Source organism: Dickeya sp. ws52, from assembly GCF_007210685.1.
GTDB lineage: Bacteria > Pseudomonadota > Gammaproteobacteria > Enterobacterales > Enterobacteriaceae > Dickeya > Dickeya chrysanthemi.
Genome location: NZ_SZVX01000027.1, coordinates 1 through 43,408 on the forward strand (window position 1 = coordinate 1; position 43,408 = coordinate 43,408).

General features: G+C 56.0%; 34 protein-coding genes and 3 pseudogenes. 16 read left to right on the forward strand and 21 right to left on the reverse strand.

The window, feature by feature from the left end; genetic code table 11:
• Nucleotides 1-297 (forward strand): hypothetical protein (locus FDP13_RS21865; protein ID WP_234424444.1); only part of this gene is annotated, 297 nt, incomplete at its 5' end.
• Here the strand turns inward: FDP13_RS21865 and FDP13_RS19680 are convergent.
• Nucleotides 284-1,729 (reverse strand): HAMP domain-containing sensor histidine kinase, encoded by a 1,446-nt coding sequence (locus tag FDP13_RS19680; protein ID WP_033577806.1) that lies wholly within the window; start codon nucleotides 1,727-1,729, stop codon nucleotides 284-286. The two genes, FDP13_RS21865 and FDP13_RS19680, sit on opposite strands and share 14 nt — an antisense overlap.
• A gap of 4 nt (nucleotides 1,730-1,733) precedes the next feature.
• Complete coding sequence (locus tag FDP13_RS19685; protein WP_027712013.1) at nucleotides 1,734-2,417, reverse strand: response regulator transcription factor; 684 nt, start codon at nucleotides 2,415-2,417, stop codon at nucleotides 1,734-1,736.
• A gap of 571 nt (nucleotides 2,418-2,988) precedes the next feature.
• Here FDP13_RS19685 and FDP13_RS19690 point away from each other — a divergent pair.
• From FDP13_RS19690 to FDP13_RS19715, 6 genes are all read left to right on the forward strand, one after another.
• Nucleotides 2,989-4,029 (forward strand): hemin-degrading factor, encoded by a 1,041-nt coding sequence (locus FDP13_RS19690; RefSeq protein WP_234424445.1) that lies wholly within the window; start codon nucleotides 2,989-2,991, stop codon nucleotides 4,027-4,029.
• Nucleotides 4,030-4,302: 273 nt separating this feature from the next.
• Nucleotides 4,303-4,959 (forward strand): thermostable hemolysin, encoded by a 657-nt coding sequence (locus FDP13_RS19695; RefSeq protein ID WP_033577808.1) that lies wholly within the window; start codon nucleotides 4,303-4,305, stop codon nucleotides 4,957-4,959.
• Entirely contained in the window at nucleotides 4,940-6,376 is a 1,437-nt protein-coding gene (locus FDP13_RS19700) for an AMP-dependent synthetase/ligase (protein WP_143840225.1), read from the forward strand. The genes FDP13_RS19695 and FDP13_RS19700 overlap by 20 nt, the downstream gene beginning before the upstream one ends.
• A 2-nt stretch (nucleotides 6,377-6,378) precedes the next feature.
• On the forward strand, nucleotides 6,379-7,044 hold the full coding sequence (locus FDP13_RS19705) for a TenA family transcriptional regulator (RefSeq protein ID WP_143840226.1): 666 nt from the start codon (nucleotides 6,379-6,381) through the stop codon (nucleotides 7,042-7,044).
• Nucleotides 7,031-7,837, forward strand: a complete 807-nt coding sequence (locus FDP13_RS19710) for an SDR family oxidoreductase (protein ID WP_143840227.1) — start codon at nucleotides 7,031-7,033, stop codon at nucleotides 7,835-7,837. Before FDP13_RS19705 ends, FDP13_RS19710 begins: the two co-directional genes overlap by 14 nt.
• Nucleotides 7,834-8,454: a TRAP transporter TatT component family protein gene (locus FDP13_RS19715; protein ID WP_012769743.1), complete on the forward strand. Its 621-nt coding sequence runs from the start codon at nucleotides 7,834-7,836 to the stop codon at nucleotides 8,452-8,454. The genes FDP13_RS19710 and FDP13_RS19715 overlap by 4 nt, the downstream gene beginning before the upstream one ends.
• Nucleotides 8,455-8,521: 67 nt before the next feature.
• Here the strand turns inward: FDP13_RS19715 and FDP13_RS19720 are convergent, their stop codons facing one another.
• Nucleotides 8,522-9,439: a LysR family transcriptional regulator gene (locus FDP13_RS19720; RefSeq protein ID WP_143840228.1), complete on the reverse strand. Its 918-nt coding sequence runs from the start codon at nucleotides 9,437-9,439 to the stop codon at nucleotides 8,522-8,524.
• Between the two features lie 126 nt (nucleotides 9,440-9,565).
• Between FDP13_RS19720 and FDP13_RS19725 the strand changes: the two genes are divergently transcribed.
• Together FDP13_RS19725 and FDP13_RS19730 are read left to right on the forward strand one after the other, a co-directional pair.
• Nucleotides 9,566-10,057, forward strand: coding sequence for a nuclear transport factor 2 family protein (locus FDP13_RS19725; protein ID WP_027712006.1), 492 nt, complete (start codon nucleotides 9,566-9,568; stop codon nucleotides 10,055-10,057).
• A gap of 34 nt (nucleotides 10,058-10,091) precedes the next feature.
• Nucleotides 10,092-11,213: an alkene reductase gene (locus tag FDP13_RS19730; protein WP_143840229.1), complete on the forward strand. Its 1,122-nt coding sequence runs from the start codon at nucleotides 10,092-10,094 to the stop codon at nucleotides 11,211-11,213.
• A gap of 103 nt (nucleotides 11,214-11,316) precedes the next feature.
• Here FDP13_RS19730 and dbpA read toward each other — a convergent pair whose 3' ends face one another.
• The 8 genes and pseudogenes from dbpA to FDP13_RS19770 all read right to left on the reverse strand — a co-directional run bounded on the left by dbpA (nucleotide 11,317) and on the right by FDP13_RS19770 (nucleotide 29,339).
• Nucleotides 11,317-12,690 (reverse strand): ATP-dependent RNA helicase DbpA, encoded by a 1,374-nt coding sequence (gene dbpA, locus FDP13_RS19735; RefSeq protein WP_012769739.1) that lies wholly within the window; start codon nucleotides 12,688-12,690, stop codon nucleotides 11,317-11,319.
• 112 nt (nucleotides 12,691-12,802) lie between these two features.
• Nucleotides 12,803-13,144: pseudogene (locus tag FDP13_RS19740) on the reverse strand (IS1 family transposase); the annotation flags it as partial.
• Nucleotides 13,145-13,154: 10 nt separating this feature from the next.
• Nucleotides 13,155-13,418 (reverse strand): hypothetical protein, encoded by a 264-nt coding sequence (locus tag FDP13_RS19745; protein ID WP_143840230.1) that lies wholly within the window; start codon nucleotides 13,416-13,418, stop codon nucleotides 13,155-13,157.
• 1,093 nt (nucleotides 13,419-14,511) lie between these two features.
• Nucleotides 14,512-16,557 carry an exodeoxyribonuclease V subunit alpha gene (recD, locus tag FDP13_RS19750; protein ID WP_143840231.1) on the reverse strand — a complete coding sequence of 682 codons (2,046 nt, stop codon included), beginning with the start codon at nucleotides 16,555-16,557 and terminating at the stop codon, nucleotides 14,512-14,514.
• Complete coding sequence (recB, locus tag FDP13_RS19755; protein WP_143840232.1) at nucleotides 16,554-20,228, reverse strand: exodeoxyribonuclease V subunit beta; 3,675 nt, start codon at nucleotides 20,226-20,228, stop codon at nucleotides 16,554-16,556. The genes recD and recB overlap by 4 nt, the downstream gene beginning before the upstream one ends.
• A complete protein-coding gene (gene recC / locus FDP13_RS19760; protein ID WP_143840233.1) occupies nucleotides 20,225-23,701 on the reverse strand; it encodes an exodeoxyribonuclease V subunit gamma in 3,477 nt (1,158 codons plus the stop codon). Before recC ends, recB begins: the two co-directional genes overlap by 4 nt.
• 245 nt (nucleotides 23,702-23,946) lie before the next feature.
• A complete protein-coding gene (locus FDP13_RS19765) occupies nucleotides 23,947-24,369 on the reverse strand; it encodes a type III secretion system chaperone (protein WP_012769735.1) in 423 nt (140 codons plus the stop codon).
• A gap of 65 nt (nucleotides 24,370-24,434) precedes the next feature.
• A complete protein-coding gene (locus tag FDP13_RS19770; protein ID WP_143840234.1) occupies nucleotides 24,435-29,339 on the reverse strand; it encodes an AvrE-family type 3 secretion system effector in 4,905 nt (1,634 codons plus the stop codon).
• Nucleotides 29,340-29,576: 237 nt separating this feature from the next.
• Here FDP13_RS19770 and FDP13_RS21715 point away from each other — a divergent pair, with 237 nt between their 5' ends.
• The 4 genes from FDP13_RS21715 to FDP13_RS19790 all read left to right on the forward strand — a co-directional run bounded on the left by FDP13_RS21715 (nucleotide 29,577) and on the right by FDP13_RS19790 (nucleotide 33,637).
• On the forward strand, nucleotides 29,577-30,593 hold the full coding sequence (locus tag FDP13_RS21715) for a type III effector protein (RefSeq protein WP_199886361.1): 1,017 nt from the start codon (nucleotides 29,577-29,579) through the stop codon (nucleotides 30,591-30,593).
• A 134-nt stretch (nucleotides 30,594-30,727) separates the two neighbouring features.
• The gene (locus FDP13_RS19780; RefSeq protein ID WP_143840235.1) at nucleotides 30,728-32,431 is read left to right on the forward strand and encodes a pectate lyase; all 1,704 of its coding nucleotides are present in this window, start codon (nucleotides 30,728-30,730) and stop codon (nucleotides 32,429-32,431) included.
• 13 nt (nucleotides 32,432-32,444) lie between these two features.
• On the forward strand, nucleotides 32,445-32,777 hold the full coding sequence (locus FDP13_RS19785; RefSeq protein WP_027711998.1) for a hypothetical protein: 333 nt from the start codon (nucleotides 32,445-32,447) through the stop codon (nucleotides 32,775-32,777).
• Nucleotides 32,778-32,962: 185 nt separating this feature from the next.
• Nucleotides 32,963-33,637, forward strand: coding sequence for an SDR family oxidoreductase (locus FDP13_RS19790; protein ID WP_012769730.1), 675 nt, complete (start codon nucleotides 32,963-32,965; stop codon nucleotides 33,635-33,637).
• 87 nt (nucleotides 33,638-33,724) lie between these two features.
• Here the strand turns inward: FDP13_RS19790 and FDP13_RS19795 are convergent, their stop codons facing one another.
• Nucleotides 33,725-35,437 carry a type III effector HrpK domain-containing protein gene (locus FDP13_RS19795; protein WP_234424446.1) on the reverse strand — a complete coding sequence of 571 codons (1,713 nt, stop codon included), beginning with the start codon at nucleotides 35,435-35,437 and terminating at the stop codon, nucleotides 33,725-33,727.
• Nucleotides 35,438-35,631: 194 nt separating this feature from the next.
• Between FDP13_RS19795 and FDP13_RS19800 the strand changes: the two genes are divergently transcribed.
• The 3 genes from FDP13_RS19800 to FDP13_RS19810 all read left to right on the forward strand — a co-directional run bounded on the left by FDP13_RS19800 (nucleotide 35,632) and on the right by FDP13_RS19810 (nucleotide 38,394).
• Nucleotides 35,632-35,811 carry a hypothetical protein gene (locus tag FDP13_RS19800; RefSeq protein WP_012769728.1) on the forward strand — a complete coding sequence of 60 codons (180 nt, stop codon included), beginning with the start codon at nucleotides 35,632-35,634 and terminating at the stop codon, nucleotides 35,809-35,811.
• A 473-nt stretch (nucleotides 35,812-36,284) separates the two neighbouring features.
• Complete coding sequence (locus tag FDP13_RS19805) at nucleotides 36,285-36,872, forward strand: hypothetical protein (protein WP_033577897.1); 588 nt, start codon at nucleotides 36,285-36,287, stop codon at nucleotides 36,870-36,872.
• 400 nt (nucleotides 36,873-37,272) lie between these two features.
• Nucleotides 37,273-38,394 carry an ABC transporter substrate-binding protein gene (locus FDP13_RS19810; protein WP_012769725.1) on the forward strand — a complete coding sequence of 374 codons (1,122 nt, stop codon included), beginning with the start codon at nucleotides 37,273-37,275 and terminating at the stop codon, nucleotides 38,392-38,394.
• Between the two features lie 83 nt (nucleotides 38,395-38,477).
• Here the strand turns inward: FDP13_RS19810 and FDP13_RS19815 are convergent, their stop codons facing one another.
• The 9 genes and pseudogenes from FDP13_RS19815 to FDP13_RS21875 all read right to left on the reverse strand — a co-directional run.
• A complete protein-coding gene (locus FDP13_RS19815) occupies nucleotides 38,478-38,741 on the reverse strand; it encodes a type II toxin-antitoxin system ParD family antitoxin (protein WP_033577905.1) in 264 nt (87 codons plus the stop codon).
• Nucleotides 38,742-38,775: 34 nt separating this feature from the next.
• Nucleotides 38,776-39,066 (reverse strand): annotated as a pseudogene (locus FDP13_RS19820) (tyrosine-type recombinase/integrase); the annotation flags it as partial.
• 104 nt (nucleotides 39,067-39,170) lie between these two features.
• Nucleotides 39,171-39,638, reverse strand: coding sequence for a hypothetical protein (locus FDP13_RS19825; RefSeq protein ID WP_033577899.1), 468 nt, complete (start codon nucleotides 39,636-39,638; stop codon nucleotides 39,171-39,173).
• A gap of 116 nt (nucleotides 39,639-39,754) precedes the next feature.
• Nucleotides 39,755-40,132 (reverse strand): contact-dependent growth inhibition system immunity protein, encoded by a 378-nt coding sequence (locus FDP13_RS19830; protein ID WP_033577900.1) that lies wholly within the window; start codon nucleotides 40,130-40,132, stop codon nucleotides 39,755-39,757.
• Nucleotides 40,129-40,448, reverse strand: a pseudogene (locus tag FDP13_RS22020) (polymorphic toxin type 28 domain-containing protein); the annotation flags it as partial. The gene FDP13_RS19830 and the pseudogene FDP13_RS22020, both read right to left, overlap by 4 nt.
• Nucleotides 40,449-40,732: 284 nt before the next feature.
• Complete coding sequence (locus tag FDP13_RS19845; RefSeq protein WP_033577901.1) at nucleotides 40,733-41,107, reverse strand: hypothetical protein; 375 nt, start codon at nucleotides 41,105-41,107, stop codon at nucleotides 40,733-40,735.
• A 1-nt stretch (nucleotide 41,108) separates the two neighbouring features.
• Nucleotides 41,109-41,372 carry a ParB/RepB/Spo0J family partition protein gene (locus FDP13_RS19850; RefSeq protein WP_255582707.1) on the reverse strand — a complete coding sequence of 88 codons (264 nt, stop codon included), beginning with the start codon at nucleotides 41,370-41,372 and terminating at the stop codon, nucleotides 41,109-41,111.
• Nucleotides 41,373-41,615: 243 nt separating this feature from the next.
• A complete protein-coding gene (locus tag FDP13_RS19855; RefSeq protein WP_033577903.1) occupies nucleotides 41,616-41,978 on the reverse strand; it encodes a hypothetical protein in 363 nt (120 codons plus the stop codon).
• A partial coding sequence (locus tag FDP13_RS21875; RefSeq protein ID WP_234424447.1) for a VENN motif pre-toxin domain-containing protein occupies nucleotides 41,975-43,408 on the reverse strand: 1,434 nt, incomplete at its 5' end. The genes FDP13_RS19855 and FDP13_RS21875, both read right to left, overlap by 4 nt.

Here is a 43,408-nt window from a genome sequence, read left to right on the forward strand (position 1 = left end):
CTCCTTGTCGTGCGTGCAATGAAGCAGCAAAGAAATTACACCGTTTATCCCGCACGAAATTATTCCCTGCCCCAACAAACTTCACCATTCACAAGACAATATAGCTGTTTGTCAACAGCCTCAGGCATAAATACGCCATTTTTATTTCATATGGATTTATTTAATACAGGTTTATTTAATGCAGATTTATTTAATGCAGATTTATTTAATAAAGAATGTCTCGCCGCCTTATTTAACCAATATACCCGAATTATTTGGGGGTATTACGGTTTCAGCACGCACATTAACTGCGATTAAGGCATAAATACGCCGCCAGGCCCGGCTCAGCGGAATCCAAAGCGAGTTTTCCGCCATGCAGTTCGGCAATCGCCTTCACCAGCGATAAACCAAGACCATAACCACTCTGGGTATGCGCCTGACCAAGACGTTCGAAACGCTCCGTCGCCGCCTGATATAACGCGGGGGGAATCCCCGGTCCGTGGTCGCGCACGCACAACGCCAGCCAGCCGTGATACAGGTGCACGCCAAGGGTAATGCGCCCGGTCCCCGCGGCATATTTCAGTGCATTTTCAATCAGATTGGCCATCGCCTGAAACACCAGCGCACGATCGCCGAACATCGGGATGGACGCACTGAGCTCCACCACCAACGAGCACTGATGCGCTTCCGCCAACGGCTGGTAATACTCTGCCAGGTCGTGCAACAACTGCTGGGCGCAAAAATGGTCAAACTGATAGACACAACGCCCGCTTTCAATTTCGCCGATACGCATTACATTGCGGAACAGCGTCAGCACGGATTGCACGTCACTTGATGCGCCATCGATCTCGCTGCGTACGCCGTCGCTGAGATCATCGCGCTCCGCCAGCGTATAGAGCCGGTTCTGCAAATGCGTCAGCGGCGTGCGCAACTCGTGGGCGACATGCCCGGCGGTACTACGCACTTGCGTCATCAGACGATCAATGCGTTCCAGGTTCTGGTTAATATCGACGCACAAGCCGTCGAAATCATTGCCATAGGGAGAAACCGGCATACGCACCTGTTGCTCGCCGGTGCTGTAGCGATGCAGCGCTTCACGAATCTGCCGCACGCTGTTCAGGCTGCGCAAGCTAAAGTGGCGGCTAACCAGCAGGCAAAACATCAGCACGAGAAACAGTCCCGCGCCGGCCACCAGCGGAATGGTCCGCACGCGTTCCAGCATCGGCACGATGTTATAGGCACGAAACAAGATAGCGCCGTCCTCCAGACGGACCGCAAGACCCATCACGTTGTCGCTGCCGCCGACACCCAGCAACCCTTTCAGACACTCGACATTCATCTGGCACCGGCCGGCGGCAGGAACGAACGGCATGTTGTGATAAATCAGGCGACCATCATCCGCCATCACTATCACCATCGGTAATTCATCGCTCGGTTCATGGTATTCCTGACGCAAGTGCGCCGACAAACCCGCACTGTCCTTCAGACGGGATTTTGCCGCGTAATTATAGATATCGTTCATAATGATATCGTGTACATGGCTACGCAGCAGCGATTCACTCAGCACGCTGAATCCCAGGATGCACCCCAGCATTACGATCATAAACAGATAGACGATGGTGATCGACTGACGAAAATGGGTGGTCGAGAGAAAATCCGGGTCATAACTGACGCCAATCGCCTGCCACTGATGCAGTTTTATCTGCATTTGACGCAGCAACCTGCGCAGACCGTTTACCTTGGCTGACACGCCGCTACCTCTTCTCAATCTCGCCGAGGCAATAACCTACCGAACGCAATGTTTTGATCAGCGGTAACGAGAAGCCTTTATCAATCTTGGCGCGCAGTTTGGAAAGGTGTACGTCGATAAGGTTAGTCTGCGGATCAAACTGATAACCCCATACCCGCTCCAGCAGCAGCGTGCGGCTTATCACCTTGCCGGGATGTTCCATCAGGATCATCAACAGTTTGATTTCTTTATCCGTCAGTTCGATGCGTTTGCCGCCGCGCCAGACGGAACGTTGCAGGCAATCGACTTTCAGATCGGCGAAAGTGAGCACCTGGCGTTGTTCATGACGGCGTTTGTCGCGCCCGACGATAATATCCAGCCGCAGACGCAATTCATTAAGGTTAAAGGGTTTTCCGAGATAATCTTCCGCGCCGAGCTCCAGCCCCATGACGCGGTCGACGTCGCGATCCAATGCGGACAACAGCATGATCGGAGGATGCGGGCGCCCCTGTAGCGCACGCAACACGCTGAAACCATCCATGCCGGGCAGCATCCGATCCAGCAGCACCACATCATACACTTCCTGTTCAATCGCCTGTAATGCCTCCGCCCCATCGTGGATCAGCCGGCAAGAGTGTCCGTGGGCATGTAACTTCGCACCCAGCCAATGGCACAGCGCGGAATCATCATCAACCACTAAAACACGCATAACCCTTCCCCTGAACTCAATTCATACACGCTTATTGAGATACGCGCTGATTGAAATGCACGCTTATTGAAATTGTTGGCAAGCCGTTTTCAACCCATCGCGGTTTTCAGGCCGGCTCGCAAACGTTATCGTCAGTCTGTCTTTGGCATTATTTTTTTGAATGCACATGATGGTGAGTCACGTCACTCAGTGACCGCGTCGTCGTATCCCAAGGAAGACAATCGGTCCATCACCTCGCCTTAACAGATAATAACAATCATTATCATTTGATTACAAGAGGGTTACAACGCCTTTTCGGTTGCCCCCTTCCGGGGACGCTTTGTCCGGCGCGGCACAGTGAAAACCGGCTGACAAGAAAAAGCCGGCAACCTTAATAAAACTTAATCCAGCCCCTCTGCGGGAGTGCGCATGTTTATCCGCAATTGTCTTTTTATTTATTCGGTTACGCCGTTTAGCCCGTTCATCCGCGTTATCCGGAAAATTAAATTGATTTCATGTTTCAGGATTTGTCTTGTTAGCGCGAATTCAGCTTGTCCATACTGGCGCCCACCGTATCGAAGGGAAAATAATTATGCTGAATGCGCTGTACAACCGTTATCTTGAGGCTAAAACCAGCCATCCGAAGCTCTATGCACGCGATCTCGCCGGGCATCTGGGCGTTAGCGAAGCCGAACTGACCGCGGCGCGCGTCGGCCATGATGCCCGCCGGTTGCAGGATCAACCGCGCGCCTTACTGGCGGCGCTGCAACAGGCCGGCACACTCAAGGCAATTACCCGTAATCAACATGCGGTACATGAGCATGTCGGGGTGTACGGCAATCAACAATTGGAAGGCCATGCCGGGCTGATTCTCAACCCCGGCGGCATCGATTTGCGCCTGTTTATGAATCAGTGGCACAGCGCTTTCGCACTGGAAGAAGAGACGGCACGCGGCGTGCGCCACAGCCTGCAATTTTTCGATCCGCAGGGCGACGCGGTGCACAAAGTTTATGCCACCGACACCACCGATATGGCTGTGTGGCACGAGATTGTGGCGCGCTTTGCCAGCGATGAAACCACCGCCCCGACAATCACCGCGGCCACTCCCGCTCTCTATGCCGAAAGCGTTGATGTCGCCCGGCTGGAAAGCGAGTGGCGTGCGATGACCGATGTGCATCAGTTCTATCTGCTGCTGCATCGTTATAATCTGTCGCGCCAGCAGGCGTTTAAGCTGGTCAGCGACGATTTGGCGCGCAAAGTCGATAACCAGGCGCTGGCCGCGCTGTTACATCAGGCCCATGCCGATGGCAACGAAATTATGGTGTTTGTCGGTAATCGCGGCTGCGTGCAGATCTTCACCGGCGTACTGGAGCGCGTAGAACCGATGCAAGGCTGGCTGAATATTTTTAACCGTCACTTCACGCTGCACCTGAACGACGGTGATATCGCCGAAAGCTGGATTACCCGCAAACCGACAGTAGACGGGGTGGTCACCAGCCTGGAACTGTATGCCGCCGACGGCACGCAGATAGCCCAACTGTACGGCCAACGCCGTGAAGGCGAACCCGAACAGACCCGCTGGCGCGAGCAGATTGCGTTGCTGGAAGCGAACGGTGAAAGCGTCGCAGCCTGACGGATTACCACGATGGAGAGACGCGCTAACGCCTCTCCATCGTCCGCGCCGAGGCGAGAGTCGTTGCATGAAAAGCAACGGCGTTACAGGGGCTCGGGCCGTGCATCCGGCATTAACCGCTTAAGCGCCTACCGAGTCAGCGCTACGTCAACCACCTGATGGGAAAGAGTAATAAATTAAGCAATTCATGCCGGGGGCGAAGAAAATCGCCCGGTCTTAAGGTTCGCATAATAATAAAAGATCAGGATAACCTCATCACAGATGAGGTTAATTATGCGAATAACATCACCCTACTCATTAGAATGGACGCGCGGTGGAAGTGAAGTTAGCGATATTTCCGCGTTAATACGTTCCAGTTATCACCAGATTTACCACGCCACGCTTTCTCGTTGTATGCCCTGGTTACTCGGTATGTACGACGCAAACGGTGAGTTGAAAGCAGCTTGCGGCATCCAGCCGGCCTCGCACGGGCCACTCTACCTTGAGCATTACCTCGACAATCCCGTTGAAGCGGAATTGTCGTCACGTTTCGCCGCCCCGGTGTCTCGCGCCGCGATTGTGGAAGTCGGTAACTTTGCCGCGCAGGACGGTGCGTCCGCCCGCGTCATGTATGCCGCTGTTTGTCAGCTTCTCAATCAGTACCGCTTTTCGTGGATCGTATTTACCGGCACCAAAAAAATCCGCAACATCTTTTATCGTTTGAACCTGCAACCGCTATTACTGACGTCGGCACGGCCTGAACAACTGGGCGACGCCGCCCTCGAATGGGGTGATTACTACCAGCATGACCCGCAGGTGATGGCCGGTGAACTGATCGGCGGGCACACCACGTTAAGCCACACCAGCCTGCTACTGAGTCTTTTTACCACCCCGCCTGACGCCCCCTGGCCAACCTCATCGGGAGAACCCTATGTTTCTGGACATGCTTGAGCAACAGGCTCGCCGCCGCCCCCACGCCATTGCCCTGCACGGGGAAACCCGAGCATGGAGCTGGCGGCAATACCATGAAGCCGTCATCACCGTTGCGGCGCGCTTACGCTCGCTCGGGGTAAAACGGCTGGCGCTGGAAGCGGACAACAGCCCGGAGTGGGCCATTATCGATATCGCCTGTCTGGCCGGTGGGGTGGTGATTATCCCAATACCGCCGTTTTTCACCGAGGCTCAAAAAACCTGGGTGCGGGCATCAGCCTCTATCGATGCGCAAATCGGCGGCGAGTTACTGGCGGGCTGGCAGGAACACGACTTCCCGTTCGGCAGAATGCAAACGCGTACGATATCGGACCCGGTTCTCCTGCCCGTCGGCACGGCCAAAATCACCTATACCTCCGGCACGACCGGCGAGCCAAAAGGTGTTTGCCTGAGCCAGAGCGGCATGTTCTGGACGGCGCAAACGCTGGCTACCGCGCTGCACACGCTGAATCTGGATAAGCACTTGGTTCTGCTTCCGCTCAGCATCCTGCTGGAGAATGTGTGCGGCCTCTATATCCCGCTCCTGCTCGGCTCAGAGACGGTGGTTTTACCGCCTTCTCGTATCGGTTTTGAAGGCTCCAGCCGGTTTACTCCCGGCCCATTTCTCCAGGCGCTGACCCACTGGCGTCCGCACAGTCTGGTGCTGGTGCCGGAACTGCTACGGGTATTGTTACTGCTGCATCGACAGGCGCCGGAAAGCACGCAATCCCTGCGCTTTATCGCCGCCGGCGGCGGCAAAATTTCAGCCTCGCTGCTGACAATGGCGGAGCACAGCGGTTTACCCGTATTTGAAGGTTACGGCTTGTCTGAATGCGGCTCCGTCGTCGCGCTGAATCTTCCCGGCGCCGCCAAAGAGAGCAGTGTCGGCAGGCCGTTGCCCGGTATTCGGGTGACGGTCGATGACCACCACCAGTTGTGCGTGACCAGCCCGGCCAACGCGCTGGGCTATCTGGGTGCCGAACCCGCACCGCCGACGGTAGCGACCGGAGATCTGGGCCGGATAGATGAAGACGGTTTTCTCCATATTCAGGGGCGGCTGAAAAACGTGCAGATCAACGCCTTTGGCCGCAATTTTTCGCCGGAATGGCCGGAAGCGGAGGCAATGGCCTGCCCGGCGGTGCGCCGCATCGTCATTTTTGGTGAAGGGTTAAGACGCAACGTTGCGCTGGTCGATGCGTTTGAAGGGCAACAGGAACAGGCTCGCGAACAACTGCAGGCCCTTTCCGCTCGTCTGCCGGACTACGCGCAGTTTCACCGCTTGCTGTTCACCTCGGAAATCTCATCGCCCGGCATGTTAACAGCCAATGGACGACCACGCCGGAATGCCATCTGGCAATCTCTGGAGCAACACATACTCACCAGCAGTGAGGAGGAATAATCATGGGTTTTTATCAGGAATTACAACGTCAAACTGCGGTGGATCGCCAGCGCTTACTCTCTTCCCCGGTTATCGCCCGCTGCCAGGCAGGCGACATCTCCCGCGAGATGTACCTCGATTTTCTGACCCAGGCGTACTATCACGTCAGCCATACCGTGCCGTTGCTGATGTGTGCAGGCGGTCGTCTGCCCGCCTCGCATGAAGCGGTTCGGGGCGCGATTGCCGAATATATTGATGAAGAATACGGGCATCAGGAGTGGATCCTCAACGATATCCGCACCTGTGGCGGCGATGCGGAAAAAGTCCGAAACGGCCATCCCGTCATGTCTATCGAGATGATGATCGCCTACCTTTACTACCGTATCGAGCGGGTAAACCCGATGAGTATCTTCGGCATGGTACTGGTACTGGAAGGGACCAGCGTGTCGATTGCCTCTGCCGTCGCCGCGCAGGTTGAGCGTACGCTGGGGTTACCGGAACAGGCGACAACCTATCTGCGCTCTCACGGCGAGCTCGACCAGGATCACCTGAAATTTTTCGCATCGCTAATGGATACGGTCACCGACGAAGGCGATCAGGCCGCGATTATCCATACCGCCCGCCGCGTTTATCGTCTGTACGGCGAGATGCTTAATCAACTGGGGCAAAACACGCGTGAACCTGAATAACAAAACCATTCTGCTGACCGGCGCCAGCGGCGGTATCGGGCAGGCGCTGGCGCACGCTCTGGCGCAAAAAGGGGCGCGGCTCTATCTTGTCGGGCGTAATGAGCAGGCGATGGCGCAGTTGAAACAAAACCTGCCGCACCCGGAACAGCACCATATTGTGCTGATGAACGCCTATTCCGACGACGAAATCGTCACCCTTGCCGCCCAGTTTAACGATGAGAACCGGCTGGATGTGCTGATCAACAACGCCGGAAGCAGCCGCTTTTCGCTGTTTGAGCAACAGTCTTTTGACGACATTCGCGAGCAGATTCGAACCAATGTCGAAATACCGGTCCTGCTGACGCGGGCCTTGCTCGAAAAGTTTAATCCACAAGGCATCGTGCTCAATATTGGTTCTATCTTCGGTGAAATCGGCCACCCTGCCTGGAGTGTCTACAGCGCGACCAAGGCCGCCGCGCACCGCTTTTCCGAAGCGCTGGGGCGCGAATTACAGGGCAGCGGCATCAACGTATTGTATGCCGCCCCACGTGCCACGGAAACGACCTTAAACAGCGATGCGGTATACGCGCTGAACCGCAAGCTCGGCAACGGCAGCGACGCTCCCGCTTTTGTCGCCTCACGGCTCGTCCACCAGCTTGAAACAGAGCGAAAGCGCTACCGTTTCGGCGCGATGGAACGTCTGTTCGTTAAGATCAACGCCTGGTTTCCCACCCTTGTCGATGGGGCATTAGGTAAAAAATTACCCGTCATTCAGGCATATGCCCGGGGCACAAACAAAGGTGAAGATCAATGAAAATCCTGTACACACTTGTCCTTACCGCCGCCGTCCCCTTTTCAGCGCTGGCGAACCTCTCGCTGGAGAATTTGCAGCAAAGCTGGTCCATCTGCCAGTACCAGACGCTGGAATCCGCGAAAGAGCGCTGCTTCAGCACGCTCAGCCAGCAGGCGCATGACGCAAGCCAGGCGAGCAACAATGCCGATGCGCCGCTGCTCATCTGGTCGGCGATTATCGATAGCAGTTGGGCGGGCGCTAAAGGCGGCCTGGGTGCGCTGAGCCTCGTCAAACAGGCGCGCGATAACCTGGAAAAGGCTATTGGCATAGATCCGAATGCGTTACAAGGTTCGGCCTGGACCAGTCTTGGCGCGCTGTATTATCAAGTCCCCGGCTGGCCGATTGGTTTTGGCGATAAAGAAAAAGCGGAACAAATGTTGAAAAAGGCCCTGGCGCTCAATCCCGAGGGGATTGATCCCAACTACTTTTATGGTGATTTTCTGCTGAAAGAGAAAAAAACCGACGAAGCGAAACGCTATCTGGAAAAAGCGCTTAAAGCGCCCGCCCGCCCCGGACGTGACATTGCCGACAGCGGGCGTCGCCGCGATATCGCCAAGGATCTGGCAAGCCTCCAGTAAATGATCCCGTCCCCATCGCGGTCGGGCGTTGGGGACGGCGTATTCGGTTAACGGCCGGAATGGTCCGTCAGTATCCAAAGACATCCGGTTGCGATTGCGCCATTTGCAATAGCGCATCGACGGTCATTCTGACTTTAGGTTGAATGTAGCGCGTCCGGGGCCAGATCACATGGATAGGCATCTTCGCGCCGGCGTAGTTATCCAGCACCGTGACTAACGCCCCGCTTTGCAGATGCTCGGCAATCAGCCAGGTCGGTAATTGCGATAAGCCGCAACCATTCAGCGTTGCCTGCAGCATCATCTCTCCATCACCCAACTCATGCCGCACGCGGATCTGCTGCTGCTCTAATTCCCCTTTGGCGTTGTTAAGCAACCAGGCGGCGCGTAGCCCTTTGCGCCACCCAATAATGCAGTCATGTTGCAATAGATCATCTTTATTGGTGACCGGGGGGGCGTTAGACAAATAGTCAGGCGAGGCACAGATAACCAGCTCTTGCGCGCCAAGCTTACGTGCAACCAACTCCGGGTCATTGTGTAAATCACCAATCCGAACGGCCAGATCGACGCCTTCACCCACCATGTCGATGGTCCGCTCACTAAACGTGACCGTCAAATCTAACTGAGAAAATGGCTTTGCAAAATCAATTAACATCGGTGCGATATGCCGACGTCCGAACGCCGCCGGTAAATCGACACGGAGCCGCCCTTTTGGCGATGAAGCGCCCGTCGACATGTTACTTTCGATATCACGCAGCTCATCGATAATGCGTAAACAGCTGCTTAAATAGATTTCGCCTTCATGCGTCAAAACGAGTTTTCGCGTCGTGCGATGCAAGAGTTTTATCCCTAACCGCTGCTCCAGCCGGGAAACGCTTTTACCGACGGCAGAACTGGTGACCCCCAATTCCAACGCCGCGGCAGTGAAACTTTGATGTTGGGCGGCCAGCGTAAATTCTCGGATGCCATCAAAACTGAGCGGGTTCATCGGTCACTCCTTATCACAGACGGATTTCATCCTGTGAGGATGAAGTGCTTGTCATTTTACAGCATTAATCGCGAAAAAGTTTAGCAATAGACTATACCCTCCTGATTAACGACAAATGAGCCGTCGATGAATACCGAGATAACCAGACTGCTTTCTCTGGAAGCAATACGCAATTTACGCATCCGCTACTGTCATCATTTGGATGCCAATCACATGGATGAACTGGCCCGGTTGTTTACCGAAGAAGCGACCTGTTTTGTTGCCGGCATCGGCTGGCAAGGGCGTGAAGCGATACGTGCCGGCTTAACGCAGGCATTTGAGGAATATGACGCCCTGCACCGCGGCACTTACCCATTCATGCACGTCATTGCCAATCACTGGATTGAGTTTATCAATGACGACCACGCAGAAGGCCGTTGCTACCTGACCGATTGGGTTACCGAGCGACCGGCAGGAACCCACCCCTTATTACTTTTAGGCTCATACGCCGATGAATATCTGCGTATTGATGGCAAATGGCTGATTAATCGCACGCGTTTAGACATCACGTGGCCTGAGCCCGACATTGGCGGCGGCGCGCCGGGTAACGGCCTGATACTTCCGTCAAAACAGAGTTGAGCGTTTTATTTCCCACCTACTTTTGGAGAATTACATGAGTCTTCTGTTTACCCCGTATGATCTGGCCGGCACGCCATTAGCTAATCGTATCGTTATGGCCCCCATGACACGGGCACGCGCGCGGCATAATGTGCCTGATGAGCAAACCACGCGGTATTATCAGCAGCGCGCCTCTGCCGGTCTTATCATCTCGGAAGGCGTGCCGGTGAGTCAGGAAGGATGCGGATACCTTTTCAACCCTGGTTTATATACCGACCAGCAAACTCAGGCATGGAAGCAAGTCACTGATGCGGTGCACGCCGAGGGCGGGAAAATCTTTGCTCAACTTTGGCATGTCGGCCGCATGTCGCATGTGTCGCTTCAGCCCAATCACGCCGCACCGGTTTCATCCGTTGCCGAAGCGGTCGCGCATTTACACTCCTATGCCTGGGTTGAGCCTGGCAAACCCGGACGCGTCACAGCCAGCACGCCGCGAGCGTTAAGCACGGATGAAGTTAAACGTGTTACCGCCGACTTCGTAAAAGCGGGCCAGCGTGCAATTGAGGCGGGATTCGACGGTGTTGAATTGCATGGAGCGAATGGCTATCTATTCGAGCAATTTATTAATGGCGCACTGAATAACCGGGCGGATAGCTACGGCGGTTCTATCGCTAATCGGCTGCGATTCTTACTCGAAACGCTGGACGCACTGGCCGATAAACTCGGCAGCAGCAGAGTGGGCGTTCGGTTATCGCCGTTTGGCCGTTTGTTTGACATGCATCCTTATGCCGAAGAGGCTGAAACCTGGCTCAGTCTGGCACGTGCCCTGAATGAGCGTGCGCTGGCTTATGTGCATTTGAGTGATCAGCTCACTCTTGGCGCAGAAGCGATTCCAGACGGGTTTGCGACGCAATTTCGTCAACATTACCAGGGAACGCTGATTGCCGCAGGCGGTTTTAACCGTGACTCTGCCGAGCACGCCCTTAACCGCGGTGAATTAGATCTAATCGCATTTGGCCGGCCCTTTATCTCAAATCCGGACCTGGTCGAACGGATGCAAAATAACTGGCCGCTGGCAGAAAGTGATCGCGAGACTTATTACGGTATCGCCGGTGACGTTGCGAAGGGGTATACAGACTATCCTTGCTATACGCCGCAAACCGCGACCGCCCGATAACACCTCACGGCAAAGAGACCTTGAGGCCGGATATCCTCCGACCGTTACCGGTATAAACAACCGGTAACGGTCAGCGCGAGTTGGCGCCGATAGGCCATGAACGCTACTTCAGCAGCCTGACTTTTACCGCTTTTCCTTTGATTTTTCCCTGTTGCAGCTGTTTCCACGCGTGGCGCGCCACCGCCTGTTTCACCGCCACATAGGCGTGCATCGGATGAATCGCAATCTTACCGATATCCGCCCCATCCAGCCCCATGTCGCCGGTTAACGCCCCCAGAATATCGCCGGGGCGCATTTTGGCTTTTTTACCGCCGTCGATGGCAAGCGTCGCCATGACGGCCTCCAGCGGGGTGATGCGCAGTCCGGTGGGCAACGGATGCCAGTTGAGTTTCATCTTCAACATTTCTTCCAGCGCATTGGCACGCTGGGCCTCTTCCGGCGCGCAAAGACTGATGGCCAGCCCGCTTTCACCGGCACGCGCGGTACGGCCGATACGGTGAACATGCACCTCAGGGTCCCACGACAGCTCGTAGTTAATCACCATCTCCAGCGCTTTGATATCCAGCCCGCGCGCCGCAACGTCGGTTGCCACCAGCACACGGCTGCTGCCGTTGGCGAAGCGTACCAGCGTCTGGTCGCGGTCACGCTGTTCCATGTCGCCGTGCAGCGCCAGCACGCTCTGATTACTGTTGGTCAATGCCTCGTACACCGCCTGACAATCTTTTTTGGTATTGCAGAACACCACGCAGGACGCCGGCTGTTCGCGGCTGAGCAGCTTTTGCAGCAGGTCGAGTTTGCCGCTGCGAGACACTTCGTAGAACTGTTGTTCAACCGCCGGCAGTTCATCCACCGTGTCGATTTCAATGATCAGCGGATCACGCTGGATGCGTCGGCTGATGGCGGCGATAGCCTCCGGCCAGGTGGCGGAAAACAGCAGCGTCTGGCATGGCGTCGGCACCTGGGCGATAACTTCGTCAATCGCGTCGGCAAACCCCATATCGAGCATCCGATCCGCTTCATCCAGCACCAGTGTCCGTAAGTCATCAAGGCTGACGGTCTCTTTTTTCAGGTGGTCCAGCAGTCGGCCCGGTGTGGCGACAATCACATGCGGCGCATGGGTCAGCGAGTCTCGCTGGAGACCGAACGGTACGCCGCCGCACAGCGTCAACACCTTGATGTTCGGCATACCGCGCGCCAGACGGCGCAGTTCATTGGCAACCTGATCGGCGAGTTCGCGGGTCGGGCACAGCACCAGCGACTGCGTGTTAAACCGCCCGGCATCAAGGTGCTGTAACAGCCCCAGTCCGAAAGCCGCGGTTTTACCGCTGCCGGTTTTCGCCTGCGCACGCACATCTTTTCCGGCCAGGATCGCCGGTAACGCCGCGGCCTGTATCGGGGTCATCGTCAGATAGCCCAGTTCGTTAAGCGTGGTGAGTTGTGCGGCAGGAAGCGCGTTAAGTTCAGCAAATGAGGTCACGGTGAACATTCCAGAGGTAAAGAAGCCGGCAATGATACCACTCCTTGGCCGACAGGCTGTGAAGAGTTTTCACTTCGCCGTCATTGTATTCGGCTATCAGTGATGACTCCAATCAGTAGAACATGTGTTTTTCGATAAAGGCACCTATGACCTTTTCGTGGATCTCAACAGAGCGTGAGAAACAGATCGTTGCTTAATGCAGATACGGATCATCAGGTTGTTACGCTCAATACGTTACGCAAAGATTTTGCCGGCCAGATGTCTTTTGGCACCTTTCTGGTATAACTGCCCCAGTCACCGCTGGTTATAATACCGATATTAAACGGGGCGAGCAGTGTCAATAGCTCACGGCAGGGTCTCATCGGTTCGTGAGCCAAAGGTGTAAGTTTTGGTATTCTAACGCATACCAGAGACGGTGTTGTACAGCTTTACTGCCGACAAAGCTCCACTGCTCTATTATACGATTAATCACCATATTGAATTTTAGGTTTTCTACCTGTTAATATTACTTGAGATTTTACTGCGGAAGGCGGCTGAATTCTGAAGTGCTCTTGTTTAATACCGTCATGAAAGTTGCATTCATCTGAACTATACTCGTAAATAGTAAATGCAGCCGGCAGGAAAAAACCCATAAACTTCTTGCCTTTATTATATGGTATTACTGTGCAACCAGATCGATATACAAGTTCTTCTGAAGTAAGAATTATGGCAATTGTATTTTTGCTCATGTTTATTATATACATCGGCGTTTTTTTCCTGACGGCACAGAATCATCAGCGTTAGCAATGAGAGAAAGCATCATAAAAGGGAAGAAAAATATTTTGATATATTTCATAACAATCTCATTGCATGATAGTTTTGTCGAAAAACAGGTAAAATATCTTGATAGATTAATATTGCTCATGGTTAAATCTCCGCAATTGATCAAAGGAAAATATCATCTATACCCGTCATACTTAAAGTTGCAGGTGTGTTGGCTGCGCTCGTTCACCCGAATCACTTACCTGAGTAAGCTCATCGGGATTCACTCACTTACCGCCTTCCTGCAACGCGAATTATTTAGGGTATATTTCGAAAATAGCGAATTAATCAAGTTTATTCACTAAGATATGACGACGATTAAAACTTAGTAGATATTCATCACTCCAGCCAGGGTGCTTTTTGTATTATATTGAAAGTTTCTTTTATTATTTATTAAAATAACAGTTTAGTGATATAAAAGAACATAGAAATCAAAGTTTTTACCGTTGTGTTTTTTAGGTACATCCAAAACACACATTTCGATGAGGCAATTTTTCTGTCTTATGGGTTACCTTTGTCTCATCTGCATGTTATTTTTCCTCATCTATACCCGTCATACTTCAAATTGCAGGTGCGTTGGCTGCGTTCGTTCACCCGAATCACTTACCTGTGTAAGCTCATCGGGATGAAATGAGAGACATCCTGTCTCTCACCAGAGGCCAGCCGTTGGCTGGTCAAATTCGTTCCCGACGAATTTGTCACTCTCTTGCCGCCTTCCTGCAACTCGAATTATTTTGGGTATAAAATCTAACAAAACATTTCCAATAAAATAGCACTTTATGGCTATGTCCGCGTTTCAACCAATAATCACTATCTGGCCTGCGGATAAGGCACTTCGCGCAGCTGGCTGCGAAGTCAGCCACGCAAAAAAGCCCGTGGCAACATCCGGGATGGACGAAGAAAACTACAGTTTCTACGCGATTTTCTGCGGCCGAACGACGCATACTGATTGTCACGCGAGTCGATCGCCTATCACACACTCCGCATCTTCCTGAAGCCCCATACCGCACATCAGCGTGATCACGGGAAACGTCCGCTCACCCGTAATACCCGTCGGCTGACGGCCTCAGCCAACACCGTACTGTGCTCTCCGGCGCAACCGAGGCTGAAGGCGTGTTTAGCGCGGGTGATGCCGGTATAGATCAGCTCACGCGTCAGGATCGGGCTTAAGGTATCCGGCAGCAGCAACGCCGTATGGGCGAATTCCGACCCCTGCGATTTATGCACCGTCATGGCGAACACCGTTTCCACCGCCGATAAGCGCCCCGGCATAACCCAGCGAATACCGGATGTACCATCCCCTGCGGGAAACGCCACCCGGCTCACCCAACTGAGTGTGCCGTCCGGCTGGCGCTGCGGCACCGCCAGCGTAATCCCGATATCGCCGTTCATCAGCCGTTGGCCGTAATCGTTGCGGGTCACCATCACCGGTCGCCCCGGATACCAGCCTTGCCAGGCCGCCAGCAACCCATTGCGATGCAACAGATGGGCAATGCGCGTATTCATGTTATCGACCCCCCAGGGGCCGTTGCGCAAGGCGCACAGCAGTTGGAAGCGGCCGAACGCCGCCAGAATCTGCGACGCCCAGTGATCAAACTCGCTTTGCGGCGCCGTCAGATCCGGTTGCGTCGCCACCATCCGGCGCAGGTAGTCGCCGTAGCCTACCGGTGCCGCCGTACCGACCTGCGTGCCGAAGCGGCCGGCGGCACCGTCTATCACCCATTCGCGCAACGTCTTGTCATCGTTCGCGCTCAGGGTTAATTGCGCCAAATCGGCAAACCCGCGCCGCCAGACAGACGCCAGCGCCGCGCTATCGCCGGCATTCACCGCGTCAGCCAGTTTGCCGATGCCGCTGTCCGCGCCAAAACGGTAGCTGTGGCGCAACATAACAATCGATTGATCCAGCGCGGTGCCGTATGGATCGAGTAAGTCATCGGCCGGCGCGTCTCCCGCTACCTCGCGCAGCCAGTCACCGGTCAGCGGCAGGTAGTGCCCTTGTGCGGCGCGCTGGCACAGCTCACCCATCAACGCCCCCGCTTCAACCGATGCCAGTTGGTCTTTATCGCCCAGCAGTACCAGTCGGGAACGCGCCGGCATCGCGGCCAGCAGCGCCGCCATCATCTCCAAATCCACCATCGAGGCTTCATCCACCACCAGCACGTCCAGCAGCAGCGGGTTATCGGCGTGATGACGGAAATGTCGGCTGTCCGGGCGGCTCCCGAGTAAACGGTGCAGCGTCACCACCTCACTGTTAATGTGCGTACGAATAGCATCGCCTTGCGCCAGCCCGTCCAGCGACAAACCGGCAATCGCCCCGGCGATGGACTCGTTCAGCCGCGCCGCCGCCTTGCCGGTGGGCGCCGCCAGCCGGATACGCAGCGGTTTGCCCTGCTGCTCCAGCGCCAACGATTGCAACAGCGCCAGCAGTTTTACCACGGTGGTGGTTTTCCCGGTGCCCGGCCCGCCGGTAATGATGCTGAACGCACTGCCCGCCGCCAGCGCACAGGCCAGTTTCTGCCAGTCGGTCACGTTACTCCCGGCGGCAGGAAACAGCGCCTCCAGCCGTCGGCGCAGCGCCGCAGGCGCAATAGCCGCGCGTAACGCCGCATTTTGCTGCAACCGTTGCATAACGGCGTGACGCACATCCTGCTCATACTGCCAGTAGCGACGCAGATAAAGACGCGAGCCTACCAGCACCAGCGGCGTATTACCCTCCCCCGACGATACCAGCGGCGGCTGTTGCAGCGCCGCCTGCCAGGCCGCCAGGGTCACACCGGCCAGCACCTCCGCCGGGCGCGCTATTTTGCTGTTTTCGCTGCGATCGCCTTCCGGCGGCAACGCCAGCGAGAATCCGCTGTCGGCCAGCGTAGCGGCCAGATCGAGGCACACATGTCCGCGTCCAAGCTGATAACTGACCAGCGCCGCACCCAGCAACAATAAAGGCGACGCCTCCGGGCACTCCTGATGCAGAAAGCGCACCAGCGCCCGATCCAACTCTCGCAGCCAGCCGCAGTCAACCCATTGGTCCAGCAACCGGGTTAATTCGTCATGACGGGTCATGTTCATGCCATCGCCTCCGTGTCGCCGCTGAACAGGCGGTCCAGCGCCTCAATCAACGATCGGTCCGGCCGCTCGGCGTATACGCCGCCGCCCGACGCCTGACTACCACGCAGAAACAGGTACAAGGCCCCGCCGACATGACGGTCATAGTCATAATCCGGCAGGCGTGACTTGAGTAAGCGGTGCAGCGCAAACAGGTACAAAGCCAGTTGCAGGTCGTAACGGTGCTCCAGCATGGCGTGCGCCATCCGTAACCCGTCATAGTCCGCGGCATTCGCCCCCAGCCAGTTGGATTTGTAGTCCAGCACGTAATAGCGCCCCTGATGTTCAAACACCAAATCGATAAACCCTTTCAGCATACCGTTAAGCTGCTCACGCATCAGTGTTGCCCGTGGCTCGCCCGCCAGCGTGGCGGCCCGGACCTGATTGTCCAACGCCTGGGTATCGACCTGATTGAGCGCAAACCAAAACTCCATTTCCACCTGATACTGCGTCAACCCGGCCAGCGACACCGCGCCGCCGGATGAGCCCGGCAAGGTCAGCGGCTGACGGAGCAAGGCCATTAGCCAGTCGGTGAGCATCGGTATCCACGGCGTCCAGCCTTGCCGGTTACAACGCCGCGCCACCTGATCTTCCACCCGGTCGCGATCCGCCGCCAACGCCGCAAAGCCCGTTTCCCCGGCCCACTCCAGCAAGCCATGCAGAAAGCTGCCCGGCACCGCGCCGCGTGGAAAACCGTACATATCGTAGCCGGTCGGCAACGGCGGCAGACGTTCTGCCACGTCCTGCGGTTCGCTGAAGGTTTCCTGCCGCGCACTCTGTACCTCGGCGGCCTCGTTTTCTGAAGGTTCGCGCTGCGCCTGGAATTGCCCTTCCGGCGCGCGTTGCAACCCCGAGTAACTGGTGATACGCCAGCGATGGCGACGGATATCCGGCAACGGCGGTTCCTGCCCCAGCGACGGCGACGCCTGCACGGTGCGATACCTCGCCTCGTCGGTCTCCGGCAGCGGCACTCTCTGGCTGTGCGCGCCGCACCAGACCGACAACTGTTGCGTCAGTTGTCCCGGCGCCAACGGCTCGCCGACGCCGAGCAGGTAACCGGGCGCGCTTTTTTCGAGTTCTTTCAACGGCGCGATGCCCAGCCACAGCGCATAGCGGGCGCGGGTCAGCGCCACATAGAACTTACGCAGATCCTCGCCCAGCCGCTCATGGTCGGCACGCTGCACCGCCGCGTCGCTGGCGGTCAGCTCCAGGCGCGGCTGCCCGTCATCATCATGAAACTTCAGCGGGATATCCCGCGGGCTGACGGCGCGAAACGCACAAGCGAACGGCAAAAACACCAGCGGATATTCCAGCCCTTTGGATTTGTGAACGGTCACCACTTTTACCCGATCGGCATCGCTTTCCAGCCGTAGTTTCAGCGTGTCGCCGCCGGGGTTTTCTGCCTGACACTGCTCCGCCAGATAGCGGATCAGCGCGTGTTCGCCGTCCAGATGCACACTGGCCTGTTGCAATAACTCCGACAGGTGCAACACATCGGTCAGCGCGCGAGCATTGTCGGCAGCCAGCAACCGGCGTGGTACATCGAACTCCCACAATAGCCGCCGTAACATCGGCAGCACCCCCTGCTGTCGCCAGCAGATCTGGTAACCGACAAACTGCATCACCCGGCGTTCCCACTCCCGCTCGTCGTGGTTAAGGCAGTCAAGCGCCTGCCAGCTCAGCCCCAGTAATGGCGTCGCCAGCGCAGCGCGCAGTAACCGATCGTTCTCCGGGTCGGCGCAAGCCGCCAACCAGCAGCGCAACTCACCGGCTTGCGGGCTGTCGAAAACCGATTCCCGATCCGACAAATACACGCTGCGCACGCCGCGAGCGGACAGTTGCGCCCGCACCGCCATCGCTTCACGCCCGGTATTCACCAGCACCGCCATATCCCCCGGCCTGACCGGACGCAGCGCCTGCCCCGGTGCGGCAAAACCGGCCAGCCCCTGTACGCCGAGTTGCAACAGCCGCACCATTTCACGGGCGCAGCCCGCGGCCATCCGCTGGCGGTATTCCGCCGACGATACCGGTTCATCCGTTTCCAGTGTCCAACAGGTTAGCGCCGCCGCCGTCGAGCCTTCCTGCATCCAGACTTCATCGCGGCCGTTGGCCTGCACCGGCAAAAACGGCACCGGATTGTCGCCGTCCGGCTGGCGAAACAGGAACGCCCCCGCGCCGTCGGCGCGGTTCTCCGCCTGCATAAACACCTGGTTTACCGCATCCACCATCGCCTGCGTGGAGCGGAAGTTGGTGCCCAGCGTGTAATGTCGCCCGTCGGTATCGCGGCGGGCACGCAAATAGGTATAAATATCGGCACCGCGAAATGCATAAATCGCCTGTTTCGGGTCGCCGATTAGGATCAACCCCTGCTGCGGGTCGTTGTCCGCCACCTGATAGAGGGTATCGAAAATGCGGTATTGCAGCGGGTCGGTGTCCTGAAACTCGTCGATCATCGCCAGCGGAAACTGGCGGCGAATACGTTGCGCCAGCCGTTCGCCGTTATCGCCGCGCAACGCGGCGTCCAACCGGGTCAACAAGTCCTGAAACCCCATTTGCGCCCGGCTTTCCTGCTCGTGGCGAAAGCGCTGACTGACCCAACGGCAGGCATGTCGTAACAGCCGGCTGCGCGGTTCCGGCAATTCGCTCAACTGCTGCGCCAGCGTCTCCATCGCGGTCAAGGCCGGGTGCTGCGGCGCCTCTTCCGGCACTTTCCAGCACTCTCGTAGCCCTTGCGGGGTCAGCCGCGTCCAGCCGGTGCCGATATCCAGCGTCGTCTCGTCGCTGGTGGCCCAGTGGTGCAGTTTATCCAGCCACGCCTCGAAATAACGGGCTTGCAGCTTGCGGCCGTCCGCCTTTTTCTGCGCCACCGCGGTATGCAGCACATCGCGTAACTCGCCGCACCACTGCGGCCAGGGTGCTTTCAGCGCCGCCAGCCGGCGCGTTTTTTCGTCGCGGACCGCGCTGAAAATCTGCGCCGGCAGCTCGTCGATGCCAATCTCATCGGCATACTCCAGCAACGGCGTCACGCTGCGATAAAAGCTTTCCGGCGATAACCAGTTGTCGCGCAGTTCCAGCACATCGCGGGCATCGAGCGGGAAAAAGAACGTGCGCCAGTAATCACGCACCACCTCCAGCAGCACGTCGCTCTGGTCGGTTTCCAGCGTCTGGTTAAACAGGCTGCCGCTGTCAAAGGCGTGTTCGCCCAACATCCGGTTGCACCAGCTGTGAATGGTGGAGACCGCCGCTTCGTCCATCCATTCAGCGGCCAGTTGCAGTTTGCGCGCGCAGTCCGGCCACTGCTCCGGCGGGTAATCGGCGCGCAGTTCATGCAGCAGCGGGTCATCTTGTTTATCGTTGCCGCCCGGTTGAAAGTAGGCGGCGGCCTGCGCCAGCCGCGCACGGATACGGTCGCGCAGCTCGCGAGTGGCGGCGTCGGTAAAGGTCACCACCAGAATCTCCGGTGGGTTAAGCGGCCGGGAAAACGCCTGCTCGCCGCCGTGCCCCAGCACCAGCCGCACATACAGCATGGCGATGGTGAAGGTTTTGCCGGTGCCGGCACTGGCTTCGATCAGGCGGCTGCCGGAAAGCGGAAAACGCAGCACATCCAGCGGGGAAGGTAACGAATGCGCCGTCATGACTGGCCTCCTGATTTTTTCTGTTTCGCCGACGCCGCTTTCAGCGTCAGGTACAGCGGCGCCAGCAACTGCTGTGCCCAGCGGGCAAACTCGCCGTCGGCCCACAGGTGTTCGAACGTCGGGAAAGCCCGCGCCAGATAAGGGTTAGACGCCGACTCGGCAAACTTGCGGTTGTCCGGGTCATGATCCTCATAGCACTGTCGCGCCGCTTTGCCTGCCTCACCGTCCGGCGGCTGATCCGGCTCACCGCCCGCCTCCAGCCAGCAAAATCCGGTTTTCACCGCCAGCGGCAGCGGGTAACGCATACCCGCCTGCCAGGCTTCCATCAGCGTCTGCCAGTATGCTTTCGCCTGCTCAGGCGCCAGCGCCGGCAGGTGAACAGTGCCATTTTTGCTGACCAACGTGCTGTGCAGCGGCAACCCGTCGAGATGCCCGGCCAGGTGCGTCACCCAGAACGGCAACAGCTTGTCGAGTCGATAACTGCGGCGCACAGGGTGAAGCAATCCGCCGCTTTCCAGCACCAGACGGCAACGGTTGCCCTGCTCATCGGCGCGCAGTTCGTTCAGCCAGTCTTCCAGTGGTAAATCGGGCGGCGACAGCGCTTCGTCAGGCAATGGCCGCGGCCATTTTTCCTGCTCCTGCGCGTAACGGGTGAACAAGTCCGCCATCGGTTCCGCCAACTCCTGCGCCAACACCGAGGTGAAGCCGCCGGGCGCCAGTTCGCCGCGTCGGGCGATGCGTTCCAGTTGCGCCGCCAGCGCCTGCTCTCGGGGAGTCTGCCGATGTAACGCCGCTTTCTGCTCCTGAATCAACTCATGTTGCAGCCGCCAGTTTTCCAGCGCGTCAATGGCAAACGGCTCCTGATCCTGGCTGGTGGGGTCCTCCAACTCGAACCAGACGTTGAGCCGCAACCGGAAAAAGCTGCGCACCGGGTCACGGATAAAATCCGCCAGTTGGCGCAGCGTCAGCACGCCATCCTGCTGATACTCGCTCAGCGCGGCTTCCGTCGCCGGAGCATCCTGCGCCACCAATCCGGCGCGCCATTCGCGGGCATAGCTGAACAGCGGGCTGTCGGCGGTAAAATAATCCGCACTGAATGGCTGCAACCGGTGTTCCACCGTCAAGGCGGGCAACACGTCCTGCCCGTCGACGGCTCGCCAGCCATTGCTCAGATGGTCACGTAATTGCGCCACCAGCACCGAGGGCGGACGTTCGCTGTTGTCGTGGATGCTGCGCCCCACCCAACTGATGTAGAACTGCTCACGCGCCGACAATAACGCCTCCAGAAACAGATAACGATCGTCTTCGCGACGGGAACGGTCGCCGGGGCGATAGTCCTGCCCCATCAGGTCGAAATCCAGCGGCACCCGGTTGCGGGGATAATCGCCATCGTTCATGCCCAGCAGGCAGACGTGGCGAAACGGAATCGCACGCATCGGCATCAGCGTAGCGAAAATGACGGTGCCGGCAAAAAACGGTTGCGTCAGGCTCGATTGTTCAAATAACCCCAGCCAGTGCTCCCGTACCACCGACAGCGGCAGTGCCTGATCCAGCGCTACCGACTCGCACGCCTCCAACCAGCTCTGCAACCCGTCGTCCAGTTGCAGCAGCATGAAACCATCTTCCCCCTCATCCGCGGCAAAGAACGTGCTTAGCAATGCCCGCAACCGTTCTCCCCATTGCGACGGCGTCGCCGGCTGGCAAAGCTGTTGCCAGCTAGAGTCCAGCCGGTCGAGCAGCAGCGCCAGTTGGCCGGCCAGCACCGCATCCAACCCGCCGACTTCATCCAACGGCTCGATATCTCGCCAGGCGCTGCCGGCACCCACCGCATACCCCAACAACATACGGCGCAGCCCGAAAAACCAGCTGTTCTGTTCCGGCGCATCAGGCAAGTCGAGGCTTTGGCGTTGGCGGGCGTGTAGCCCCCAACGCACGTTGGCGGCCCGGATCCAGCGTTGCAGCAACGGCAGGTGCTCGTCGTCGATGGCAAACCGCCGACGTACCGCCGGTACTTCCAGTAAATCCAGCACATCGCTGACCGCCACGCGCGATTGCGGCAGATGTAGCAGTTTTTCCAGCGCCGCCAGCAACAGATTATTCTGGCGCGACCCGCGATCCGCCACACTGAACGGGATGTAACGCGGGTCCTGCCGGTCGACCAACCCGAACACCGCCTGAATATGCGGCGCATAGCCGTTGATGTCCGGCACCATCACGATCACATCGCGCGGGCGCAACGTCGGGTCGGCGGCAAACGCCGCCAGCAGTTGGTCATGCAGCACTTCCACTTCACGCTGCGGGCTGTGGGCCAGATGAAAACGGATCGAACGATCACGCTGCGGATCGACGGCGGGCCAGCGCGCACTGCTTTCCGCCAGCGGGCGCAACTCCAGGATATCGTCCTGTAGCTGATGCAGCAGGCTGTCGTTGTCGTTGCTGAAAAACAAGTCGCTACGCACAATCAATGAGGAGTACTGTTCGCGCTGGTCGTATTCATCCAGCAACCCGATGTAATCACGCCCTTGTTTACCCCACGCCGCCAGCAACGGGTGGGCGTGTTGATGCAATTCTTCCAGCGCAAGGACATCCGGCATACCGGGTTTGCGCCGCTGACGGGCGCGCTCGGCGCGCAGCAGATCCTTATCGGCGATAATATCGCCCCAGTAATGCCGGCACGGGTTATGCACACACATGAACACCTGAGTCCAACGCCCGATGGCCGCCAGCAGTTCCAGCGCCTGTTGCGACAACGACGAAATACCGAACACGACAACACGCGAAGGTAAACCGGCCGGGCGTTCGCTGTCGCCCCGCCGTTTTAGTTCATCCAGAAAGCGCTGGTGCAGCGCCGCACGGCTGGTGCCGGATAGAGCCTCGCCGATATCCGCCAGCAACGCCCGCCACAGCAACGGCTGCCAGCGCTGCTCTTCCGGTAGCGGCTCCACGCCGCGTCGGTGGCTGGTCAGCAGGTCGCGTCCGGCGGTCCAGTCGGCCAGCCAGTCGGCGCGATAAACCTGATATTGGTCGAACAGGTCGGCCAGCCGCTCGGCCAGTTGGTAATGTTTACGCAGATCGGTGTCCTGATGCAGAAAGCGCGCCAGCGCGGCAAATTCCGGCTGCGTGAGCAGATCAGGCAACAGCCGCAACAGCCGCCACACCAACAAGGATTTATCGAACGGCGAGGTTTCCGGCACCTGATCGTGACCCAGCACCGCACGGTAGGCTTGCCAGAAAAAACGCGACGGTAACTGGATGTCCAGCGCCGCCGCCACACCGCATCCACCCTCGCGGGGATCGCGCGCCAGCGCCAGTTTCAGCCACTGCCCGATGCCGTTGCTCTGTACCAAAATCAGCTCGTTTTCCAACCCGGCCAGTGGATTGGACGCCATCCACGACACCAGCACGTCGCGCAGATCTTCAGGATGGTTGCCGTGGATCGCCATCAAACCGGGTTGTAACCTGTTTTCGCTCATCGTTTTCTCTGAACAGCGGGGTTGCATTCATACCGCGCCGCATTATGGCAGACTACCGAATATCTTAGCATTCAATGGGATTGGATGGGCATGAGCCACAGCAGAATGGCTATCTGTCAGGCGGTTATTTTCACCGGCATAATGCGAAAGCGTATAAAAATGCACGGGGCGACAGGGTGGTAACCCATGTCGCCCCGTTGCGGTTCGCACACCCGATGGCGGAACCGTTACGTCAACAACCCGACTCAGGCGGCGTTGGCTTGCGCCAGCGTCTGCTCGATAAATGACCGTGTTTCCGCTACCTGCCGAATATAACCATTGAGCAGTGCGTTAAAACCCGGTTCATCCAGCTTATCCAGCGGATACTGGCTGCACAGGCGCAGATTGTCGAACTCATCCAGCGCCAGCCAGCACCCGCGCATCGCCGCCATCTCGAAATTAAGCAGCAGCATCAGCCGATAGATAGCAGCACGGTTTTCTCCTTTCAGGTTGACCACCTGGCAGTGCAGCAGCAGATTGTCGCTCTGCGCTGGCACTTCAATCACCGCCGCCTCTCGCCCGTCGGCGCCGTTCAGGACACAGATGCCGTTATTCAGCGTCAGGCGGGTTTTGTTGAACTGGCTGAAATGTTGCAGCAAGCGTGCCGCCTGTTGTTGTGCTGATGTCATGGTTTTACTCCTTTAATGAATCGATAAATATTCGTCGTTCCGTTTCCACATATGCCGTTGCTTTATCAGGATTTCTCAAGCGTGATGCCATGCTGATGCATCTGATTGACCGCCTGAGATACCTCTGGTTTAGCCTTGGCGATAGCCCCTTCCAGGCTAAAGCTGCTCGGGCTATCCTGGTTCTGACCGTAGCTGAAATTAATCTTGCCCAGCAGTTTGGTCATGCTGACGTCCGCACTGCTGCCCGCGCTGACAATCGGCAGCGGGAACGCCAGACCTTCCTTGTTTTTCACCGTCTGGGTGAAATCGACTGACTTAATACGCAGGTTGTTGCTGTCACGGAAGATCGCCGCGATGTCATCCTTACCCATCGTGTTGTTTTGAATACCTTGTTCGACTTTCGCCTTCACCTCATCTTTCAGCTCCAGACTGACGCCGGCGGTGGCGTTGGTCAGCGACTGCATTTCTTGCACCACGGCTTTCAGCGCCGGGTTTTCCTCCATGAAGCCGTGAATACGCTCGGCGTTGGTCGGCGGCAGGTTGTCGCTGACCAGCTTGCGCAACGCATGGAAAATGCCGTTGCTGTCCAGTTTGGACAGGTTGGCGTAACTGGTGCTGTAGCTGGCGCTATCCAACGTCACGCCCTGCTTTTCCGCCGCTCCATGCTGCCGCGTTTTGGCCAGCAGATCCCTTATCGCCCCGTATTGCCCATCATCGGCCGGAGTTTTCGCCTCGAAATGCTTATTCAGGATGGCCAGCTTTTCGCCGGTATCCGTCAGCTCTTTCACCCCTTTCAGCACCTGCTGGGTTTCCGGATCGGTGAATTTTTTCTCCAGAGACGACAACAGGCTATCCATGTCGCGACCTTCCAGTGGTTGCGCGGCTTTGAGCTGCATACTGATGCTGTGGTTGGTTTTGGTATCCACCGTCATGGTGAAGGACGCGTTGCTTGATAGCGGCGCCGTCCACGAACCATTCGGATCGGGTCGGGTTATGCCGGCAAAGGCGGTGGCATTCGCCCCCACGTTCACCTGGTTCATGAAGCGCACCCGGTTATTGGTAGTGGCATTCTGCTCGGTAAACTCCCCGCGCACCGTGCTGTGCTCATGGCTGGCGGACATCAGGTTCGCTCCGGCGCCTAAACCGAGGGAAAGTCGGCCTGCGGAGGTCGCTACTTTGCCTCTTTGCTCAGCGCTGGGTTTATCCGCCAGATTGACCTCGGCGCGGGCATCGGCCGTCAGTGCGGCGTCCACATCAAATTTAATCGAGAACCCTTCTTTAACCCGGTGATCATTCCCCTTGCTCACCAGATCAAGCGGGTTCACCTTGCCTTCAATCAGGTTATCGATAAAACCGGGCAGCTCTTTTTCACTCAGCGTGAACTTCAGACCGTTTTGCTGCACGGTCCCCACCCCGGCGGTAACGCTGCCGCCAAAGCGCGCGTCTAGCGCCAACGTGTGTTTTTTATCGTCGAAATCAAAATTTTTCTTCGCATCATTGGGCGACTGACCGGTCGCCACCCCGGCTTTGGCGTTCAACCCGCCGTTGCGCCCAAAGTTGACGTCAATACCGTTGTCGCTGCGGCTGAACGTCAGGCTATAGGCGCGATCGCCGGTGAGTCCGCCGCTGGGAATAACCGGGAAAGGGGTGGCATTGAGCATAACCCTGGCTTGTTTCGGCACATAAGCTGTGCTGGCCCCCGCATTATAGTTACGGTTAACCGCCAGACTTTCGCCGTTATCCAGCGACAAGATGTTGTCTTTCAGCTTGTTCGCCAGTTCCGCTTTGTCTGTCGCCTCCAGCGAAGTACGCGACGTCAGGTTGACGGCGCTTTTCTCATTACTGAATGCCTGAGTAAAGGTTTTTACCGCATCGTAATCCGCTTCCAGCGAGCCAAAACGGGTGAAGCCCATATCCGTGACCTTTTTCACGTCGTTGCCGCCGTATTTATGGTCACGCAGTTCACTTAACGCCGCCTGAATCGGTTTGAGATCATCGGCGGTGGGTTGTTTGCCGGACAACGCTTCCAGCTTGTCGACAACGCCGTGCAAGTCACCGGCCGTCATGACATCCAACGCCAGTCGCGATTTGGTCAACGCCATCGCGTCATTAAGATCGCGGCGTGGCCCGGTCGCCACCTTCTCGCTCTGGTAGCTCATATCGACTTTCTTATCCACAAAGGTATTCAGCAACTCACCGGCCTTGCTGTCTTTGGATAACGGCGCGGCGTTCATTATCGTCGATAACGCCACACTCAAATCTTTACCGGAGCGGAACGGGTTCATTGACTGAACCACCGGTTTTAAGACGGAAGGCTTGAACTTATCATCCACCTCACCGCTGTTTTTCAGCACGCCCTGATGCTTGCCCAACAAAGTTGCGGATTTGGCGGCACTCATCTCCAGGTCGTTCTGGAATGACTTCAATTCAGCCAATAACGGTTTACCGGCCTCGCCCAGGTCGAGCTTCTCCAGTCGGCTTTGCAGATCGTCGCGTTTCGGGCTCCAGGTATGAGACGACACCGCCCGCTCAAGATTCTTGAACATGGTATCCTGCGAGTCATACACCGACGATAGACCTTCATGCCCCTTGAGGTAGTGTTGCCGGCTTTCGACCGTGCTTTTCGCCATCTCCTTTACCGTTTCTTTGCCATACGCGCCCATACGATCCATAAAACCGCTATTCAGCTTACGGCCTTCCATGCCGGAGTAACCCAACACCTGCGACTCGACTTTACCGGTAAGGTTGGTTAGCGGAATATGCTTCGCATAGGTGGCGCCGGCCAGTCGATCATAGGTGGCGGCGGCGGCGCGTGGCTCGTTGTTCGCCGTCCCCACCGCCGATTCGGTCGCTTTCCAGCCCCCTTGCGACAACTGGTGCAGTTGATGCCCTTCGCCGGCGATCACCGGTTCGTGATTTTTACTGGTGGACAAGTGTTCCGCTTTGACATCGTCCGGCAAGGTGACCGGTTGCCACTGGGCGCCGGTACGTGCTTCGGCGTTACCCTGTAACGCCTGCTTATCCAGCTTGAACAGCTGTCCGTCCTTATTAAGCGCAAACAGGTTTTGATCTTTATCCAACGCCAGATCTTTTACCTCGCCGCTCAACCCGGCGGTCGGTAACGGCTGAGGCGGCATCGCCGCCCGCGCCAGGCCGGGTTTATTGAGGTGCAGCAGCAGTTCACCTTTATCGTTGGCGGTAACGAACTTGTTGCCATCCACCACCGCCAGCGCGTTTGTACCGCTGTTTTTCTCCAGCCCCGGCAAAGGGTCGCCCGCCGATGGCGAATTGCGCCCCTGCGTGACGGCAAACACGTTGCTATCGCCGTGGGTGACGCTGTCGGCCTTTTGGTTGATGGACAGCTTTTTCACCTGCCCTTCATCGAGCACATACGCCTGATTATCCAGACCGCGTTTCAACTGGCTGGCGCCCACGTCGGTTTTGGTCCAGCTCTGGGTAGTACTGTCAAGGTAGTGAATTTTGTCGTCATGCAGCGCCATGGTGCCAAGCCGCCCCATGTCCATCGCTTCATGCGCTAACGGTTCCAGCTTGGTTAATCCGGCTTTATTGTCGACGATTAACGCATCGCTCAAGTTCCAGCCTGGTTTGAACCCTTCGGTTTCTCCCGGTTTGCCGCCGTCGGCCAGCGGCGCCAGATGTTTCTGCCCGGTGGCATCGTTGACCTGCGCATTCATGGCGCCGCCATCGCCCGCGACAAACCCTTGTACCTTGTGATTATCACCAAACGCGGCGTTCAGCGCCGGGCTGTGATACGGTTCCAGCTTCACGGTATTGTCGTCACCCGAGGGCAACTTCCCGGCAAAGACCTTGCCTTCGTCATCGGCGACAAACAACCGATCGCCATCCAGCCCAACAGCCTTAGCGTTGACCTGCTCACTACCGCGCGCCAACGCGACATTGCCGTCAAGCTTCAGGTTGAGCGTTTTATGTTGGTCTGCCGGCGCGTCGGCTTTGGGTAACAGGTGGATCTGGGCGGTGTTGTTCTCTTTTTCCGTCAATACCGCCACATTGCCCTGCGCATTGGCCGAGAACGATTTGATTTTGTCGGCAAACGGTGCCGACTCGTGCCCCGCCGACAGGTTAGCCAGCGTCTTATCGTCTTTCACGGCATACAGTTTGCCATCCGCCTGACCCGCCAGTTGGCTATGCGGCGTATCGCTTTTCTTCTCCCACACCTGATCGGCATTCAGGCTGTAAAGCGCTTTGTCATGAATCCTCAGCTTTTCATTACCGTGAGAAGAGTCGGTATGTACCCCGGTCAGCAGCGATTGTACGGCCTGACCGGGCTGCGGCAGGTTGATGGTATTGACGCCGCTGTGATTGACGACGGACGCCCGCACATGGGTATCGTCCATCGATAATGTATAACTGGCCTGATTCTTGCCCGACAACGCCTCAGCCGCTTTATTCGCCTGCGTCGGCGTACTGGAATGCAGCGCCACCATGCCGTCGCCGGACTGCTGCAGACTGAACACCCGACCGCTTTTATCCATCAACAGGTGTTGGCTACCGTCTTCAGCGGCCTGATGCGCCACAAACGGCAGGTTGTTCTTGCCTAATGTCTGTGACAATAAAGTTTTCTGGTGATCGGACACCCCCTCGCTCAATTCGAGATGGCCTTTTTTATCCAGCGAGATCATGTCTTTTGCCGCGGCGGCATTCATTGCAGACGGTTTCTCCGCCGTTTGCGTCAGCGCGTGCTCAACCGTCCCTTTCATGTCCTTCAGCGTGGCGGGGCGCCCGCTCTGCGAACCTTCATCTTTAGGTAACGAAGGTTGCTGGCTGACCGGCGTCATTCCGGCGTGCATACCTTCCCGTTGCAGCGAAGCGGAAGCGGACTGTCCGGGTACCGATGTGCTGCCCTGCGTCAGCGCATGGCTGACCTGGGGGGCAGTGTTTTGTATATCCGACAGCGACTGCTGTCGCTGAATATGATTAATGCCCAACATTGGCTTTCTCCCGTGTGCTGGATTGCTGGATTGAACTTGGGGTGATGTCTGTGTTGAGTGGACTGACGTCGTCGCCGGTTCCCGTCCTCCAACGCCCTATTACTGTCGGAACAAACCACTGCGGCACGGAACCGCCGTCACACAATTGCTCACTCAGCAAACAGCAGGCATTTGCCGTGCTGACACTCGCACGTTTTCGATAACGGGCACCCACATCCTGATGAAAAGAGGCGAACTATGGCTGATATCAACATCACGCTCAGTATTCCCAGCGCTGGTCTGAATGGCGGACTGGGAGGCGTTGGCGGCGCAGACAATCTGAATAACGGTCTGGGCAATAATGGACTTTCCGGCAAGAAATCAACCTCGCAGGAAAACCAGCTACTGGAAGCATTAGCGGTAGTGTTGACCGCACTGCTGCCCAATCTGCTGAACAACAACGGCGGTCAGGGCGGCGACAATAATCCGTTGGGGCGCACTACCGATGCCCTCGGCGGTGGAGGAATGGGCAACACACCGGGCACCGGCCATAGCAACGGTGCCGGAAACGGGTTGGGCGATGGCGCCGGTAGCGGTGTGAGTAATGGTCTGAACGGCGGTCTGGGCGATGGACTCGGCGGTGCCGGCGGCGGTCAGGGCCAGAACGGTCTGACCGACATTCTGACCAAGTTGCTGGATCTGTTGATACCGAAAGACGGCGCGCAGGGCGGCCAGGGGTTGCAAAGCAACGGGCTGGACGGTGCAGGCGGCGGCGCGTCCGGTGCACAGGGTGCGGGCGGCGCCGGTGGGGCTGGCGGGGCGGGAGGAACTGGCGGGCTTGAGGATCTCAGCAAATCGCTGTTACAGGATACCGGCGAAAACAGTCTCGGCAATGGGATATCCCCAACGCAGGACGGCGGCGGCCAGATTAGCGACAACCCGCTGTTGAAGATCCTGCTGGCGCTGGTGGCGTTGCTGATGGAAAGCCAGAAAGGCCAGTTCGGCCAGCCGCAGGGCGGCTCCGGCGGCGGCAATGGCTCCGGTGGTGCGGCACCGATTTCCGGCGGCGCACCCAGTACAGGCAACGCCGCCGGCACGCCTTCCGCTGGCGGCGGTGTTGCCCCCGTACTCAGCGGAGCGGCACCTGAAATCGGCGGCGTCGCACCGGCCGGAACCAGTAATAACGCCAGCGAGCTGACGGACGGCAAAGGCGGCGCGCAACCCGGCCTGACACCGGCCGAACCAGGCGGCGAGCTGGCGACAAACACCTTTTAACCGTTTAACCACGCGCCTGATTGTTGTTCCGCTGATGGAACTCATCAGGCGCATTTCGCACTCACCTGATGGTGGACAACGTTGTCCGCCTGTTTCGGGAACGGCATCTCATCTTTGGGCAAAAGAGGCAAATTATGGCTGATATCAGCATTACACTGAGCATCCCCAGCGCGGGCCTGCAGGGCGGGCTGGGCGGTGTTGGCGGTGCAGACCGCACCAGCAATAACGGACTGGGCAGTAACGGGCTTTCCGGCAATAAAACATCGCAGGAAGGGAAGTTACTGGAAGCACTGGCAGTCATTCTAACGTCGCTACTGGGCAACGGCGGTGCACAAGGAAATGGCAGCAACCCATTAGAGCGCAGCAACGGCGCGCTCGGTGGCGATAATGGCGCCGGCAGCGCCGGTGGCGCACAAGGCGGCGGTTTAGGCAACAGTCAGGGGCTGGGTGGCGGACAGGGCCAGAATGGCCTGGGTGACCTGCTCACCAAATTGCTGGATATACTGATGCCGAAAGATGGGTCGCAGGGTGGTCAGGGTCTGCAAGGCAACGGCGGCATGGGCGGTAACGGCGGCGTAGGCGGCAACGGCGGGCTTTCCGGCGCGCAGGGAGCCGGTGGCGCCCAAGGGGCTGGTGGCACTTCCGGCCTGGAAGATCTGAGCAAATCATTGTTGCAGGATACCGGTGAAAGCGCGCTCAGCAATGGCATCTCCCCGGCACAAGATGGCGGCGGCCAGATCGGTGACAACCCGCTGCTGAAAATTCTGTTGGCGCTGGTCGCGATGCTGATGGAAAACCAGAAAAATCAGTTCGGTCAACCGCAGGACGGCGCAGGCAATAATAGCGGCGGCAGCTCGACACCGTCTGTGGGCGGTGGCGCCGGTGGCGGTGCTTCTCCGTCTGTGGGCGGCGGCGCTGGTGGCGGTGCTTCTCCGTCTGTGGGTGGTGGCGCCGGTGGCGGTGCTTCTCCGTCTGTGGGTGGTGGCGCCGGTGGCGGTGCTTCTCCGTCTGTGGGCGGCGGCGCCGGTGGCGGTGCTTCTCCGTCTGTGGGCGGCGGCGCTGGTGGCGGTGCCTCTCCGTCTGTGGGTGGTGGCGCTGGTGGCGGTGCCTCTCCGTCTGTAGGTGGTGGCGGCGCGGCTTCATCAGTGGGCGGCGGCAATGCAACGAGCGCAACCGGCGATAGCGGCACGGCATCAACCGGCAGCGCCGGTAAGTCTGGCCCGGTATCCTTCCCCGCGGCGGATAATGCCAATGCGATTGTAGTCAATGAACCGATCAAAGTCGGGCCGGGTGAAGTCTTTGACGGTAAAGGCAAAACCTACGTTGCCGGCCCGGCATTAGGTGACGGCGGCCAGAAAGAAGGACAAAAACCGCTGTTTGAAGTGGCCGACGGCGGTTCCGTCAAGAACGTGATTTTCGGCAATAACGCGGCTGATGGTATCCATCTGCACGGTGATGCCAAAATCGATAACGTACACTGGACTAACGTCGGTGAAGACGCGTTGACGGTGAAGAGCAACACCGGTAAACCGGCTAACGTCTCTATCACCAACAGCAGCGCCCAGGGTGCTTCCGACAAAATATTCCAGTTGAACGCGGATGCCAACTTCAACGTCGATAACTTCAAGGCGAAAGACTTCGGGACCTTCGTCCGCACCAACGGCGGCCAGCAGGGTAACTGGAATCTCAACCTGAGCAACATCGATGCGCAGAACGGTAAGTTCTCGTTTGTGAAAAGCGACAGTGAAGGGCTGAACGTGAAAGTTAACAATGCCAATCTGGATAACGTTAACAATCACTACAAAGTTCCTAAATCCACCAACCTGCAAGTAAGCTGACAGGGAGCGCACCATGACCGAGCATGATACCGATACCCCTACCCGCTGGACCGATCTGGTCGACCGGGGCGGGTACATTACGCCGACACAGCGTCAGGCGTTTGAGCAGGCCATCCAGATGGTGACCCGGCGTCTCAATCTGGTGCTGAGCCAGAAAGAGCTGCCGCGCAGCGGCCGGTTTGACTTCGATACCTTTGTCGACTCGCTGGAAGCCGACTTTTTGAAAAGCGTCGATACGTCACTGGACCCGGAAATGAACAGCGACGTGGGGCAAACCGCGTTTTGGGTGATTCGCCAGATAGCCGACCACCTGATCGCCCTGCAGCAGCAACGCAATGCGTTATGATTCACCTATGCATTGACTTTACACGCCAGCGCCAAGCGCTGGCTTTTTTTATGCCTGCACCGCCCAGGGCTCGTTTCACCTTGTGACGCCACATCCGCAACACGTAGAATCGCCCATTCGGCCAACCTCACGCGGTTGAGCCACCGCGTTCCCATCGTAACCAGACCATTCAGGAGGTCATCATTATGGATTCAGGACAACGCGCGTTGATCATCGGTGCCTCTCGCGGGCTGGGATTGGGCATGGCTACGGCACTGCACCAACACGGCTGGAAGGTGACCGCCACCCGTCGCGCCCCTTCCGCCGCCACCGATAGCCTGCCGATACGTTGGCTGGCGTTAGATATTAATGACGCCGCCCAACGCGCCGCTTTTGGTCAGTCGCTGGCGCAAGAACGCTTTGATCTGGTGTTGATTAATGCAGGGGTGTATGGACCGGAACATCAAGACCCAACGGCGATCGACCCAGAGCAATTGATGCCGCTGTTTATCACCAACACGCTGGCGCCGATCGCGCTGGCCTCGGCGTTGCGGCCTTGTCTGGCTCAGCACGCTACTCTCGCGTTCATGACCTCGCGGCTAGGCAGCCTGACGGAGAATCCCCACGCGGAACTGCCCTTCTATGCCGCCAGCAAGGCAGCGCTGAACATGCTGACACGCAGCCTGAGCGATGCCGTATCCGACCGGCAGGTAACGCTGTTGTCATTGCATCCCGGTTGGGTACAGACCGATCTCGGCGGCGGCAACGCACCGCTGACGGTGGAAACCAGCGTCAGCGGCCTGCTGCAACAAATCGCACGTTATCAGGGTAAAGGCGGGCACCACTTCGTCGACTACGCCGGTAACCGGCTGGCGTGGTGATGCCGCCCGTTATAGACCCGTCATACTTCACGTTGCCGGTGTGTTGGCTGCGTGACTCGAATTATTTTGGGTATAGACACCGGATAATCAACGCGGCTTGGGAATATTAAACTGCGTCAGGGTGGGATTGACGGTATTGGCGAAATCCGCCCGACGGTGTTTGAGCTTGCTCTTCGCCTTGAAGAAATTGACCAATTCGGCAATTCCCATCCCGATACTGAGCGCGCCGCTGACCGCCCATCCCACCGGCCCGGCGGCTGCGCCGACCGCGGAAGCCGCCGCCGCGCCGGCGGCCTCTCCCGCAATTGCACCCACCACCTTGCCGGCGACCGCCGCTCCGACCTTGCCGGCCAGGCCGATTGCCGTCCTGCCGCCTGCCGTTTTACTGAGATCGGTAATATGCAGTGACGATTTGGCGACATCCATCAATCGGCGCTCCATTTGCCCCACCAGTTGCCCCTCGCCCGGTTGACGTGGCGTAACTGCCCGCTCCCCGGCGGAACCGGCGGCGGCAGACCTCACCGACGAGCCACTGTCATCGCGCTGCGCCAACGGCGCCAGTTGCGGGTCAGACCACTGTAACCGTAACGACTCCGCCGGCACCGACTGTTCAAAATGCCGCACCACATCGGCGTCTTGCTGTAGCTGGCCGATTCGCGCATTCAACGCCTGTTCGGTTTCATCGGTATTGCGATACTTTCGCCCTGCCGTCACCTGCTCCAGCGTTTGCTGCAATTTGACCAATGTGGCCGCCTTTTGCGCCCCGCTATAACGCTGAGGGTGCGCAAACACATCGTCATTCAGGCGGCTGATATCGGTTTGGCTGGCCAACCCCAGCGCGGCGGCATCGTGAAACAAGGCCGTCGCCTGTGCGTTATCCGCCGGTGCCTGATCCGCTATCCAACTTTTGATATCGCCGGCCGATAATTTGCCGTCATGCGCCACCCGCGCCAGCTTTTCTCCTTTAACATCCGCATGTTCCAACATGCCGAATAATCCCGGATGCGACCACAACCGGGCCGCATTTTGCAAAGCGGGCGACAACAGCGGATTGCCGTTAGCCAACGCCGCCATATCGCCCGGCCGGGAAAGAGAGGAAACGCCTTGCGGCGCGGCATTAGCCGCCGAATGACTCAGGTCGGCCGCACGCAGCAGCGGCTCATTCGCCAACAGCAAGGCAGAGCTCTCGACCAGTCGCAATGAGCGCGCATCGGCTTGTGGGTGCGCCTGCCGATAATCATCCAGGCTCCGTTGCGCGCTCTGAGCGCTGCGAGTCATATTTTTGATGAATGCGCCGATATCCCGCCGGGAGATATATCCATCGGCTTTCCCGCCATCTTTACCGGTATCCAGCGCGGTCATCAACGCCGGATTAGCCCGCAGGTACACCATCGCCACCTCCGCCTCCGCACCGCCGGCTTTCAACATCCTGGCAGCGGCAAGCGGCCGGTTCAACGCTTTCGCCGCCGCCTCCTGCTCCTGTTTCGGCAATGAACTTACCAGCGGCATCCATTGTTCCAGAGCGCGCGCATCGCTGTAGTGAGACCGGTCCAGCATCGCAGCAGCTTGTTGCGCTGCCAGTGGTGTCGCGGTCGGCGCGGCATGGGCGCTCTCCACTTTCGCCGGCGCAATGGATGAAACGGGAGCCACCGGCGATGACGTAGCGGATGGTGTTGGGCTGCCAAACTCGACAGCACGCCCTTTTGTTTCGGACGGCAATGGCGCCTGCTCCGGCGTGGTTAACGGTGCGGCAGGTCCGGTACCGGGCCACAGGCCGATACGATTATCAATACGGCTCATAATGTCGATTCCCCTCAGAATATGGCAAATAACGCCCAGCTCTGAGTGGCAACACGGTGCCTTCAGTTCCCCGCCGTACGTTGATGCCCGCACGACGATGACAAAAGTTTGCAAAGCGAGACAGCCGAACATCGCTCCAGTAACCTGATAGCCGTCGTCAATATCCACCCCATGATCATGAAAAAACGCCAATCATGAAAAAAAGAAAACGCCTGCGCACCGTCCTGCTGATTCTGCTGTTATGGCTGATCTACCTTAACCGGGAGTCACTCAATCCCTTTACGCCGGACTGTTCCGCCCAGCTTCCGAAGTCTGCGTTACCCGCCGCCTGCCGCAAACCGGTGAAAGAGGTCGCGCCCGGCTTCGAACTCTAAACCTTACCGTCGGACGCCTGTTGCCTGAATAGGCCGCATCCGACGCGAATGTCGTTCTTCGTTTTTCGCCATTTATGATTTACTGGTAATAAATTTACGCCCTCCTTACTTTCGGCGTTATTTATTTCAATTTATGAACGCCATGCTATTTTATTTTCTTTTTCCTTACGGTGATTACGCTTAATTATCTCCCATCCCATTTAAAGATAAATAAAACACCGCCTTTTCGTTCAATTGAATTTTTCAGAATGATGGTGCCGCAGACCGGCTCCCAGCCCGATAGAGAAATAATTTTAATTATTCTATACCCTAAATAATTCGAGTTGCAGGACAAAACGCGTTGGCCTTTTGGGGCAAGGCTCAATGAGCCTGCAACGTGAAGTATGACGGGTATATATACCTATACAGCGCCGTATATTCCTTTTACGGCAGCAACAGTGAATTTTCTGGCGAATATTACAAGGAGAAATATTATGGTCATGTCCATTTCCTCCAACTATTCGGGATTATACAGTTCCGTCTGGCCGGTTTCCGGCGTCAGTTCCGCCTCCTCTTCCGCCGTTACGGCGCTCCCTTACCGTAAACCAGACGATGACAAAGAAGGAGGTCTATTTGCGGCCCTAACGACTGCATTATCTTCGATAGGTATCACTCTGGGCGCCAGCAGCACGTCGGGAACCGGTGCAAGCAGTTCAACAACGTCATCGGTCTCCTCAACAGACAGCACATCGGACACCGCGAAAGAAGCCGTGGCGACCTTTCTGCACACGTTGATGGATACGTTGCACAGCATCGGCGCTTCGTCCAATTCGTCATCGTTATCCGACAACCCGATGAAGAATGACCTGTCCTCGCTGATTAGCGCCCTTTCTTCCGATTCGACGACCAGCAGTTCGGTTTCCAGCAGCCAACTGAGCGCATTGCAGAGCGCCTTCAGCGCTATGGTCACAGCGTTGGGCGGCGACAGCAGCAGCACATCGCTATCGTCTTTCCTGCAACGTTTTTCGTCTTCGCTGGCTTCGTTTTCGTCACAAGGTAATCTGGTCAATACCGCCGCCTGACCTTATTTTGCGCCCTGACAATCAGGGCGTTTCCCCTTTGTCTGTGATCCATATCTCCTTCCAACCCAATCAGGCCATTACATTAACCAATGGAAAATAATTAGAAAAAATGAACATTAACGTCAGTTCAATCCCACACAAACCTCATTTAATTCCAGAAAAAATGGTTTGAAAAGCGCAAACCCCTGCCATCAATCATTCAATGATTTTAACCATTTCATTCATTTTTTCTTCCTTTCCGTTTATCTTCAATTCGATACACTCGATGCTCAATTCCCTTATGGAGCAAGGGAATACCCACTATTAAGCAGAGTTTGCCAATCACACCGTTGCCGTCGTTCAACTTACTTGTTCATGTCGCGCCGGCACGGATTGTTATCCCCCAGTCAAGGAGACTACGATGCAATACACTGGGAAGTACCTGAAAAAAACTGCACTCATGCTGACCATGATGGCCGGTATCAGTAGCTGGCAAAGTCAGGCGGCCGTCGCACCGGACACCCGTTCGTTGGATGAAATTTATCAGAGCGCATTGAAGGAAGGCGGTACGCTCACCGTTTATGCCGGCGGCGACGTGCAGTCACAGCAAACCGGCTTCAAACAGGCATTTGAGAACCGTTTTCCCGGCATCAAACTGAATGTGATTGTCGATTACAGCAAATACCACGATGCACGTATCGACAACCAACTGGCAACCGACACCCTGATTCCGGATGTCGTACAGTTGCAAACGGTGCAAGATTTCCCGCGCTGGAAAAAACAAGGCGTATTACTGAATTACAAACCCGTAGGCTGGGACAAAGTTTACCCGGAATTTCGTGATGCAGACGGTGCCTGGATCGGCGCGTATGTCATCGCATTCAGCAATTTGGTCAACACCCAAGTGCTGGATGAAAAATCCTGGCCGCGAGAAGCAAACGACTATCTGCGCCCTGACTTAAAAGGCAACCTGATTCTGGCTTACCCGAACGACGATGACGCGGTGCTGTTCTGGTACAAACAGATCGTGGACAAATACGGCTGGGAATTTGTGGAAAAATTGCAGGAACAGGACCCCGTCTACGTACGCGGCACCAACGTTCCCGGTGCTCAGATTGCCACCGGCAAATACAGCGCGACATTCACCAGCTCCGGCGCACTGGTTCCGGCAGCCGGTTCAGTAACCCGCTTTGTACTGCCGAAATCTGATCCGTTTGTTTCCTGGGCACAGCGCGCCGCCATTTTCAAACAAGCCAAACACCCGGAAAGCGCCAAGCTGTACCTGAGCTGGCTGTTGGACCCTCAAACACAAACCCAGGTTTCACGCATGTGGTCGGTACGTACCGATGTGGCACCGCCCGCTGGTTACAAACGTATCTGGGAATACAGCAATACACGTCCGCAGGCTTTCGCCGATTTTATGTCTGACCGCGGCGCTGTTGAGCGTTTCCGTGCGCAAATGAGCCTGTATGTAGGGGAAGCAAAAGGCGACCCGACACCCGGCTGGCTGGGTCTTCGCCCGGAAGCACCACTGGCAAACTAACCATTAGCGTATCGAAGGGATCCGACAGGGTCCCTTCGATATCGCCTCGATATCCTGCTCAGCCAGCGGCGATATGCTCACGTTCATTCCGGCTGCTCACCTTCCGCCATCCGGCGGTATTTCTCCGTCAGACGACCGAACACCGCCTGCGCCTCCTTGCCCGGCCCGCTGTTCACGCCCAGCTCTACCGCCGCCCGCAGCGCATCCAGCTTCATCTGCTGCTCCCGCTCTTCCAGCGCCCGCAGCCCGGCGCGGACCACTTCGCTGACATTGTTGTAACGCCCGCTGTCGATTTGTTCACGGATAAACTGCTCGAAGTACGGACTTAACGCGATACTGGTTGCCATCATTGCCTCCAACCCCACAGGATAATATCTATTACTATCTGTTAGTATTTTCTTCCTTTGCTGCGCCGTCAACCCCTTCGTCCTGATGCGCGTCATCATCCACCATCAGGTCAGCCAGCAGCCCGGTTTCATCACTGTCCGACTGCTCCGCCGGATGGGTACTCGCATGAACCGCCTGCAACGCACGGATGCTCACCTGCGTGTAGATTTGCGTGCTCTCCACGCTCGCATGGCCCAGCATCGCCTGTATCCACCGCAGGTCCGCCCCGTTCTCCAGTATTTGCGTGGCCATCGCGTGGCGGAACAGGTGGCAGCTTCCCCATTTTGCTGCCGTCGAGCGTGGGCGGCTGGTGATTGAGGCGGAGCTGAGGATCTAACCGGTAAAAATGCCGATCCCGGCGCGGGAGCCGGGATCGGTATCATTTATAACTATTGATATTTAATACCTTCATCGTGTTCATATGATGATGATAAAGAGTCACTAATATTTAGTTCATCACCAACATTTACAACAATCAAACTAAAACCACTTTCAAAAACCAGCTTAATTCCTATACAGGAATCCTCTATCGAAGAAAATATCGAATAAACTTTCAATAGGGATTTTCCAATATAATCAACAAACAATGTTGAATCTGAAACATCCATAATTACTTCTTTTCCATATTCTCCAAGATCATTCCCCTGAACAGGAAAGTCTGTTATCTCTAGGGTTGAACCATCCTTACCGCACCTGAAACTGGTTATGCTCTCAGTATTGGAAAAAATAAACTGTAATTGCTGAGGATGTTCAAAGTCAGGCGTTTCAAAAACGTAGATCAACCCTCTCACGCCTATCAGGCTTTCACCAATAACATGGCTAGCCCATTCTTGATATTGCCTTAAAGCATTCATCATTTCGGATCTTTCTATCGTCGCCTTTGAGCGCGCAACTGGTGATTTAGGTGGCACCCAAATTTATTAGCGGTAAAAAACGATCCCGCCACACGAGGGCCGGGATTCCAATTATGGGTTTATTTGCTAATCTTTAAAACGTCACTTTTCAGTTCACTATCAAGATCCGATGTATCAATTTTATTAATAATTTTTTTTATTTCAAAAAATACATCTTTTGAATTTTTCAGATCACCGTTCCCTAGTGTCGATAGAGAAGCTATAAGCTCGCCATCATAATATTCACCGGCCAACGGATCCTCTGTCAAAACAGCCAGCACTCTTGGCATCAACTGTTCGATGCATACCTTCTGACGAATAGCACGACAAAGATCTTCCACAGCTAAACTATCAATGGGCACATCAAGGACACTTTCAAACCATACCTCAAGTGGAGATTGTTGGTCTGATTCTTGATTTTTATTAATATCACCAATCAGTTTACGAAAAGTAATCATATCCCATGCCCTTTCAAAGCTGATTCAATTTTATTGATGGCTACTTTCAGAGTCTCGGCATTATTTCTTAACCCTCTGAGGGTATTTTGCATTTCCTGCATATGGTCCCAGCTCCCCCCATTCTTTTTTGGAATAGGATTCCCATCCATATCTTTGATAGTCCTAGCAATATCATGATCTTTTAATCCATTCTTTATGGCGTTATCAATTTTCCGAATAGCACTTTCAGGTCTTGAACGGACTTATCGGTATCTTGCTGTTTAGGATCATTTTCTGGCGGTGGTGGTGTACCCGTGCCCGAACCAACTTCACCCACAGCCGCTGCTGCACCGCATCCGTGCCGCTGTTGCCGGCTAGGGTCTGTCCCTTAACCTCCCTACACGCTAAAAAGTGTTGCAAGAATCATTTCCGAGATGTGATTTTTGGTTAAACATCCATCTCTTCTGGTCATTCTGTATAGCTTAAAAGCGTTTTTTTGCACAGTTGTAGCAATGCTGAACTGTACAAAAAATAGTTACGGGACACACCCTAAGATCACTCAGGATATAACCGGTAAAAATGACGATCCCGACACAGGGCCAGGATCCTTTGACTACCTAATCATATTAACTCATATTGCTTTTCTGATATTTTTTGTAAAATCCCGGCCTGAACCATTCCATCTAACACTCTCTTTATTTCATGATCATTATATGATGAAAAATATTGAGATAAACGCCATATATCTATCAACTTTGTATTTTTGACATTGTTAATATCGACCACCATCTCCTTCTGATCGTTGCTTATTAAAAACTTAATACCTCTACCATGTTTAACAAATCCCCACTCATCATCATTAACAAAAACAGTCCCTTTCTTCGGGAAGTCCAGCAAGAAATCAAAGTCCTTTAAGCTTGGATAAGAGATAAAGAAAGCCTTCATTAACATCTCTTGAAGACTGATAAACCTGATAATTTCCCTCTCGTTCATCATATCAATACCTTACCCTTGCCTCAGCAGCTTCACGTAAAATTTGATCACCTTGTTCTTTCGTAACCTCGTGTATTCTAACCGGTATATTTTTAATTCCAGCTTTTACTGATGCTTCAGCTCTATGATGGCCATCAATAATAATTGCTTTACCATTTACGATAGCAACATCGACAGGTTCATTGACATCAAAGCCATTTGCTTTCATATCTTTTACAAGCCGTTTTACTTGTGAACCCGACATTTCATTTTTATTTTGCCGACTAATCGGGGGTTTTTATTTTAGCTGTGGGGTGTCAGGGTATCGCCCACTGGCGGTGGCCACAAAACATTTCCTGTCCCACAGTTTAGTTTGATAAACAGCTCTATGCGGTTAAGAGAAGAAGTCGAGCCACCGTCCCTGAGGAACAACAAGAGGCCGCTGCACCCAGTGTTACCCAGTTGCAACGGTGAAAGGATTTTTGGGGCTTAAAAGTTAAATCTCGGCAAAAATTCCAGAATATTTTATTTTTCAGTCAGGAACATTGTAGTATTCAGGCAATTTGTATCCTTCTGGTAATTCTGGCCATGTCTCTAACCGAAGAATAATTTCTGCATCTTCTACAATGGCATTAAAGAAACTAGATAGGCTCATCGCATGAGTTCTTAGTCTCAATAGAGCAGACTGCATTGCGAACTCATCACCTCGATTTTTAGCTAAAGTCAGTAACATTTCTTGAGCCCGCAACAGATCTAAATACTTCTCAAACCTGTCATCCAACGCAGCACTGTAATCAATAAATAACTCGTTTTTATCTACAGGTGAAGAGGGTTTTTCCTCCAAAATAGAAATAAAACTTCCTTTTATACTCTCAAAGATAGAATTATTTTTCATTTTGGCAACCTCCGCCCTTCTTTAATCGAAGTTTTTGTTTTTGATTCATTATAAGACCTATCAAGATTCAGAACAACTTTAGCTTTCCCTGAACTATCAAATACTTCAACATGGTTCTTATGTGCTCCATCAAGGTAATATTTTTCACCCTTAACAATATAATCCCCAACAGGTTTTTTAGCTTGATAGACACTTTGTCCTTGGAATATTTGACTGGTTTTCTGTGAGTTATCTTTAGCTGTCTCGCCAAACCCAGGTTGTTTAAAAAATTCTCCCATATTACCAACTGCACCTTTATTAGGCTCATAAGGCTGTTTACTTGCTTTACCAACAACACCAAAAGCCGATAATGCTTTGCCTCCAACCGCTGCACCAACTCCCAGCACATCGACTGCTTCTTTCGCGTTTAGCGCAGCCTTCACATAGTCCGGCATCGCCTGATAAATTGCTCTGGCGCTGTCTTCATTTTCTGCTAAAACAAAGCGATCAAGCTGCGCCCGATCATCACTGCTCAGTCCAGAGAATATTGGTAGCCTGTTCAGACTGTTCGCAATATCTGAACCCGCATCAGCCTCGGACAAAGCGCCATAAGCACATAACGGATTACCAGAACAACTTTCAGCAACAGCTTCTTCACGGTTATTCTTGCTGATTTCTGCATATTTTTCATAAATCGCAAGTTTGTCAGCACCCGTTTTATCAGCTTCCTCAAGTTCTTTATTCATATCCAGAACGTTTTTCGAATTGAGGAAGTTATTCTCGGTCGCCACCTGCGCCGACTGTGCGCCCTGCACCGCATCCGTGCCGCTGTTGCCCACCACGCCTGCCGCCAGACCGCCCGCTATCGTCGACAGCGTACTCAGCAGTTGCCTCTGCTCCTCGTTCAGCTCCGACGCCTTCCTGCCCGGGTACAGCCCCTCCATCAGCGCTCGCGCCGCCAGCTCGCCGCCCGCCTCTCCCGCCGCCCCCGCCAGCGCATTGTTCCCGCCCGCCTGCGCCACCACCGCACCCAGCAACGCGTGCGCCAGCGTGTTCGCCATCACGTTCGTGTTGCCCGCCGCATCCGTCGTCTGACGGTGGATTTCCTCCGCCACATACGGTGCCGCCGCCCCCGTCAACGCCTGCGCCACATTCCCCGCCAGCACACCCTGCAGCGCCGCCACCGCCGCCTGGATACCCTGACGTACCGGCCCGCCCGTCCGATACACCGAGTCGTTCAGCGACGCGTTGTAGTACTCCTGGTACAGCGCCTGCGTCACCGCCTCCGCCGTTACCCCCTTGTCCGGCGTGGCCTTCGCCAGCTCCGCCGCCTTCGCCTGCCGCGCTTCCGCCGGGGCCGCCGCCAGCCGCGCGCTCGCCGCCTTCGTCGCGTTTATCGCCCCTTCCGTCGACGCGATATCCAGCACCTGCGTCCCGATTTCCGACAGCAA

Bases quoted from the DNA above. Each gene is read 5' to 3' on its own strand.
- FDP13_RS19685 (WP_027712013.1), bottom strand. From the start codon at position 2,417: ATGCGTGTTTTAGTGGTTGATGATGATTCCGCGCTGTGCCATTGGCTG.
- FDP13_RS19690 (WP_234424445.1), top strand. From the start codon at position 2,989: ATGCTGAATGCGCTGTACAACCGTTATCTTGAGGCTAAAACCAGCCAT.
- FDP13_RS19695 (WP_033577808.1), top strand. From the start codon at position 4,303: ATGCGAATAACATCACCCTACTCATTAGAATGGACGCGCGGTGGAAGT.
- FDP13_RS19700 (WP_143840225.1), top strand. From the start codon at position 4,940: ATGTTTCTGGACATGCTTGAGCAACAGGCTCGCCGCCGCCCCCACGCC.
- FDP13_RS19705 (WP_143840226.1), top strand. From the start codon at position 6,379: ATGGGTTTTTATCAGGAATTACAACGTCAAACTGCGGTGGATCGCCAG.
- FDP13_RS19715 (WP_012769743.1), top strand. From the start codon at position 7,834: ATGAAAATCCTGTACACACTTGTCCTTACCGCCGCCGTCCCCTTTTCA.
- FDP13_RS19720 (WP_143840228.1), bottom strand. From the start codon at position 9,439: ATGAACCCGCTCAGTTTTGATGGCATCCGAGAATTTACGCTGGCCGCC.
- FDP13_RS19725 (WP_027712006.1), top strand. From the start codon at position 9,566: ATGAATACCGAGATAACCAGACTGCTTTCTCTGGAAGCAATACGCAAT.
- FDP13_RS19730 (WP_143840229.1), top strand. From the start codon at position 10,092: ATGAGTCTTCTGTTTACCCCGTATGATCTGGCCGGCACGCCATTAGCT.
- FDP13_RS19745 (WP_143840230.1), bottom strand. From the start codon at position 13,418: ATGAGCAAAAATACAATTGCCATAATTCTTACTTCAGAAGAACTTGTA.
- recD (WP_143840231.1), bottom strand. From the start codon at position 16,557: ATGAACATGACCCGTCATGACGAATTAACCCGGTTGCTGGACCAATGG.
- recB (WP_143840232.1), bottom strand. From the start codon at position 20,228: ATGACGGCGCATTCGTTACCTTCCCCGCTGGATGTGCTGCGTTTTCCG.
- recC (WP_143840233.1), bottom strand. From the start codon at position 23,701: ATGAGCGAAAACAGGTTACAACCCGGTTTGATGGCGATCCACGGCAAC.
- FDP13_RS19765 (WP_012769735.1), bottom strand. From the start codon at position 24,369: ATGACATCAGCACAACAACAGGCGGCACGCTTGCTGCAACATTTCAGC.
- FDP13_RS19770 (WP_143840234.1), bottom strand. From the start codon at position 29,339: ATGTTGGGCATTAATCATATTCAGCGACAGCAGTCGCTGTCGGATATA.
- FDP13_RS21715 (WP_199886361.1), top strand. From the start codon at position 29,577: ATGGCTGATATCAACATCACGCTCAGTATTCCCAGCGCTGGTCTGAAT.
- FDP13_RS19780 (WP_143840235.1), top strand. From the start codon at position 30,728: ATGGCTGATATCAGCATTACACTGAGCATCCCCAGCGCGGGCCTGCAG.
- FDP13_RS19785 (WP_027711998.1), top strand. From the start codon at position 32,445: ATGACCGAGCATGATACCGATACCCCTACCCGCTGGACCGATCTGGTC.
- FDP13_RS19790 (WP_012769730.1), top strand. From the start codon at position 32,963: ATGGATTCAGGACAACGCGCGTTGATCATCGGTGCCTCTCGCGGGCTG.
- FDP13_RS19795 (WP_234424446.1), bottom strand. From the start codon at position 35,437: ATGAGCCGTATTGATAATCGTATCGGCCTGTGGCCCGGTACCGGACCT.
- FDP13_RS19800 (WP_012769728.1), top strand. From the start codon at position 35,632: ATGAAAAAAAGAAAACGCCTGCGCACCGTCCTGCTGATTCTGCTGTTA.
- FDP13_RS19805 (WP_033577897.1), top strand. From the start codon at position 36,285: ATGGTCATGTCCATTTCCTCCAACTATTCGGGATTATACAGTTCCGTC.
- FDP13_RS19810 (WP_012769725.1), top strand. From the start codon at position 37,273: ATGCAATACACTGGGAAGTACCTGAAAAAAACTGCACTCATGCTGACC.
- FDP13_RS19815 (WP_033577905.1), bottom strand. From the start codon at position 38,741: ATGGCAACCAGTATCGCGTTAAGTCCGTACTTCGAGCAGTTTATCCGT.
- FDP13_RS19825 (WP_033577899.1), bottom strand. From the start codon at position 39,638: ATGATGAATGCTTTAAGGCAATATCAAGAATGGGCTAGCCATGTTATT.
- FDP13_RS19830 (WP_033577900.1), bottom strand. From the start codon at position 40,132: ATGATTACTTTTCGTAAACTGATTGGTGATATTAATAAAAATCAAGAA.
- FDP13_RS19845 (WP_033577901.1), bottom strand. From the start codon at position 41,107: ATGATGAACGAGAGGGAAATTATCAGGTTTATCAGTCTTCAAGAGATG.
- FDP13_RS19855 (WP_033577903.1), bottom strand. From the start codon at position 41,978: ATGAAAAATAATTCTATCTTTGAGAGTATAAAAGGAAGTTTTATTTCT.